This is a genomic window from Streptomyces sp. NPDC005402, from assembly GCF_040606575.1.
Taxonomy (GTDB): Bacteria; Actinomycetota; Actinomycetes; order Streptomycetales; family Streptomycetaceae; genus Streptomyces.
Window position 1 is genome coordinate 434,160 of sequence record NZ_JBEXFB010000005.1, and the last position, 56,079, is coordinate 490,238.

The window sequence follows — 56,079 nt, forward strand, 5'->3', positions numbered from 1 at the left end:
ATTGACCCACCGGACCCGACGAACGGGGCTGAGAGACCCCGCCCGTCCACGTCGCCGCCCCACCGGGCCGGGGACCCGATGGGTGAGAGGCTTCGCCGGACTAGCGGGCGAGCGAACCGTTCTGGGCGTCGGACGCGGACTGCCACGCCCGCATACCCGCTCGCGACGCCTCTTTGGCCTGCTGCCACTTCGCGGCCGCCTGCTGGGTCGGGGGCACGTCCATGTCGCGGATCATGCGCCGGCCTGCCGTGAACACAGCCAAGGCCCCGATTGCCATGCCGGCGCTCGCCACCACGGCACCGGCCGCGGTGAGCACGGCGCCGATCCTGACGAGCCGGGTATTGATGTCGATCGTCCGATGGGACTGCTGGTGGTGATGGTCCATGACTCCACCATCCAACGGGTGGAACCGCCTCGCATCCCGACCAACGGCTCAGGTCGCCGTATGCGATCGGGTAGGCATCGCCAGGTTGTCGGCGGCACGCTCGGGCCGACGCGGAACAGGCCCTGGGCGCGTACCCCTGCTGAGCATGCTCGCGTCAGCCGGCAGTCGTACGTGTTCACGGACCATCGCAGCATCGGACCACGCCGCTCGCCCAGGAGAGCGTCGCCCGGCCGCCGACGGTACGGCATCACCGGTTCCGGTCCACGGGCTCGGTCCTGCTGATCCTCTTCGCGGCCTTGCTCTCGCTGCTGTCGGTCGTCACGGTCCGGAGTACGTGAGGGCTGTCGCAGGAGCTCGGCGGCCTGCGTGACGTGGCGATGTCGGGAGGCTTCGCCCGGGGGCGGTCGGGCGGTTCGTGCACCGCTACAAGCGGTGGCCCGGGGCCGCGATCGTGGACCGCGGTGATCGTGCTGGTGGGCTTCGCGATACGTGAGTTGCTGGACGCGGGCTCCGCACCCTATCCCGACTTCCCTGCAGCCGAAGCTTCCTGACGTATGGCCAAGGAAAGCCGTCGCGTGGGAACCGGGCGATCGATGCTCCGAGCCGCTAGCAGTACCGAACCAAGATATATTGTACTTTAGCTGGTTATTTCTTACGGGCTCGGCGAGATCGGAGCACGCTCCGGGCACGGCGACCGTATGGAGCGGTCGATCCTCACTGACCGCCGTCGCCGACGCTGTGGGCCCCGCCGACCACCCCTTGGAGCGGCACCATGACCCCAAACCACCTGGACGGATACTGGATACGGGACCACACACCGCAGGAGCGGGCCTCACTCGGCAAGGCGGCGCGGGCGACCGTACCCCGTAGTAGTCACGCGGAGTTCGCCCCCGGACCGAAGCGGCCGGACCCGTTGGAGATCATCGAGAAGCAGTCGGCGACCCGGTTGCCCGAACTCGTACCGATCCGCTACGGCAGGATGACCGAGTCGCCCTTCCGCTTCTACCGGGGGGCAGCCGCCATCATGGCCTCCGACCTCGCGGACACGCCGCGGACGGGATTCACCGCGCAGTTGTGCGGCGACGCGCACATGCTGAACTTCCGGCTGCTGGCCTCGCCCGAGCGCCGCCTCATGTTCGACATCAACGATTTCGACGAGACGCTGCCGGGCCCCTGGGAGTGGGATGTCAAGCGCCTGGCCGCCAGTTTCGTGATCGCCGGCCGGCTGAACGGCTTCAGTACCAAGGAGAGGGCCAGGATCGTACGGTCGACCGTGAGGTCCTATCGAGAGGACATGCGCGCTTTCGCCGGAGTCGGCAACCTGGCCGTCTGGTATGCCCAGTTCGACGTGGACCGGATACGCGAACGGTTCGGGGCGGACCTGTCCGCGCGGGGCCGAGACCGCTGGGCGCAGGCCACGGCGAAGGCCCGTTCGCACGACACCCTCCAGGTCTTCGACAAACTGACCCACGTCGCCGACGGCAAGCGCGTCATCACCCCTGACCCGCCCCTTATCACTCCGCTTCAGGACCTCATGCCGGATGCTCAGCGCGACAATCCGGCGCAGCAGATCCGTCGGCTGGTCGAGCGTTACGGCCAGACCCTGCCGTCGGACCGGCGCTTCCTTCTGGAGCAGTACCGGGTGGCCGACATCGCGCGCAAAGTGGTCGGCGTGGGCAGTGTGGGGACCCGCTGCTGGATCGTGCTCCTGCTGGGCAGGGACGACGAGGACCCGCTGTTCCTCCAGGCCAAGGAGGCCGACGAGTCGGTGCTGGCGCCCTACGTCGGGGGCAGCGCGTTCCGGTCGCAGGGCGAGCGGGTCGTCTCCGGCCAGCGGCTCATGCAGGCCACCAGCGACATCTTCCTGGGCTGGGAACGGGCCGAAGGGATCGACGGCCGACGGCGGGACTTCTACGTACGGCAGCTGCGGGACTGGAAGGGGGTCGTGGTGGCCGAGGACATGGTGCCGCGGGGTATGCGTACCTTCGGCGCGCTCTGCGGCGCGACCCTCGCCCGCGCCCATGCGAGGTCCGGCGACCGGATCGCCATCGCCTCCTATCTGGGCGGCGGCGACTCCTTCGACCGGGCGCTGGTGACGTTCGCCGAGCGCTACGCCGACCAGAACGAGCGCGACCACCAGGTACTCGTCGACGCCGTCCACAACGGTCAGGTTGCCGCAGAGGCGGCCTGAGCTGAGGAGATCCGGCACACGGGAAGGGCGGGGCTTCGGCTCTGAGGTCACGCCCCTGCACGATCGCGCGCCGGCGCTCGTGCGGCAGTCAGTGGAGGATCTTCTCCTTGGGTCGCCGGAACTCGTCGTCGGAGATGTCGCCCTGGAGCGGATCTCGGAGAGCTTCGCGAGTTGCTCCGCCTCGGGCGCGGGCTCAGCACCACCGCGAGCGGTCTCGCGGATGTGGTCGTAAAACGCCTGCTGACGGGGCGTAGGCATGCCGCCTCTCGCGCCCGCCCATGTCGTTGCCGCGTCGGCCGAGGGCAGCCCGGACGTTTGTCCAGGACGACCGCTTCCGACCACGGTTCCTCACCAGTCCGGGGCCCGAAGGACCTGCTCACCCTCCTCGGCCGGCCTGTCCACACCCCGGGCCGTCAGGGATCCGCCTCGCCTACTTCACCCACGACGCGCACACTCGGAGATACAGCACTAGGTGTTGCATATCGCCCAGGAAGGGTGAAATCTCATCATGGTCACGACCACGACCCACCACCGCTCAGAGACGGCCGCGGCAGGTGCAGGCGGACTGGTGACGTTTGCCGGCGTCATGCTGTTCATCGCCGGTGTCCTCGACCTGTTCCGGGGCATCATGGCGATCGCCGACGACGACGTCTTCGTGCACACCCCGAACTACGTCTTCAAGTTCGACCTGACCAGCTGGGGCTGGATCCAGCTGGTCCTCGGAGTGATCGCCATGAGCGTGAGCGTCGGCCTCTTCTCGCGCGCCACCTGGGCCCGGGTCGTCGGAGTCGGCATCGCGGGACTCCTACTCATCGCCAACTTCCTGTCCATCCCGTACTACCCCGTCTGGTCGCTCACCCTGATCGCGCTGTACGCCTTCGTCATCTGGGCCCTGTGCGTCGTGCGACCGGAAGACTAGGCGGAGTGCCGAAGCGGGCCGCCCTCGGTGAGAGGGAGGGAGGACATGCTCGTCACCCTGATCGGCGTCGACCTTCTGGTCCTCGTGGCGCTCCTGGCGGCCATGCTCCGGCACCGGCTTGCCCGCCAGCCGGGTGCGTTCCGGGGTGACAACGGGTCGTAGAGGGCGAGCCGAGGGGCTGCTGAGGCGGTGGAGGGTCGGCTACGGCCGGTGGTCCGGGACGTCGTCCGACCGTCAGTTCCGCTGCTGCGGACCGAGTTGCCGCCGGTGCACGTAATGATCGCCGCGCGCCTTCTCGGATGCAGGAAGGTACGGCGCCCGCGCGCCCTCCCCGAAGTGGCCACATACGGCACGGCACGGCACCGGCTCGCTGTCCGCCCGTGACACCGAGCGCGGCTGCGGACAGGCGCACCGGGCTTCCCGGCTGCGACGGCCCACCAGTGGACGCTCAACTGACGGACTGCGCCGTTCGTTTCTCTGCGCTGCGGTCCATCCGGTGGGGCTTTGAACCATTTTCGCGGGCCTAGTAGCGATATGGAGCGATCTGCTGGGTAACCTCGCGCTGCTACTGGCCCAATCGTCTCCAGCAGACTCAGGAGAAGCGCCATCACTGAGCAGAAGTCCGGTGAGTCTGGGACCGCTCCGGGAAACCAGCCCCAAGAAGCCGACCAGTTGAGGAACATGCTGCGCCGACCGGAGTACCGGCGGGTGTTGGTGTTCTGCGCCTTGATCGGGATCCCGGTGTCGTTGGTCGCGTTCTGGTTCCTCGTCCTGCTCCATGAGCTGGAGAACCTGATCTGGGCGGACTGGCCGCACGATCTCGGGTGGACGGATCCACCGTGGTGGTGGCCCGTTCCCCTGGCTCTGGTGTCAGGCGCGGTCGTCGCCCTGGTCGTCCTGCGGTTTCCGGGCCGAGGAGGACACGTTCCGGCGGCGGGCCTGCACTCCGGAGAGGCGTCGAAAGCCACGGTTCCCGGTGTGGTCCTCGCCGCGTTGGCCAGCCTGCCGCTGGGCGCCGTTCTCGGGCCGGAGGCACCGCTGATCGCCCTCGGCGGCGGTCTGGCGCTGGCTTGCCGGGATCTCGTACGCGCTCCGGCGACCGAGGCGAGCACCGCGCTGCTCGGTGCAGCCGGTGCAGCGGCAGCCATCGCCGCGATCTTCGGCAGTCCGCTGGTGGCGGCCGTGATGCTCATGGAGGTGGCGGGGGTCGGCGGACCGCAACTGTTCGCCGTCATGCTGCCCGCCCTGCTGTCCAGCGGAATCGGCGCCATCGTGTTCACCGGCTTCGGCCACTGGACGGGGCTGAAGACCGGGAGCCTCAGCATCGGGCTGCCGGCTCCGCCTCTCCTCGACACCGGGGACGTGGTGTGGTCGGCGCTGATGGCGCTCATCATCGGGGCGGCCGTCCACTGGATCATGGTGGGCGGGCGGATCGCCGCGCGCTTCGTCATCGCGCATCCGTTGCGCAACACAGTGGTCTGCGCACTCGGCGCGGCGGGCTGCGCGGCTCTCTACGCAGTCATCACCGGCCGTTCGCCGGCCGAGGTCTCCCTTTCCGGCCAGGCCGCCCTGGCGCAACTCGCCGGACACCCCCATGCGTGGTCGGTCGGCAGTTTGTTGGCGGTCCTGGCGTTCAAGGGCGTCGCGTACGCGCTCTGTCTGGGAAGCCTTCGCGGCGGTCCGACCTTCCCCTCCTTGTTCCTGGGCGGAGCGGTGGGCGTCCTGCTGTCACCCCTGCCGGGACTCGGCGTCGTAGCGGCCATGGCGGCGGGTATGGCGGCGGGTATGGCGGCCGCGTGCGCCGCCGCGCTGCGGCTGCCCGTCAGTACGGTGGTGCTGGTCGTCCTCGTCGTGGGCAACTCGGAAACGGTGCCCGTGATCGTGCTGGCCGCCGTGGTGTCGTTCGTGACCACAGAGCTGCTGCCACAGGGACCGGGGATTCCTGCGTTCAGGCCGCGAGTCGGTCGAGCACGTCGTCCAGCGTCACCGCGGCCGTGACGAGAGAGACCGGGTGTTGCGCATGAAGCCTCTGCGTATGGGACCGGGGGAGAGAAATCATGACGCAACGACAGGTCCGGGCCTTCCCCGGAGACTGGCCATGAGGATGTGCAGGCTGACGACAAGTGCCCACATGGGGAAGACCAGCTCGGACCAGGCGACAGTGCCCGACAGGAGCAGCAGAGTCAGGGCGACGAGATAGCCGACAACGGAAAGCCAGCGCGGGAGGACTCCGAGCCGTTGCCCGATGGTGGAGGTCGAGAAGGTGAAGACCGCGGCCATCCGCATCGCGTAGGTCGTCAGAAGGGTGTAGGTCACGTGACGGCCGAATGACCACCCTTGCAGTTCGGGGCCGGCCCCGGACACATCGGCCGTGACCAGTAGGCCGCCGGCCGCCGCTGCGGCGCCGAAAAGAGTCGCCACGAACAGCAGACCGCTGCCCAGGAAGACCATGGCGAAGAACTGGTCCTCGGCCTCCCCGATGCGCGCGCGCACCGCGCCCATGAACCACAGGAAGAAGATGCCGGCGAAGGGAACGAGGTTGAGCGCCGTCTGTACGGTACGCCGACGCGAGGGATCGGTGATCCAGGCGTTGCCCACATTGCCGGGCGCGTCCGGCACCGCTACGCGGACCAGGACGATGGCCGTGCCGAGGAGCAGGGCGAAAAGGATCCCCACCAGTCCTGCGGCTCGTGGAGTGCGCAGCGCCTGAAGCTTCCTCTCCATGGGCGTCTTCGCTTCCTCTCCCGGCCTGTGTGTCCCCGTCCGGTGACGGTCTCTTCCCGGTCCGGTGGCGGTGTCGGTGGGCAAGCCCGGAGGGCGCGGGGGCCGCCCGGCGCGTCACCGATCGGACGGGCGGGGCGATGCGGTCTCGCCCGGACGCCCGGCGGGCGGCTGAGACCAGCAAGCACCGGTGGACGTCGACGTGCCACTGGGACTGTCCATGCGGGTGACGTGTGCGGGGGCGGCAGACGAACTTCCCACCAGTGAGTCGGGCCGTTTGAGCCACGGTCCCCGGTACGGCCCGCAGGCCCCGCTGGGAACGACACGCTTCGGGCGGCGGCAGCCGACGGCCTGCCTACCCCGGCGGACTCTCGGTCCCCCGTCGGCTCGGGGCCAGCAGGACGACCGTGTCCCCCGGCCGCGGCAGTGGTGTACTGCCTCCCGTGACCGGATCGAGGCGGCCGTCGCGGCGTACGAGGAACAGCAGATCGCTGCCGGGCGGTAGGGGCTCTCCGGCGGGCTGCCCGAGAACAGCCGCCCCCTCCTCGTACCGGTGAGCGAACGTCGGCCAGGTCAGATCCGGGCCGAACAGAACCTCGCCGCCGATGAACGGCGCCACCGCGCCGTGGCTGTCGGCCGGTTCGTTGAGGCGGTGGACCGTACCCTCCACGCTGCCTCGCAGAAGCACCGCCGCCAGTGCGTTGAAGTCGTCTTCGGCCGTGAGGAAGTACACCGCCGTGATGCCCTCCAGCTCGGCGGCCTCACCCGTGGCGGCGCCCAGCAGCTCACCGGGAGCAAGTTCGACTCCCGCCTGCCGGATACGTTCGCGCTGTTCCTCTTCCCCCGCCCACATCAGCACCTCCAGCCCAGCCGACTTCAGGGCCACGCCCAGGTCGACCACCCAGGGGTCACCGCCGACGAGCAGGGGCCGCGAGCGGGACAGGCGCACGACGCCCAGGCGCCGGGCGACGGGCGAGGCGGTCAGGCCGTAGAGCGTCACTGTCGCGACGATGACCACGAACGTGGCCGGAAGGATCTTCGACGCACCACCGATCCCTTGCGCCACCAGGCCGGCCGAGAACGTCGAAGCCGTGGCGGCCGCGACGATGCCGCGCGGCGCCATCCAGCCGATGAAGCGCCGCTCACCGCCTGTCAGGTCGGTGCCGACGGTGGACACCAGCGCGACCAGCGGCCTGACGACCAGTACCAGAAAGGCGGCGAGCCCAAGCGCGGGGAGCCACACATGGCGCAGCGAGTGCGGGGTGACGGTGGCCGAGATCGAGATGAAGAGCAGGCCGAGGATCAGACTGACCAGGGTCTCGAAGAAGGGCCGACGCGCGGGTACGTCCATGCTGGGGAGGTTGGCCACGGCCAGGCCCATCACCACGGCGGCGATGAGCCCCGTGTCTTCGCGCAGGACGTCGCAGAACGCCGCCACACCGATCACCGCGGCAAGCTGCGCCGTGGTGCCGAGGACCTCGCCGAGCCGCAGCACCCGGAACAGCACCCACAGCAGAGCCGCCCCGGCCGCTCCTCCGGCCACTCCGATGCCCATGCTGGCGGTGAAGCGCTCCATGCCACTGCCGAGGTGGTGGCGGGAGCTCGCCACGACCGCGTGATAGACCAGTGCGCCCAGGACACCGCCGACCGGATCGATGAGGGAACCCTCCCAGATCAGGATGCGTTGGAGCCGGTCCTTCGGTCGTACGAAGCTGAGCAGCGGTCCGACGACCGTCGGCCCCGAGACCACGAGGATCGCGCCGAGCATGAGGGCCGCCCGCCTGGAGATGTCCAGCAGCGGCGCGGCGAGGAGCGTGCCGAGCAGCCCGGTGATCAGGACGCCGAACCAGAGCAGCCGGACGACGACGCTGCGGGTGTGGCCCTTCAGCCTCGCCAGGTCCAGCCCGAGGCCGGCGTCGTAGAGGATCACGGCGACGGCCAGCGACACCAGCGGTGAGAACGCCGCTCCCAGCAGTTGCTCGGGGTCGATGTCGTCGATCAGCGCGCCGGCGGTGAAGCCGACCGGCAGCAGGACGATGAGGGCGGGGATGCTCAGGCGGTCGGCCAGAATCTGCGATCCGACGGCCAGGACCAGGATCAGGCCCACACCGATGAGCACCTGGTTCGTCGTCACAAGTGGCCCTTTCGATGCGTGGTGGTGGGAGGGCGAGGCGGCGGTGGTGATCCCGGCCTGCACGATCACGGCAGCGGCTGCGGCGAGTCCCCAGGAGGTCCGCGTTGCGTGATGGACCTCGGCCCGATGAAGTTCAGGTCGGGGACCGTGAGGGCGCTGTCATTCTTCCCACGGTGTGATCCCCCAGCGAACGGTGTGCTGCTCGCCGGGGTCGAGGGTGACCAGCCCGGTGCCGCTGCGGAATGCGTCAGGCGGGCAGGTCATGGGCTCGACGGCGACCGCACGACGGCGCTCCTCCGGCGGGAGGGTGTCGCCGGTGTAGAGCTGCACGTAGTCGGCGCCTTCGCCGAGCCACACGTCCGTACCGAACGCACCCGACGGATGGGCCAGGCGCACCACGGCACGGCCGTCCGCGTCCCGGTCGAGGTCGCCGAACGGAGTGTCCAGCCGGAGCGCGCCGACAGCTCGTGGCGTACGCAGGTCGTACTCGGTCCCGGCGACCGGCTCGACGGCCACCGGCAGGCCGCGCTGATCAGTACGCAGCCATGTGCGTGCGGGCACGGTCAGCACCGCCTGGTCGACGGCGGCGGTGCCCGCGGTGACGTAGGGATGCTGGCCGAAGCCGTAGGGCGCGGCGCTCGAGTCGAGGTTACGTGCGGTGACGGCGACTTCGAGCCCGCTCTCGCCCAGCGCGTACTCGGCGCGGACGCGGAGGTGGAACGGGTAGCCCGGCTGCGGCCACAGCGGAACCTCCAGGACGGCGCGGCTGTCGCTCGCCTCCACGACCCGCCACGCCACCCACCGGAGGAGCCCGTGGATGGCGTTACCGCCGGCCGGCTCATCGAGCGGCAGCTGCAGATCCTGCCCGTCCCAGGAGTATCGGCCGTCGCGGATCCGGTTGGGCCACGGCACCAGGATCTGGCCGCGCCCACCCGTGATCGGGTCCTGTTCGGCGAATCCGTCGACCACGGTGCGTTCACCGACCGCGTACGACCGCAGGGCCGCTCCCAGTTCGACGATGACGGCACGGTGTGTGCCGTGACGGAGGGTCAGTTGCCTTCCGGTTCGGCTCTCCTGCACGCGTGGCCTCCTCGGTCCGCCCGGCCGGCGTCCTCGGACGCCGATGTGGTGGTGGCCTGCGCCACCGTCCCTCCCGTCGGGAGCGTGCGGCCCCTCGTGGACCGGTCAAGCGCAACACGTTCTGTCCGCGCGATCCCCGGGCAGGTTCGCCCGCCGGGGCCACCGGATGTGGCGGGCGGCGGTCGACGCACGGGCTCCCGTGGCGTCTCCCGTACGGGGACGGCGGCGTCACCCGCTGCCCGGACGCCTGCTGCGAAGGCCGATGCGCCGCCAGGCAGCGCGTTGGAATTTGATCATCAGTACGCCCACCAGGATCAGCAGCACGATGTTGAGCAGAAGTTGGACCAGGGATCCGCGCGCCTCGCTCCAGCTGGAGAACGCGCAGGAGACTCCGATGTCGGCGGCGGCCGGGATGGTGGTCACCGAGATGAAGACGCCGAGCAGCGCGCTCGTTCTGGCCTGGGTCAGCGACATGATCCCGACGATGCCGGCCAGCACCGCGACGACGACGGAGAAGACGTTGGGGGCGTCGATCAGCGTGGAGACCGGCCTGAAGCCCTGCTCGAACGCCTTGGGTTGGAGGTCGAGACCCCGGATCGCCCACGAGAACAGCAAGGTCACCAGGACGGCCAGCAGGAATCCCACGGTCAGGGCGAACAAGCCCTGCCGGACCCTGGTGCCGTTGCCGCGGTCGATGCCCAGCGCGACGCTGGTGATGGCACCGTACTCCGGTCCTACGACCATCGCGGCGACGATCAGAATCTGGGAGTTGGTGATGATGCCCACCGCCCCGATGACGCCTGCGATGACCAGGTAGATGTAGAAGCTCGGCCGGTAGGTGCCCTCGGTGCGAATGCGCGCTTCGACCTCTTCCCAGACCGGCGCGTGCGCGAGCGCCCCGAGTTGCTGCTGCTCCGCCGCGGCTGCGGCGCCGGAGAAGGCCATCTCGACCTGCTCGATGACGATGGATCCGCGACGTTCGAGTTCCAGCTCGCGCAGACCGCGCAGCACGCCGTTCGCCGCCCCCGCCAGGATGTCGCACACGATCGCGTCGCCGTCGGGGTTGCGTGCCAGTTCGGGTAGGACGACCAGGTTGAAGACAAAGCGGTCGTCGGTCAGCAGCCCGACCGCCCGGGGGGTGAGATCAGGGGGGCTCACCAGCCGGACGTGGATCATCTCCATACTTCACGACCTCCATCGCTCGGCCGACGGACCCGCCGAGACGCCGCGGCGCACGAGAACCGGGCTTTCTGCCTACGATCGACCGACTCCAGCCAGTAACGCCCGACGGGCAGGGGTCGGCAAGCCGGGCGCCCCGTGCACCTCAAGCGCCACCGGGCATCCGCCGCCCGGCCAGGACCCGTTGCTCAGGCCGACCTGCGACACCGTTGCGCCGTCGGAGTGGCTGGTGCCAGTCAGTGGGTGTCGTCACCGGTTGCAGTGGGCGAGCGCCGTGGACCGTTCCGACGCGCAGGGACCACCCGAGTGGCCGATAGTGGACGTAGGGGTCTACCCGAGATTTCGGAGCTGTCATGGACCGCTACCCTCCCATCGCCGAACACGGCCTGGTGGGCGACCTGCAGACCGCCGCGCTCGTCTCGTCGCAGGGTGTCGTGGACTGGTTCGCCGCTCCCCGGTTCGACTCGCCCAGCATCTTCGCCGCCCTGCTCGACCACGACGGCGGCGGTTACCTGCGGCTGGCCCCCGAGCACCCCGACGCGGCCTGCAAACAGCTCTACTATCCCGACACGGCCATATTGGTGACCCGCTTCATGTCACCGGACGGGGTGGGTGAGGTGGTCGACTTCATGCCTCCCGACCGGACTCGCACCGCCACCGACCGTCACACCCTGATACGCCTCGTACGTGCCGTGCGGGGCACCGTCGACTTCGCGCTCGAATGCCGGCCGCGCTTCGACTACGGCCGCGCCGAGCACCAGCTGGAACTCGACGAGAACACCGGCCTGTTCCGGTCCCCGGGGATGGACGCGCACCTGCAGGCCACCTTCCCGCTGGAGCGGGACGGCGAGGACGTACGTGGCAGGGTGACGCTGAAGGCCGGCGAGTCAGGCGGCGCCGTGTTCACCGTCTGCGCGTCCGGAGGCGAGGCACCCGCGCCCCTCACCGTCGACGGGCTCACCGCACAGCTCGACGACACCAGCCTCTTCTGGCAGGCATGGTTGCGCCAGTCCCGCTACCGGGGCCGCTGGCCCGAGCTGGTGCACCGCTCCGTCATCACCCTCAAGCTCCTCACCTACGCACCCACCGGCGCCCTCATCGCGGCGGCCACCATGGGTCTGCCCGAGCAGGTCGGCGGAGAGCGCAACTGGGACTACCGGTTCACCTGGGTGCGCGACAGCGCGCTGTCCGTGCGCGCCATGCTGGACCTCGGATTCGCCGAGGAGGCCACCGCATTCCTCCACTGGCTGGTCGAGAGGCTGCAGGAGCGCGAAGGGAAGGAAGAAGAGCCGCTGCAGACGATGTACCGGGTCGACGGCAACCCCGACCTGCCCGAGGAGACACTCGAACACTTCGAGGGCTACCGCGGCTCCTCCCCTGTCCGCATCGGCAACGGAGCCGCCGACCAGCTCCAGCTGGACATCTACGGTGAGGCCCTCTACGCGTTGTCTCAGGGCCGCGCGATCGCGCAGCAGGCCACCTACCGGGGATGGAAGACTCTGACCAGGACACTGGACTGGTTCGCCGAAGCCTGGGACCGGCCGGACGAGGGCATCTGGGAGACCCGCGGCGGCCGCCAGGACTTCACCTACAGCCGGGTGATGTCCTGGGCCGCCTTCGACCACGGGCTGAGCCTGGCCGAGCACTTCCGCAGGCCCGCCGACGTGGAGAAGTGGCGCAGCGCCAGGGACGCCATCCTGGAGCAGGTCATGGAACGCGGCTGGAGCGAGCAGGAGGGCGCCTTCGTCCAGCACTACGGCGGCGACGTCCTGGACGCTTCGCTGCTGCTCATGCCAAGGGTCCAGTTCATCGCCCCCAAGGACCCGGCCTGGCTCTCCACGCTCGACGCGATGGACCGCAAGCTCGTGTCCGACAGCCTCGTCTACCGCTACGACCCGGCGGCATCGCCGGACGGGCTGCGCGGCTCGGAGGGCACCTTCAGTCTGTGCACCTTCCTCTACGTCGACGCCCTGGCCCTGGCGGGACGGCTGTCCCAGGCCCGCTACACCTTCGAGAAGATGCAGACGTACGCCAACCACGTCGGGCTCTTCGCCGAGGAGATCGGTCCGAGCGGGGAGCAACTGGGCAACTTCCCCCAGGCGTTCACCCATCTGTCACTCATCATGGCGGCCACCACCCTCGACGAGGCGCTCGACGCCGAGCAGGGACGCTGACCCATGGTCACCCGTGCCCGTCCGGCAGGACCGCCGCGGCTTAGCGAGGACGAGTTCGGCGTGCTGTACCGGCGCCTGCTCTCGCGCGCCGCCTGGGCCTCGGGAGACCGGGGAGCTCTGGACGCACTCACTCCTGCCCGAGTCGTGGCCGCCACCCAGGAGGTACGGACCGGCCGCACGGTGACGCTCGCCGCGCCGGTGGAGACGCTGCCCGGCCCGGACAATCCGGAGCCCGCGAGGCACCGGATGAGCGGGCAGCCGGGCGAAGACGCCGCCGGCGGGCTCCACTTCGCGCGGGACAGGTTCGCGATGAACGTGCACGGTGACGCCGACAGCCATATCGACGCCCTGTGCCATGTGATCTACGACGGCACGCTGCACGGTGGCGTGTCCGCGAGCAGTGTCACGGCGGACGGGGCCACGACGCTCACCATCGAGGCGGCACGCGACGGGATCGCCGGACGCGGCGTGTTGCTGGACATCCCGCGGCTGCGCGGCGTGCCCTGGCTCGAACCGGGTGACCACGTGACCGCCGACGACCTCGCCGCGGCCGAGACAGCCCAACGCCTCCGCGTGGGAGAGGGCGACCTCCTCTTCGTCAGGGTGGGCCACCGCCGACGCCGCGCCGAACTCGGCCCGTGGCACGCGGCACGTGAGCGCGCAGGGCTCCACCCGTCCGCGCTGGAGTTTCTGGCCGACCGGCGGGTCGCCGTTCTCGGGGGCGACGGGAACAACGACACCGCCCCGAGTTCCACCGAGGGCATCGAGTTCCCCGTGCATGTCCTGGCGGTGCATGCCATGGGCCTTCACCTGCTGGACTACCTGCAGTTCGAGGACCTGGCACCGGTCTGCGAGGCGGAAGGACGCTGGTCCTTCCTCTGCGTGATCGCCCCGCTCAGGCTGCCGGACGCCACCGGCTCACCGGTCAACCCGATCGCCGTCCTGTGATTCCGGTGCCCACGGTCGTGGTCGTCATGGGCGTCTCGGGTTCGGGCAAGTCCACCGTAGGACGACTGCTCGCCCAGCGGCTCGCGGTCCCTTTTCTGGAGGCGGACGACCTCCATCCGGCCGCGAACCGCGCCAAGATGGCCGCGGGCCACCCACTCGACGACGAGGACCGCCGGCCCTGGCTGTTGTCCATCGCCGAATGGATCCGGGCGGCAACCGACGCCGGCCGGGGCGGGGTGGTGGCGTGTTCGGCCCTCAAGCACGAGTACCGGCGTCTGTTTCTTGGTGCGGGCGCAGGCTTGTGGTTCCTGTATCTGGCGCTCGACCGCGGGACAGCCGGCCGACGGGTCGCAGGCCGTGCGGGCCATTTCATGCCCGCCCGGCTGGTGGACTCCCAGTACGCCACCCTCGAACCGCTGCGGTCGGACGAACCCGGCCTGACCGTCGACGCGGTGACCGACCCGCAGACCATCGTCGACCAAGTGGTGCGCGCCGTCCGGGCAACGAGGTGACCGCGCATGCTCGACTCCGTCCGGTCGCCGCCCCTCGTCCCACCCGATAGTTTGGTAATTGGCGCTGAATGTCCCGATTGCGCGAGTGTCCGTCCGGAACAGCACAGCCCGGAGGCCCCTGGACGGGCGCTACGGCCAGGACAGCCGACGACTCCTAGAACGGGACCCCCTCATGGCCGACGATCAGCACTACGACGTCATCATCATCGGTACGGGAGCGGGCGGCGGTACGCTCGCCCACCGGCTGGCCCCCACCGGCAAGCGGGTCCTGATCCTGGAACGCGGCGGCTACCTGCCACGGGAGCGGGACAACTGGGACTCCACCGCCGTCTTCGTCAAGGGCAAGTACCGTGCACCGGAGTTCTGGTACGACAAGCACGGAAACCAGTTCCCCCCGGAGGTCAACTACTACGTCGGCGGCAACACCAAGTTCTACGGCGCCGCGCTCTTCCGGCTCCGGCCCGAGGACTTCGGCGAACTGCGCCACCACGATGGGATATCTCCGGCGTGGCCGATCCGCTACGAGGATCTGGAGCCGTACTACACCCAGGCCGAGCACCTCTACCTGGTGCACGGCCGGCATGGTGAGGATCCCACCGCAGGGCCGACCAGCGCGCAGTATGCCTACCCGCCGGTCGAGCACGAGGCGCGTATCCAGCAGCTCAGCGACGATCTGGGGAAAGTCGGCCTGCACCCCTTCCACCTGCCGATCGGTGTGAACCTGGCCCAGGACGAGAACGGCCTGGCCACCCACGACAGCGTCTGCATCCGCTGCGACCGGGTCGACGGCTTCCCCTGCCTGGTGGGCGCCAAGTCCGACGCGCAGGTGATCTGCGTCGACCCGGCGCTGAAGTACGACAACGTCACGATGGTGACCGACGCGAACGTGCGGCGCCTGGAGACCGACCCGACCGGACGCACCGTCACCAACGTCGTCGCAGAGTTCAAGAACGGAGCGACCGAGCAATTCAGCGCCGACATCGTGGTGGTCGCCGCCGGAGCGGTCAACTCCGCCGTCCTGCTGCTGCGTTCGGCCAACGACAAGCACCCCGGCGGCCTGGCCAACAGCTCGGACGTGGTGGGACGCCACTACATGCGTCACAACAACCTGGCGCTGATGGCGGTGTCGAAAGAGCCGAACCCCACCAGGTTCCAGAAGACCCTGGCGCTGAACGACTGGTACCTGGGCGCGGACGACTGGGAGTATCCGCTCGGCGGCATCCAGATGCTCGGCAAGTCCGACGCCGACCAGATCCATGGCGAGGCGCCACGCTGGGCCGGCGCTGTCATGCCCGACATGCCCTTCGAAATACTGGCGCACCATGCCGTCGACTTCTGGCTGTGCGGCGAGGACCTCCCCCTGCCCGAGAGCCGGGTCACCCTCGACAAGGACGACGCCATCCACCTGTCCCTCGACGAGAAGAACAACATCGCCGGGTTGAAGCGCCTCCAGCACAAGCTGCGGGGGATGCTCGGGCACCTGGGTATGCACGAGCACCACCTGCTCGATCACAGCATCTATCTGCACAAGGGCATGCCGATCGGCGCCACCGCGCACCAGGCCGGCACCGTGCGGTTCGGCGACGACCCGCGAAGTTCGGCCCTCGACGTCAACTGCAAGGCCCACGACCTCGACAACCTCTACGTCGTGGACACCAGCTTCTTCCCCAGCATCGGCGCGGTGAACCCGTCACTGACCGCCATCGCCAACGCCCTGCGGGTGGGCGACCACATCGCCGACCGGTTGAGCTGACGAGGACTCCGTCGCTCGGTGAACCGGCTGAGCGCAGCTACAGGTTGTCGCCGGGCGCCCCGGCGGCCCGGGTATCGGCGTCGGTCAGTTCCTCCAGCTCACCCATCGTGTCGAGCCGGTAGAGCAGCACCAGCGCCGGACCGACCAGCACGATCGCGATGCCCGTGACGATCACCAGCCAGCGCAGGGTGTGGGCGGCCCCGGCCGCCTCGGTCACCGTCAGGGAGGTGGGCAACAAGTAGGGCCGCTGCGCGCAGCCCCAGGCGCCGACGACCAGCGCGACGCTCGCCACCGAGGTGTACCGGGACCCACCGTACGACCGGCGCCACAGAAGCAGCACCGTGGCCAGACCACACGCCGCGGCCAGAATGATCAGCAGCAACCCCAGGCCCCCGGTGAGGCCGTCCCAGACGTACCGGGCGTCGTCGTGGGTGACGGGCAGGGCGATGAGTGCGAGGACGACGACCGCGGCGAAGGCGGTCATCGCCCGCGCTCGAAAGTAGTTGACGAGGTCGTCGGCGCCGAACCGCAGGGCGTCGGAACAGAGGAAGACCGCCCCGAGGAACGCGGTGGCGGCGATGGCCAGCAGTCCCACGAGGACGGAGGTTCCATTGGCCCAGGCGTCCGCGGAGGCGATCGTGCCGGGCTTGACCCGACCGGAGGCGATGCCGCCGAGCACCGCCCCCAGGAAGAACGGTGTGAGCAGCGACGAGATGGCGAAGACCGCGCCGTAGATCCGTTGTTGGGCCAGGCGGCGGGTCGGCTTGCGCAGGGCGAAGCCGGCGCCGCGGAGAACCAGGCCGACAGCGGCCAGGGCGAGCGGCAGCCACATCGCGGAGAAGACGGCCTGGAACATCGTCGGGAAGCCGGTCCACATGATGACCAGGACGAAGATCAACCAGACGTTGTTGGCCTCCCAGACCGGTGCCATGGCGTGGTCGATCAGCCAGCGTGGCCGCTTGCCGCGCTCCGCGCCGCCGGCCAGGAGGTCCCAGAAGCCCGCACCGTAGTCGGTGCCTCCGGCGCAGGCGTAGGCGGCGATCGCGAGCACCAGCACCCATGCGATGAAGTCGGCCATCACGACTCACCGCCGGAGGTGTGGCCGGACCCGCCACCGGGCGCGGCCCCGGAGGTTGTGGGCTCGGGCTCGCTTCTGGGCCCGTACGGGGTGTCGGTCTCCGGCGGCAGTTCAGCGCGCGCGGCGGCTGAGCCCTCGTCAGCGATGCGCCAGCGGATGCGCATCTTCAGGACGACCGCGAGGAACGCGCCGAAAACGGCCACGTACACGACCATGACGACACCGAGCATCGCCCACAACGATCCAGCACGTGTGCTGGTCACCGCCTCCGAGACCCTCATGTGGTGGTAGACGATCCAGGGCTGACGGCCGACCTCCGTGGTGATCCACCCACACTCGACGGTGACCAGGCACGCGACTCCCGCGAGTGCGGCGCAGCGGTAGAACCAGCGGCTGCCGGGGTTGTCCCGATGCCGCCACCAGGACCAGGCGTACCAGAGCGCGAGCAGGATCAGCACACTGCCGATGGTGACCATGATGTCGAAGGCCCAGTGGGCGATGGTGGCCTGGACGGCGGTGGGGCGGTCGGCGGCCGGCACCGACGTCAGCCCGGTCACCTGGGTGCTGGGCTTGAAGCCGGCGAGGATCGAGTCCAGTTGGGGGATCTTGAGTCCGCCGGAGATCGTCCCGTCACTGTTCAGCCGTCCGAACATGTACTCCGGTACGTGCGTGTCGGTCTTCCAGACGATCTCCGTGGCGGCGAACTTGATCGGCTGCTTGTGAAAGACGGCGCGAGCGACGGAGTCGCCGAGCACGAACTGGACCGGAGTGAGGATCGCGGCCACCGTGAACGGCACGGTGAAGCCGAGCCGGTGGTAGCGGTCACGGCGCCCGCGCAGCCAACCGACCGCGTACACACCGGCGACCACGTAGCCGGCGGTGAGGAGCATCGCGACCACGAAGTGCCAGTACTCAGGGCCGAACATCGGTGTGAAGATCGCCTGTTGCACGTTGACGTGGATCGGCTTGCCCTGGGCGTCCAGGCGGAACCCCTGCGGAGTGTTCATCCAGGAGTTGGCCGCGACGATGCCGAACGCCCCCATCAGTGCGGCCAGTGGCAGCGGCACGGCGAGCCAGAAGTGTGTCCAGGGCTTGAGCCGACGCCAGCCGTAGAGGTAGATGGCGATCAGGACGGCCTCCAGGAAGAACGCCCACGCCTCGACGCCGAAGCCGAGGCCGAAGACGTCTCCCCAGCGCCCCATCATGCCGGGCCACAGCAGGCCGAACTCGAAGGACAGCACGGTGCCGGTGATGATGCCGATGGCGAACTGGACCGCCATTACCGCCGACCAGCGCCGAGCGAGTGTGAGGGCGACGGGGTCGTTGCGGCGGAGCGCCCGGTGGTGCATGAGCAACGTGATGAACGGCAGCGCCACGCCGAACGGGACCAGCAGAATGTGCGAGGCCAGGGTGAAGGCCATCAGCTCTCGGGCTGGCAGGAGTTGGGCCGGGGTGCTGTTCGCCAGAAGGGCAGCGGTGCTGAGCATGTACGCCTCGATGGTCTGCCGTGCGGGGGGTGACGGGACTGACGGGGGGACGTCGGCGGGGGCGTTCTCACGAAGGCGGAGGCACCTTCGGCCTGGCTGCCCGGGCCGCCGACACTTCGGTGTCGGGCATGGTGAAGGCGCGTTCGCGGCGCGAACCGGTGGCGAAGGCGACGGACCAGCTGAGCACCGCTCCGAGCCTGCTGCGGAAGCCGGTGAGGAAGGCCAGGTGAATGAAGAGCCAGGCAAGCCAGCCGGTGAAGCCCGACAGATGCAGCGGGCCGGCCTTGACCACGGCCTGGCCGCGGGCGATGTAGGCGGCACTGCCGAGATCCACGTACTTGAAGGGCTTCGGCTGTTTCGTCCTGCCTTCGACGGCGTGGCGCACACTCCGGCCCGCGTACGCACCCGACTGCATGGCGACCTCGGCCAGGCCCGGCAGTTTGTTCAGACTCATCACGTCGCCCGTGACGCGGATCTCCGGACGGCCGGGGACGGTGAGGTCGGGTTCGACCAGGATGCGTCCGGCCCGGTCCTGTTCGGCGCCGGTTGCCCGGGCCAGCGCGGCCGCGATCGGCGGTGCTTCGACGCCCGCCGTCCACAGCACGGTGCGTGCGCCGAACCAGGTCGTCCTGCCGTCGCGGTCTCGTACCGTCAGGCCGTGGGCGTCGATGTCGGTGACCATCGTGCCCAGGTGGAGCTCCACACCGAGCCCCTGCAGGGTTCGGGCCGCGCGGTGGGCCAGCGGAGGTCCGAACGCACCGAGCACCCCGTCGGACCCCTCGAAGAGCAGCACCCGGGCCTTGGCGGAGTCGATCCTCCGGAACTCCCGGTCGAGCGTGTGGCCGGCGATTTCCCGGATCTGTCCGGCGAGTTCGACACCGGTCGGCCCGCCGCCGACGAGCGCGAAGGTGAGCCACCGCTTTCGTTCCCGGTCGTTCGCCGCCGTTTCGGCCATCTCGAAGGCCCGGTAGATCCGTCTGCGGATGTCCAGCGCGTCGTCCAGGGTCTTCATGCCGGGGGCGTGCGCGGCGAACTCGTCGTTCCCGAAGTAGGACTGCCGCATGCCCACCGCGACGATCAGATCGTCGTACGGCAGCACGACGGCTCCGCCCTCGGGGCGCCGGGCGTGCACCAGCCGGGCGCCGACATCCACGTCGGTGGCTTCGGCGAGCACGCACCTCACGTTGTGGTGGCGCCGCAGGACCCCCCGGAGCGGCTGTGCGATCTGCCCCTCGGACAGGATCCCGGAGGCGCACTGGTACAGCAGCGGCTGGAAGAGATGGTGGGCGCGGCGGTCGACCACGGTCACCGCGACCGGTGACTTCCGCAGGGCACGGGCGGCGAACAGCCCCGCGAACCCTCCGCCGAGGATCACCACCCGGCGGGGCGTGATGTGATCCTGCATCCGAGATCAGCCTCCGGTGGCGAAGCCGGGAAAAAGCGTCATTCCGCCGTCGACGTAGAGGGTGGTGCCGACGACGTAGTCGAGCAGATCGGACGCCACGGCGACCACGGCGTTGGCGATGTCGTCCGGGTCGCCCACGCGGCGGTACGGAATCAGGCGCAGGAGGTCGGCCTCGGCCTCGGGGGTGGACCAGGCGTCGCGGTTGATCGGTGTGCGGATGGCACCGGGCGCCACGGCGTTGACCCTGATCCGCTTCGGGGCCAGCTCCTGGGCCAGGGTCTGCATCAGCATGCCCACGCCGCCCTTGGAGGAGGCGTAGTTCACGTGCCCCGACCACGGGACGATCTGGTGGACCGAGCTCATGCAGATGATCTTTCCCGCCGAACGGGAGACCTCCTCGACCACACCGCGCCGGATGAACTCCTTGGCGGCCTCCCGCGCGCACAGGAACTGGCCCGTCAGGTTGACGTCGATGACCTTCTGCCACTGGGCGAGGGTCATCTCCGTCACGGCTGCGTCCCGTTGGAGGCCCGCGTTGGCCACCATGATGTCGATCGTGCCGAACTCCTCGACCATGCGCGCGACCATGGCGGTCACCTGGCCCTCGTCGGACACGTCGGCCTCGTGGGCGTAGGCGCGGACGCCGAAGCTCTCGATCTCCTTGACGACGTTTTCAGCATCCTCGGCGCCGACGACGTAGTTCACCACGACGTCCGCTCCGGCCCGGCCCAGGGCGATGGCGGTCGCCAGGCCGATGCCCGAGTTGGCGCCGGTCACCAGCGCCTTCTGGCCCCTGAGAAGCTGCGCGGACACCATCCCGCGGTTCTCGTTGACGTTTCCTGCCACCACGCTCTCTCCTTCTGCGTTCGGAGGGTCGCCCTCAAGGACCGGGCGACACGCAGGAGGAAGGCTGGGCGTGGGCCGACCCGTCAGGACAGATACGGAGCCGTCGCATACCCGGCCACCAGACGAAAGCACCCTGCGCCCCGGATGGGACAGACCGGCGCGCAACGCAGCCCTACTTCGGCCGGGCACGTCACACGGTCGGTCTACGAGCCGCCGGGTCACCGGCCGTGCGGGACAGCTGTACGGTCGGCTCTCCGGCCCGCCCGGGCCCTCGCCCCGCAGCTCAATGTCTTCCTGACCAGCGGCTTCCGGCCTGCGTGACGCTTCCCCGACCAGGGGTACGACCACGGCAAGTACCCCGTGGCCCGGACCGACGGATCACGGCACCCCCGGGCCGCCCGAACCTCGCGCCCCCTGCGGGGGAGGTGCGCAACACGGCCACCAACGCCAGCGGACCGGATCACGGGCAGCCCGAGCCGCCCGAACCCGCGCCCCCGTGACGGCGGCCTGTCCCGCACCGCCACTCACCCGAACGGACCGGAGCACCCCCAACCAACCCGAGCCACCCCACCGACAGCCGGACCGACAGCCAGGCCGACCTCGCGGTCGGCCGTCCGAGCGGACCGGATCACCGGCGCCTCGAACCTCCGAACCCGTCCGCCCGTGACGCCTCTCCAACCCGACCCACGCCTCACCACCCCACCCGCGTCAACAACGCCCCCACGGTCACCACCGCCCCACCTCGCTCCCCGTGACCCCCTCCGACGGCCCCCCGTCCACCCCCACCGGCACGTCCCCCGCCAGCATCACCCGGTGCATGGTCCGGGGGAAGCCGAGGTGGGCGTTGTCGCCGGGGGCCAGGTGGATGGTGGCGCGGTTGTCCCAGAAGGCGACGCTGCCCGGCTCCCAGCGGAAGCGGACCGTGTATTCGGGGCGGACCGCCTGTTCGAGGAGCATGTCGAGGATCGCCCGGCTCTCGGCGCGGGAGAGGTCGGCGATCTGCTCGACGTAGTAGCCGTTGACGTAGAGGATCCGCTCCCCCGTCTCGGGATGGACCCGCACCAGCGGGTGCAGGGAGGCCACCTGGTGGTCCAGGAGGTGCCGGACGTAGGCGTCGTCGCCAGGGCGGGGCTGGTAGCCGACGCCGAGCCGGTGCTCCACGCGCAGTCCGTCGACGAACTCCCTCATCGGGGCCGACAGTCCGGCGTAGGCGGCCGCGAGGTTGGACCACTGCGTGTCGCCGCCGTACGGCGGGACGGTCTCGGCGCGCAGGATCGTCGCGGCGGGCGGGTCGATCCGCGCCCCGTGGTCGCAGTGCCAGCCGCGCAGCAGGGTGTGCCGGCGGCGTTGCAGCCACTCCTCGTGCTCCATGCCGAACTTCCCGCCCAGTTCCAGCCGGTCGGCGGTCGTCTCGACCTCGGGGAAGTCCGCGGGCGAGGCGCTGCCGCGCTTGCGCAGGACGACCGGTTCGCCGAACCTCCGGGCGAAGGCGACGTGCCCGGTGTGATCGAGCTTCTGCCCGCGGAAGAACACCACCTTCCAGCGCAGCACCGCGGCGCGGATCGCGGCGACCACCGAGTCGTCGAGGTCACTCGACAGGTCGACTCCCGTGATCTCGGCCCCGATGTGCCCGGCCACCGGGTTCACCTCGATGCCCGCGTCCCGCTCCGCCGTGCCCTTGTCCGTCGTCATGCGTGCTCCGTTGATCGCCGGCATCTGTCCGTGGTCCGTGCCCCGGTGGGCACGTCACGCATGGTTGACTGCCCAGCGTGGCCACACCCTCAACTCCCCAGGAGCCCGGTGCCTTCGTACGGCGGCTGCCGACAGGCGAACGGCTGCCCCTGCCCGCCGACTCGGTGGCCGACTGGGAGACCTTCCCCTTCGAGGGCGACCTCCGGGTGAAGCCCCTGCACCCACCTGTCCTGCCCGAGCCCGACCGCTCCGGCGAGGACGGGCCCGAGAAGTGCCGTACCTGCCTCAAACCGGTGACGGAAGCCCTCTGGGCCGACGACCACTGGCGGCTCGACGCGGTCGGCACCGAGTCCCGGCTCCCGGCGGCCGTGATGCTGCAACCGCGCGGCCACTACGACCTGTGCGATCTCCCCGCCGAACAGGCGGCCGAGCTCGGCCCCGTCCTGCAGCGGGCCGAGCGGGCGGTCCTCGGCCTCGACGGCGTCGCCCGCGTCCACGTCAACCGCTGGGGCGACGGCGCCGCCCACCTCCACTTCTGGCTCCTCGCCCGGCCCGCGGGGTTGCTGCAGCTCCGCGGGACCTTCCTCTCCGTGTGGGAGGAACTCCTGCCGCCCGTCCCCGACGAGGAGCGACGACAGGCCCACCGGCAGATCGCCGCCGCCCTGGCCGCGGACGGCGGCACCGCCCACGCCCTCAGACCCTGAACTCCCGTATCACCACGTTCTCGAACACCACCGTGCCGTCGATCGAGAACAGTGCGACGCCCTGGTCGATCAGATACGGGAACACCTCCGAGGAGTGCACATACCGGCCGTCGTCGACGAACATCTCGACCGACGTGCGGTCCACGAGAATCCGCAGCCTCACCCTGCCCCCGGAGAAGGGGCTGTGGCTCTCCTGCCACCGGCCGGTCGCATCCGGGTTCACGGTGCCACGCCGGTTGAGGAAGGCGTAGTCGCCGTAGACGCCGGCGTCGATGTGCCGGCCCCCGTCCGGGGAACGGCGCAACTGAACGCCTGCGCCCGGGAGTTGCCCCCGGTCGAACTCGCAGGTGAGCTCATAGGCGGTGCCCCGGTAGCCAAGGACGCGCGTCCCGTTGACCTCCAGGTCGCCGAGGTCCACCGTGCGGGAGACGTGGTCGTGCAGCGCGGCCACCGGCTGTGAGGCCAGGTAGTACACCCCGGAGGAGTCCCGCTTCAGCGTCATCTCGCGCACGATCGAGTCGGTGCCGTCGAAGCCGTCGCAGTCGATGGTCGGCGTGACGTTCGCGTAGTCCCAGTTGTTCAGCCACCCGATCGCACAGCGTGCCCGCTCGTCGAGCGTGCCGTCCGTGTCCCGCTTCTCGAAGGTGACGGCGCCGTACCAGTCCCAGCCGTGGTCGAGCCACTGCGGTTCGGGGGCGTCGGCCGTGAAGGCCGTGCCGTCGAAGGAACCCGTCCAGTACGCGTACGTGTTCGGCAGCCCCGCGCCCTTCCCGTTGGCGCTCGCCCCCAGCACCCACTTCACCGTGCCGTCCGAGGCCGTCAGCCGGAACAGGTCGGGGCATTCCAGCACCCCGATCCCGTCCTTGACGAAGCCGCTCACGTACCTCCAGGTTTTGAGGTCGGGCGAGTGGTAGAAGCCGATCTTGTTGTTCTCGGCGAGCGCCATCACCCACCGGCCGCGCTCCTCGTCCCGGATCACCTTGGGATCCCGGAAGTCGCGCACCCCCGGGTTCGGAAGCACGGGATCGGTGCCGTGGTTGGTGAACGTACGGCCGCCGTCGGTGGACCAGTACAGGTACTGCGCCTGATCCGCGTCCCCGTCGTGCGGGGACATGGTGGCGAGGACGACGACCGCGCCCGCCCCGAAGCCCGCGGTGTTGCCGGTGTCGACGACGGCGGAGCCGGACCAGACGTCCCCGTTGACCGTCGTGTTCTTCGGTACGGCCACTCCCCGGTCCGTGAAGGAGACCAGGTCCGTGCTGGTGGCCAGCCGCCAGGCGGTGCCCGCGACGCCTGTCGTCCAGTCGGCGTTGTAGAGGTAGTAGTAGTGGTACTCCCCGTCGATCCACACCGGCCGCTGAGGGTCGTTCTTCCACTGGTCGGGGACCGTGAAGTGGTACTCGGCCCGGTAACTCGCGCAGGTGGCAGCCGACTGGGGCCCCGCTGCGACCGGCCCCGCGGGCAGTACCGCGGCCGCGGCCCCCACGGCCGATCCAGTGAACAGCGCTCTTCTGGAGATCTCGCCCATCACACCTCGTTCCTCTCGTGGAAACGGCGGCTCACGGGATCAGGACTCTGGGACCTAACTCGTTAAAGGTCAAGTGTTCGCGGGCCTTGACAGGGCCGCGGCCCGCTTTCCATCATCTGGGGCATCAGACACTGGCTAACACGAGTTAGGCCCTGTTGGATGACCGACTCGCACCTCACCCGCCGCACCCTCATGCGGTACGGCGCCTACGGCGCGGGCGCCGCCGCGCTCGCCGGTACCGCCGCCAGTTGGGACCGGCTCACCGGAGCCGACATCCCCGGCCGCGACGACGGCTCCCTCGTCGTCGCCACCCTCGGCCCCGCCTACGGCCCGGAGGCGATCCGCACGCTCACCGAGGGCTTCAAGAAGGTCCACCCCGACATCAAGCTGCGCGTCAACGCGGTGCAGGCCACCGACTGGTCGGACTTCTTCGCGAAGATCCTCACCCAGATCGCGGCGGGCACCGCCCCCGACCTCGTCTATGTCGCCACCGAGGGCGTCCAGCTCTTCGCGCAGCGCCTCGGCGTCGCCCTCGACAAGTGGGTCAAGCGGGACGCGGCCGAACTGCGCGAGTACTTCGCCGACGTCCACCCCTCGCTGGTGGAGTCGATGATGTACGAGGGCAGCCTCTACCAACTGCCGGTCGAGTTCAACGCGGCCGACATGTACCTGAACAGCCAGGTGCTGAAGCGGGCGGGCGCGGGTTTCCCGGCGGCCGACTGGACCCGCGACGACTTCACCGAACTCCTGCGGGACATGAAGAAGTCCAGCGGCTCGCAGTTCACGCCGTACTTCTGGACCAACCGCCTGTGGGGCGGGGTCGTCCCGTGGCTGTTCGCCAACGGCACCAATCTGCTCGCCGAGTCGAAGGCGCCGGGCGGGGCGTGGCTGTGGGACAACTTCTACCCGAGCGCCGAGCGCCGGGGCCGTGGGGGCGGGTTCCGGTGGACCACCCCGCAGGCCACGGACGCGCGCGTCGAGGAGTCGTACGACTATCTCGCCTCCCTGATCCAGGAGGACCTGTGCACCCGCCCCGAGGGCGGCAACGGCCAGAACCTCATCGGGGTGTTCTCCACCGGCCGGGTCGGCGTGACCCCCGCCGGCGGCTTCTGGGCGGGCGGTCTGCACCTCGCCGGCATGCGGCCCGGCAGCTTCGACGTGCAGTACTTCCCCCGCTGGCGCACCCAGCGCATGCAGTTCGGGGCCGCCGGCTACGCGCTGCTGCGCACCTCGAAGAAGCAGGACGAGGCGTGGGAGTTCATCAAGTTCGCGGCCCGCAGGGACACCCTGATGCGGCTGTTCGAGACCAACCAGACGACCCCCGCCCGCCGTTCGATGCTGACCGCGGACCGCTACCGGGAGATGGGGCCGAAGCACTGGCAGGTCTTCTACGACACCCTCGACAAGTTCCCCGACACCGGGCCGATCCCCGCGCCGCCGCAGGTCGCCGAGGTCGAGCAGGTGCTGCTCAAGCACACCGGGACCGCCCTGGCCTCCCGGCGCTCGGTGGGCCCCGCGCTGCGCCGGATGCAGAGCGATCTGGAGAAGGCCATGGAGCGTGACGTATGACGAACACCCAGATTCCCGCCGTACGACCGTCACGGCCCACGGCCGCCCCCGCCACCGCAGCCGCGCGGCCCTCGGCCCGTGACCGGGGCACCCGGCTGCTGGCCACGCTGTTCCTGGCGCCCACCATCGTCGGCATCGTGATCTTCACGGTGGTGCCGATCGTCGGCTCGGTCGTGCTGAGCCTCTTCCACTGGAACGTGATCGATTCCCCGAGCTGGGCCGGGGCCGCCAACTACCGTGAGGTGTTCAGCGATTCGACCGTCCTGGTCTCCTTCCGCAACACGCTCGTCTTCATGGTGCTCGCGGTGGCGCTCCAGCTCCTGATCGCCCTGACCCTGGCGCTCGCGGTGAACGGGCGGATGCCGGTGTGGCTGCGCTCGGTGTTCCGCTCCGCGTTCTTCTTCCCGCTGGTGCTGTCGGCGGCGTCGATCTCGGTGGTGATGAAGTACCTGTTCAACCAGGATTTCGGGGTCGTGAACTGGGTGCTCGGGCAGGTCGGGATCGCGCCGGTGCCATGGCTGACGTCCGAGAACTCGGCGATGGCGGCGGTGATCCTGGTCTATGTCTGGCAGCAGTTCGGCTTCTCGTTCCTGCTGTTCGTGGGCGGGCTCAACAACATCCCCAAGGAGATCCACGAGGCGGCCTCCCTCGACGGGGCGACCGGGCTGCGCAAGCACCTGCACGTGACGCTGCCGCTGCTGTCGCCGACCCTGCTGGTGGCGACCGTGGTCGGGGTCATCAACGCGCTCCAGGTCTTCGAGCAGCCGTACGTCCTGACCAACGGCGGGCCGGGCGACTCCACCCGCACCGTCGTGATGGTCATCTACGAGTCGGCGTTCGAGCAGCTGCGCTTCGGCGAGGCGTCCGCGGTGGGCGTGCTGCTCTTCGTGCTGATCATGGCGGTCACCGCCCTCCAGTTCCGGCTCAGCCGGCGTTTCGTCCACTACCAGTGAGCCGGGTGAGCCCCTTGAGCCAAGCGACCCTGAAGACCAGCCCCGCGCCCCTGTCGATGAGCCGTGCGCGGTACTCGCTCGCCCCCTGGGCACGCATCGCCGGCCTCGCGGCCTGTGCCCTGCTCACCCTCGGCCCGGTCATCTGGACGGTCTCCACGTCCCTGCGCACCCCGGCCGAGTCCTTCGACCTGCCGCCGAAGATCATCCCGACGCACCCCACGGTCGAGTCGTACCGCGGGGTCTTCGACCAGATCGACGTGTGGCTGCTCGCGCTGAACTCGACGCTGGTGACCGCTCTGATCGCGGTCGGCCAGATGATCACCGCGGGGCTGGCCGGTTACGCGTTCGCCCGACTCGACTTCCGTTTCAAGAAGCCGCTGTTCGGTCTGGTGCTCGCGACCATGATGGTGCCCTTGCAGGTCACGATCGTGCCGGTGTTCCTCGTCCTCAAGTCGATGAGCCTGACCGACACTCTGCTCGGTCTGATCATCCCGGCGTTCCCGACCGCCTTCGGCACCTTCCTGATGCGCCAGTACTTCCTGGGCATGCCGAAGGACTTGGGCGAGGCGGCGATGCTGGACGGCGCGGGTCCCTGGCGGACCTTCCGTTCCGTGTACGCGCCGCTGGCCACGCCCGGCCTCGCGATCGTCGGTGTCCTGGCCTTCAACTACCACTGGAACGAGTTCTTCCGGCCGCTGATCCTGGAGACCTCCGGTCAGAACTACACCCTGCCGCTGGGCCTGGTCTCGCTCCAGGGCAACCTGGGCACCGGCTCCATCTCGGTGGTCCTCGCCGGTGTCGTGCTCTCCATGATCCCCGCCGTCGGCGTGTTCCTCGTCGGCCAGCGCCCTCTCCGCGAGGGCATCACCTCCGCAGGAGTCAACCGTTGAGCCCTGACACCGACGCCCCGCGTTTCCGGGTCCGTCCACCCGCCAACTGGATCAACGACCCGAACGGTCCGTTCCGTTGGCGCGACCGCTACCACCTCTTCTACCAGCACAACCCGGAAGCCCCGGTGCACGCGAACGTCCACTGGGGCCACGCCTCCAGCCCCGACCTCGCCCACTGGGAGCACCATCCGGTGGCGCTCACCCCGACGCCCGGCGGTCCGGACGAGTCGGGCTGCTGGTCGGGGTGCGTGGTGGACGACGACGGTGTACCCACGGCCGTGTACACCGGGGTCGACCGCACCCACGCGGGGCTGGGTTCGATCTGCCTCGCGGTGGCGGAGGACGACGATCTGGTGGCGTGGAAGCCGGTCCCGGTCCCCGTGGTGTCGGGTCCGCCGGCGGGTCTGGACGTGACGATGTTCCGCGACCCGTTCGTCTTCCGCTTCGGCGGACGGCGCTGGGCGGCGGTGGGCGCCGGGCACGCGGACGGCACGCCGTCGGTGCTGGTGTACGACTGCGAGGATCTCCACGACTGGCGGTTCGCCGGGGTGTTGCTGGACGGCCGCGACCCGGTGGCGGCCGAGGCCTTCGGCCCGGGGGCGACCGGCTGGGAGTGCCCGCAGCTGGCACGGACGCCGGGGGGCGAGTGGGTGCTGGCGGTGGCGCTGTGGGACGGCGATCCGCGGGGGACGGCCTATGTGACGGGCCGGCTGACCCACCTCCCGGGCGGCGGGCCGAGGTTCGTCCCCCGGCTCGGCGGCCCGCTCGATCTGGGACGTGACTTCTACGCGCCGTCCATCCTCCAGGACACGGAGCGGGACCGGGCGCTGCTGTGGGGCTGGTCCTGGGAGGCGCGTCCGCAGCCGGAGGTCGACCGTGCGGGCTGGGCCGGTGTCCTCACCGCACCCCGCATCGTGGACGTGCACGAGGACGGCTCCCTGCGCATCGCGCCGGCGCCGGAGCTCGAACTGCTGCGCTCCACCGAGCCGTTGGCCCCCGGTCCGCTCCCCGAGGCGTACGACCTGACGGTGACCGCGCGCTCGCCCGCCACCGTGAGCCTGCTGCGGGCGGCCTCGGGGGCCGAGCTCACCGTGCGGCTGGACCCCGCGGCAGGCACGGTGACGCTGGACCGCTCGGGGTGGCCCCGGTCGAGGCCCGACGGCTCTGATCCTCTGCTCGTGCGGGTGCCCGAAGGACCACTGACCGTGCGCATCCTCGTCGACGGCTCCCTGCTCGAACTCTTCGCCGGGGAACGCGCGACGGTCACCGAGCGGGTCTACCGACAGCCCGGGGACACCGCTGAGCTGACGGTGTCGGGGGACGGGACCGAGATCGAGTGCCGGGCTCTCGTGGCCGACCGATGAGGGCGGCGGCGGAGGGCGGCATCGGAGACGGGTGAGCTCGGGGTCGAGGTGAACGGGTCGAGGTAGACGCGGGGTCGGGGTGAGCGCGGTGAGGCCGGTCGTGGACACGGTTGCGCCGGAGCACTCCCGGCAGGGACACGTCTTCGGCCGGCAGGGCGTCACCCCGGGCTGGGGAGCAGCGGCCCCCGCCGGTCGGGCGGCCCGTATTACCTGCCTCGCGCCGGGGTGGACATCATCCCCGGCAGCAGCGCGACTCCCTCCGCCCTCACCCCGTCGGCGCCGGACCCACCGAGCCCCGGCCGACCACCGGGCAGGCGATGCGCCGTACGGTGGCGGCCGGTGTGCGGCCGGTGTCGATGGCGTCGAGGAGGAGACGGGTAGCGGTCTCTCCCATCTCCCGGTGCGGCAGCGCGACGGTGGTGAGGGGTGGGAAGAGGTGGGCGGCCATGTGCTCCTGGTCGTCGTAGCCCACCACCGACAGTTCGTCGGGCACCGTGATGCCGAGACGTGCCGCGCAGTGCAGGGTGCCCGCCGCGACGCGGTCGTTGTAGCAGAAGATCCCCGTCGGGCGCTGCGCGGCGGAAACGCCCTCCAGCAGGCGGGTAGCCCCCTGGTAGCCGCTGGAGATCTCGCCTCCGGTGCGCACCACCCAGTCCTTGGGCACGGTGACGCCCTCCGCGCGCAGGGCGTCCCTGAAGCCGCGGAGCCGTTCGACGGAGGCGATGTCCTGCTGCCCCCCGACCAGCGCGATCCTGCGGTGCCCCTGGTCGAGGAGCAACCGGGCCGCCGTACGGCCGCCGGCCCGCTCGGCGGGGACGACGGACGGCAGGGAGTCGTCGTCGGGCAGGCAGTTGGCGAGGACCGAGTGGGTGCGGTGCAGACCTTCGGGGACGCGGACGCGGCGCAGGGACATGGCCGCGTAGATGATCCCGTCCACACGTCGGTCGAGGAGTTCGGCGACGGCCGCGTCCTCCTTGGCGCGGTCGCCGCCGGAGTCGACGGTGAGGACGAGGTGGTCGCTGTCCCAGGCCGTCTCCATGGCGCCGCGCAGCAGCCGGCCGGCGAACGGCGAGGAGGCGATCTCGTCGGTGACCAGGCCGATCACAGCCGTACGGCGACTGCGCAGGCCGCGGGCGACGGGGTCGGGGCGGTAGCCGAGCCGGACGGCCGCCTGCCGGATGCGTTCCTGGGTGGCGGGCGAGAGGTTTCCCTCGGCGCGGCCGTTGAACACGAAGGAGACGGCGGTGTGCGACACGCCGGCGAGCCGGGCGACGTCCCGTGACGTGGGACGCCCGGATCCCGCCGACCGCTTGTCCTCGGTGCCGCCCATGCCGTCCGCTGCCCTCGTCCCCGCCCGTCCGGTTGATCATTGCTCACCCTATCCGTGAGGCTGGGGGGACGACACTGTCAAGGGAAGGTCCGGACGTGATCAGCATCCCGACGCACACGCTCAACGACGGTACGAAGATCCCCGCCCTCGGTCTGGGCACCTGGCCGATGGACGACGCCGAGGCGGAGCGGGCGGTCGCCACCGCACTGGAGAGCGGCTACCGGCTCCTCGACACGGCGACGAACTACCGGAACGAGACCGGTGTCGGCCGTGGTGTGGCCGCAGGCGGCGTCCCGCGCGAGGAGGTCCTCGTGACGACGAAGCTCCCCGGCCGGCATCACGGCTACGAGGAGACCCTGGCCTCCTTCGAGGAGTCCCGCGCCCGTCTCGGCCTGGAGTACGTGGACCTGTATCTGATCCACTGGCCGCTCCCCCGTGTCGACAAGTACGTCGACTCGTGGAAGGCCATGATCAAACTCCGCGAGGACGGCCTCGTCCGGTCGATCGGGGTCTCCAATTTCACCCCCGCGCACATCGAGCGGCTGGAGAAGGAGACCGGGGTCCTGCCGTCCGTCAACCAGATCGAGCTGCACCCCCTGTTCCCGCAGGACGAACTGCGCGCCTTCCACGCGAGCAAGGGCGTCGTCACCGAGAGCTGGAGCCCGCTGGGCCGCGGCTCGGACCTGCTGGACGACCCGGCGGTGGCGGCCGCCGCCCAGGCGCACGGCGTCACGCCCGGCCAGGTGATCCTGCGCTGGCACATCCAGCTCGGTGCTCTGCCGATCCCGAAGTCCGGCGACCCCGAGCGGCAGCGCGCGAACCTCGACGTGTTCGGCTTCGAGCTGAGCGAGTCCGAGGTGGCGGCGATCGGAGCCCGCGAGCACCGGCGCCTGGGCGGGGATCCGGAGGCGCACGAGGAGTTCTGAGCACCGGGAGGGGTACCCGGGATCTCCGGAAGGAGCCGCAGGTGAGTGAGCGACTGAGCAACTACCACGGCAAGCGGGACTTCGGACGGACACGTGAGCCGGAAGGGCGGCGGGCACCCACGGGTTCCGCGCCCCGGTTCGTCGTGCAGATACACGACGCGAGCACGATGCACTTCGACTTCCGGCTCCAGGTCGGGGACGTGCTGAAGTCCTGGTCGGTCCCGAAGGGCCCCTCCGGCCTCCCCGAGGACAAACGCCTGGCCGTGCCGACGGAGGACCATCCCCTGGAGTACGAGGACTTCGAGGGCGTGATCCCGCGGGGCGAGTACGGCGGCGGCACGGTGATCGTGTGGGACCGCGGCACGTACGAACCCCTGAGCCACGACCGCCGGGGACGCCCCGTCGACTTCGCGACGTCGCTGGAGCAGGGGCACGCCACGTTCCGGCTCCGCGGGACCAAGCTGCGCGGCGGGTACGCCCTCACCCGCTTCCGCGAGGACAACTGGCTGCTGGTGAAGACCGCCGAAGGACGGACACGCGGACCCTGCACACCGGATCCGCGCCGGGCACGCTCGGTACGGACCGGCCGGACACTGGCTCAGGTCGCCGACGAGGAGACCTGAGCCGGAAGATCCACCGAACACCGCCCAACCAGCCTTGCGGGCCTCTATGTTCACAGCTGCGTCCACTGCGACACGTCGTCGCTCAGGCACACGAGTCAGGAGGCCTTCCGTATGCGCATCGCGCTCCGTACCGCCATGTCCGCCGCGGTCGTCACCGCCACCGTCTTCGTCGGCGGCACCGCACAGGCGACCCCGCCCGGCCCCGGAGTGACCGGCACGCTGATCGCCCAGAAAACCGTGGGCGACACCGACTACGTCCTCAGGGAGATCACCGTCCCGCCGGGTCAGGCGACCGGCTGGCACTACCACGACGGTCTCGTCTACGGCTACGTCAAGCAGGGCACCCTCAGCCACTACCACGCCGACTGCGCCAGTGACGGCGTCTACCCGAAGGGCACCGTCGTGCGCGAGCCGGGCGGCCCCGGCGACGTCCACCTCGGCCGCAACGAAGGGGACACCCCGCTCGTCCTGGAGGTGCTGTACGTGCTCCCGCACGGCTCGCCGTACTCGGAGGACGTGCCGAACCCCGGCTGCTCCTTCCAGTGAGAAGGATCAGAAGTCGGGGGGTTCCAGGGACTGTTCGGCCCAGATCGTCTTGCCGCTGCCGGTCTGCCTGCTCCCCCAGCGCTGGGTGAGCTGGGCGACCAGCAACAGCCCGCGGCCGCCTTCGTCGAAGGCGTGGGCGCGCCGCAGGTGCGGTGAGGTGGAACTGCCGTCGGAGACCTCGCAGATGAGGGTCCGGTCCCGGATCAGCCGTAGCTGGATGGGCGGTTCGCCGTAGCGGATGGCGTTGGTGACCAGTTCGCTGACGACGAGTTCGGTGACGAAGGACGCCTCCTCCAGCCCCCAGGCGGCCAGTTGCTCGGTGGCCGCCTGGCGGGTCGCGGCCACGTGCGCGGGGTCGGGTTCGACGTCCCAGGTGGCGACCCGGTCCGCGCCGAGAGCCCTGGTACGGGCCAGCAGCAGGGCCACGTCGTCACCGGGTTCTTCGGGCAGCACGGCCTTCAGGACGGTGTCGCACAGCTCGTCGAGGGTGTCGGTCCTCGCGGTGAGCGCGCGGCACAGTTCGTCGGTGGCGTGATCGACGTCGCGGTCCCGGTCCTCGATGAGACCGTCGGTGTAGAGCGCGACGACGGCTCCCTCGGGCAGTTCGATCTCGGTGGCCTCGAAGGGCAGTCCGCCGACGCCGAGCGGGGGCCCCGCGCTCAGGGGGACGAGGCGCGCGGTGCCGTCGGGCAGCACGACGGCGGGCGGCGGGTGGCCGGCGGCGGCCGTGGTGAGTCGGCGCGAGACGGGATCGTAGACGGCGTAGAGGCAGGTGGCGCCCAGCTCGGCGACCTCGTCGTCGCGGTCGTCCGAGGCGAGGTGGGTGACCAGGTCGTCGAGGTGGGTGAGGAGTTCGTCGGGCGGCAGGTCGACGTCGGCGAGGGTGCGTACCGCCGTGCACAGGCGGCCCATGGTCGCCGAGGACGGGATGCCGTGGCCGACGACGTCGCCGACGACGAGGGCGACGCGGCTGCCGGAGAGCGGGATGACGTCGAACCAGTCGCCGCCGATGCCGGCCAGCGAGCCGGAGGGAAGATAGCGGTGGGCGACCTCTACCGCTGCCTGTCCGGGCAGGCCGCGCGGCAGGAGGCTGTTCTGCAGGGCCAGTGCGGTGGTGCGCTCGCGGGCGAAGCGGCGGGCGTTGTCGATGCAGACGGCGGCCCGGCTGGCGAGTTCCTCGCCGAGGACGGCGTCGTCGCCGCCGAAGTCGTCGGGGTGGGCGATGCGGACGGCGACCACGACACCCAGGGTGGTGCCGCGGGCCTTGAGCGGCACGGCGAGCAGGGAGTGGACGCCCTTGCGGTAGGAGCGGCCGGCCGGGGCACGGGTGTTGCGTTCGGTGACCCAGCGCATGAAGTCGGGTTCGCCGGCCTGGCTGAGGGCGGCCCGCCCGTCCCGCAGGGCCCGCGCGGGCGGCGAGGAAGCGGGGTAGACGTCCGTCTCGCCGAGGTGGACGGCGGCCTCGGGGGTGCCCTCGTGGGCGGAGCCGTGGGCGACGCGGCGCAGGGCGATGTCGCCCTCCAGGACGGTGGGCGGTTCGTCCGCGCCGAGGACCCATTCAAGGAGGTCGACGCTGGCGAAGTCGGCGTAGCGGGGCACGAGGAGGCCGACGAGTTCCTCGGCGGTGCGCACCACGTCGAGGGTGGTGCCGATGGTGGCCGCCGCCTCGTTGAGCAGGGCCAGTCGCTGCCGGGCCCAGTACTGGTCGCTGCTGTCGAAGGCGGCCAGGGCGACGCCGATCGGTTTTGTGGAGCCGTCGTCGCGGACGGGCCACATCTCGCAGGTCCAGGCGTGTTCCCGGTTGAGGGCGGGCGCGCCGGTGAAGCTCTCGTAGCGGGCCGGTCTGCCGGTCTCGGCGACCTGGCGCAGGTTGGCCAGGAACCCGCGGCTGTGTTCGGCGTCCTCGACCGTCTCCGCGAAGTAGCGGCCGAGCAGGGTTTCCTCCGTCACCCCCATGACCCGGCAGGCCACGTCGTTGAGGCGCAGATAGTGCTGGCGCGTGTCGAAGACCGACATCGACATCGAGGCCTGCTGGAAGGCCTGTCCGGCCAGGGTCGACTCGGCGGAACCGGGGCGTCGGCCGGTGATCACGTACCCGGCCGGCGTGCCGTCTTCGCCCAGCACGGGGCAGGCGTCCAGGACGAGGGTGAGGAGGGAACCGTCGCGGTGCCGCAGGACGACGGTTCCCTTCAGCGCCGCCACGGCCGGTCCCGGCGGGTCCTCGGCGAGCAGTTCCCGTGCCGCCCGGCCCACGACCTCCTCGGCCGTGCGTCCCGTCAGCCGCCGGGCACCCTCGCTCCACCCCGTCACGACGCCTGCGGCATCGGTGACCGCCGTAGCGGAGACGTGCTCCATATCGTCCAGGATGGTCCCATTGTCGGACCGCATCAACCGAAACGGGGCAACCGGGCCCCGTCCCCGTCACGTGCGGTGGGCGCGCAGGGCTTCCAGGGCGCGGTCGGCGTGGGTGTTCATGCGCAGTTCGCTGCGGACGACCTCCAGGACGGTGCGGTCCTCGGCGATGACGTAGGTGACCCGCTTGGTGGGTGCCAGGGAGAAGCCGCGCTTGACGCCGAACAGCTCGCGTATCTTGCCGTCGACGTCGGACAAGAGGGGCATGCCGAGGGTGTGGCGGCCGGCGAACTCCTGCTGGCGTTCGACGGAGTCGCCGCTGATGCCGACCGGCTGGGCGCCGACGGCGGCGAACTCGGCGGCCAGGTCACGGAAGTGACAGGCCTCCGCGGTGCAGCCGGCGGTCAGGGCGGCGGGGTAGAAGAAGAGGACCACCGGGCCGCCGGCGAGCAGCTCGGACAGCTTGCGGCTGGTGCCGGTCTCGTCAGGGAGTTCGAAGTCCTCGACCGTGTCGCCGATCTCCATCGCCTTGCTCATGCCTGGCCCTCCCCGTTCTTCGCGATGCTGCGCGCCCACAGCACGAGCGGCAGTTGCAGCGGCAGCCGTCCGAGGGCCGCCGTCTTCTGGGGTGTGGGGCGGTGGCGCCAGTCGACGGCCATCTTGGCGTTGGCGGGGAACACCCCGACGAAGAAGGCGGCCGACGCCAGTGCGGCACTCCGCCGGGTCTTCGGCAGCGCCAGACCGGCGGCGAGCGCGAGTTCCACGGCACCGCTGGCGTAGGTCCAGGTCCGGGGCCTGCCGGGCAGGGCCTCGGGGATGGTCGCGTCGAACGAGCGCGGTGCGGCGAAGTGGGCGACGCCCGCGGTGGCCAGCAGGCCGGCGAGCAGCAGGGGCGAGCGTGGGGACCGTGGCACGGTTCCTCCTTCGGGGGGCTGCCGCGCACATTACTGGACGGTACAAGCACCTCGTACGGCGGCCTCCGCCCCTACCGGGTACGGCGGTTGTGGGCGCCCGGGGTGTAGCCGAAGGAGCGGCGGAAGACATCGATGAAGGCGCTCGCGGAGGACCAGCCGCAGCGGTGGGCGACGGCCGTGACGGGGACGTCGTCGGCCAGCATGCGCAGGGCGTGGTAGAGGCGCGACTGGGTGCGCCACTGCGGGAAGGTCATACCGAACTCGCTGCGGAAGAGACGGCTGAGCGTGCGTTCCGAGGCGCCGGTCGCGGCACCGAGCGCGGCCAGGGTGCGCGGGTCGGCGGGGTCCGCGTGGACCAGTTCGCAGACCGCGGCCAGGCGGTGATCGGTCGGGGCGGGCAGCCGCAGGGGCTGCTGCGGCGAGGCACGCAGCTGATCGCGCAGCACGGCGAGGAGGCGGAGGCGTTCGGGGCTGCCGTCGGCGGGGTCGCGGGTGTAGGCGAGGATCAGCTCGCGCAGCAGCGGCCCCACGGTGAGGACGGTCGGGGCGTCCAGGCCGAGCGGGTTGTCGTCGGCGGGCAGTCCGACCAGGTGCAGGTCGAGGTGTCCGTGGGCGCGGTGGGCGTGGACGGTGCCCGCGGGGACCCAGATGGCGCGGGTGCCGGGCGCGAACCAGGTGCCGGCGTCGGTGGTGACCGCGAGGACGCCGGAGCCCGCGTAGACGATCTGGTGGTCGTCGTGCCGGTGGGCGTCGATGCGCTCACCGGCGGCGAGGCGCTGGGCGCGGGTGGGCGCCATCGACGTATGGCGGATGTTCGACACAACTGGGCAGCTTATCGAAAGCGGGACAGGAGCCGTCCGGGCGAGGCTCGGTTGCGTGTCCAAGAACCGTTCCCTCACGTTGATGTCGCTCGGTCACGCCTGCGTGGACGTGTACCAGGGGGCCGTAGCCGCCCTGGTGCCGTTCTTCGTCGCCGAGCGGGACTGGTCCTATGCCGCCGCGTCGGGCGTCGTCCTGGCCGCGTCGCTGCTGTCGTCGGTCGTGCAGCCGTTGTTCGGCGCGCTCACCGACCGCTGGGCGATGCCGTGGCTGCTGCCGCTGAGCGCGCTGACCGCGGGGGCGGGTGTCGCGCTGAGCGGCGTCTTCGGCTCCTATCCGCTCACCCTGGCGGCGGTCGCCGTGTCCGGGATCGGGGTCGCGGCCTATCACCCGGAGGCAGCGAGGGCCGCACGGGCCGTCGCCCCCGGCGGCAACAGGGGGATGGGGTGGTTCTCGCTCGGCGGCAACGTCGGCTTCGCCCTGGCCCCCCTGCTGGTCGCCGTCGTGATCGCCACCGGCGGTCTGGGCGCTTCTCCGCTGCTGGTCGTTCCGGCCGCGATGGGCGCGGCCCTGTGCGCGGCGGCGGTGCGCGCGTCCCGGACCCGCCCGATGACGGGATCTTCGGCCTTGCGTGGCGGAATCGACGACTGGCCGTCGTTCCTGCGGCTCTCGGGCGCGGTGGTGTGCCGGTCGGTCGTGTTCGTCGGCCTGAGCGCGTTCGTCTCGCTGTACGTCCGTGAGCGCGTCGGCGGCGGGGACGTGGCCGGTACGGCGGCGCTGTGCGTGCTGTACGCGGGCGGCGCCGTGGGCACGGTCCTCGGGGGCCGGCTCGCCGACCGGTACGGTCGCCTCACGGTGGTGCGGAGGGCGTACGCGCTGACGGTGCTCGCCGTGGCCGGGGTGGTGCTCGTCCCCGGCCCGGCGGTGTATCTGTTCGTGGCCCTGACCTCGGTCGGCCTGTACGTGCCATTCTCCCTGCACGTCACCCTCGGCCAGGACTATTTGCCCGGACGCATGGGCACGGCGAGCGGTGTGACGCTGGGCCTGACGGTGAGCGTCGGCGGGCTGGCCGCGCCGGCACTGGGGGCGCTGGCCGACGGCACGTCGCTGCGGACCGCGCTGGTGCCGTTGATCGTCCTGCCCGCGCTGGGCGGTCTGCTGCTGCGCGGGCTGCGTGAACCGGCTCCCGTCGAGCGGCTCGTCCCCACCCGGTGAGCCTCAGCTCGTGCCGGCCGGCGCCGCCTCCTCGGTCTCGTCGTCGATGGCGTGCGAGAGGAAGTCGTCGACCATGCGGTGGAACAGCCCGGCGAGTTGCCGCAGCTCCTCGGGCGACCACTCGGCCAGGGCCAGCTGCATACCGCGGGCGCCGACGTCACGGATGCGGTCGATGGCCTGCCGGCCGGTCTCGGTGAGCTGGATGCGCTGGGCGCGCCGGTCCACGGGGTCGGGGACGCGGGTGACGTACCCCGACTTCTGCAGCTGCTGGACGGTGCGGGTGACGTGGGAGGCCTCCACTCCCAGCCGGTTGGCCAGCTCCCCGGGGCGCATCGGCTCGGTGTCGGCGATCTGGCGCAGCAGGGCCACGGCGGCCCGGTCCAGCGGCACCCCGGCCAGGCCCATCAGACGGTCGTGCTGCCGGGCACGGGTGCTCAGGTAGGTGATGCGGGTGAGCGCCCGCTCGATCTCGATGACTTCCGGGGACGCGGGGACGTCGGGGAGCGGCTGTGAGGACATACCCGCCAGTTTACCATCTTGTTGCGTAACTCAAGTAATTTCCGTGCGCACGGTGCCGCGCCAGGCCGCTCCGGTCGCGATGGTCTGACGCCACTGCCGGATCACTTTGGGCGGCATGCCGACCGCGAGGGCACCACTGACGCGGTCGCCGGTGCGGTACGCGGCGACGAACCGGCGCTGCGTCAAGTCGCCCTCCACCACGGCGACTTCCTCGTGCCCGCGCAGGAAGCCGTAGGCCTGGACCTTCATGTCGTACTGGTCCGACCAGAAGTACGGCACCGGAGCGAACGGCTTGCGCGCCTCAGGAGCGGCCAGCAGGTTGCGGGCGGCCGCCATGCCCTGCTCGGCCGCGTTGGTGCGGTGCTCGATGCGCATCGGGGTGTTGAACAGCGGGTTGTACCAGCGGGCGACGTCACCGGCGGCGTACACGTCCTGCGCCGCCGCGCAGTACTCGTCGCAGACCACCCCGTCACCCAGCACGAGCCCGCTGCCCTCCAGCCACTCGGTGTTCGGCAGCGAGCCGATGGCCACCAGCACCTCGTCCGCCTCGATGGCCTCTCCGTCGGCGAGGCGGACGCCCTCCTCGGTCACCTCGGTCACGGTGACCCCGCAGCGCAGGTCGATGCCCTTGTCCCGATGGACCTGGGCCAGCGTCTGCCCGACCTCCACGCCGACCGCGTGGGCCAGCGGCACGGCGGCGGGTTCGAGCAGGGTCACCTCGGCACCCAGGCGCCAGGCGACCGCGGCGGCCTCGGCGCCGAGGAAACCGGCCCCCACCACGACCAGCCGTTGCCCCGGGGACAGCCGCTCCCGCAGTGTGAGCGCGTCGTCGAGGGTGCGCAACACGTGCGCGCCCTCCCCGGGCAGGCGGCGCGGCCGCACTCCGGTGGCGATGACCAGTCCGTCGTACGGCACCTCGGAGCCGTCGGCCAACCGCACCGTGCGCGCGACGAGTTCGAGGCCCGTCGCCGCGACACCGAGCCGCAGGTCGAGGTCGAGCGCGGCGAGGTCGGCCGAGGTGCGCAGGGCGAGCCGGCCGGCCTCCCACTCCGCGGCGAGGAACTGCTTGGACAACGGCGGGCGGTCGTAGGGAGGTTCGGGCTCCTCGCCGACTAGGGTGATCGTGCCGTCGTACCCCTCCCGGCGCAGCGTCTCGGCCGCCGCGAGCCCGGCGGCCGAGGCCCCGACGACGGCGATGCGCCTCACGGCCTGACCAGCCGGATGGCCGCGGCCGGACAGACCGCGACGGCTTCTTCGACGTCGCCGAGTCGGTCGTCGCCGACCTCGTCCGTGAGGAGGATCGCGATGCCGTCGTCGTCCTGGTCGAACACCTCCATGGCGGCGACCACGCACTGCCCCGAGGCGACGCACTTGTCGGCTTCCAGCTCCACCTTCATGGGATTCCCCTTGCCTGTCTCGTGGTGGTATGTCGGGTGCGAAGCGGAAGCCGTCACCAGGCCACCGGCAGTTCGTGGATGCCGTAGATGAACGCGTCGTGCTTGAACCTCACGTCGTCCAGGGCGCAGGCGAGCCTGAGGGTGGGGATGCGCCGGTAGAGGGTGCCGTAGACGACCTGAAGTTCCATGCGGGCCAGCGGCTGGCCGAGGCACTGGTGGACGCCGAAGCCGAACGCGACGTGCCGGCGGGCGTCCCGGGTGATATCGAGCCGGTCTGGGTCGTCGAAGACCTGGGGGTCACGGTTGCCGATCTCGTTGACCATGATGACGCCCTCGCCGGCCCTGATGACCTGACCGGCGACCTCGATGTCCTCGGTGACCGCGCGCCGGCGCCCCAGGTGCGTGATGTGGAGGTAGCGCAGCAGTTCCTCGACCGCCGAGGCGACTAGCTTGGGGTCGTCCGTGTCGCGCAACAGGGCGAGCTGGTCGGGGTGTTCGAGGAGGGCGGCGGTACCGAGCGCGATCATGTTTGCGGTGGTCTCGTGTCCGGCGATCAGCAGCAGCAGCGCCATCTCGGTGGCCTGTCCGTGCGTCAGCTCCCCGGCGGCGACGCGTCCGGCGATGCCGGAGAGCAGGTCGTCCTGGGGCGCGGTGAGTCGCTCGGCGAGCTGACCGGCCAGGTATCCGGCGATCTCCCGGGTGGCCGCGCCGCGCTCCTCGGGGGTCGCGGTCGTGCGGACCATCGTCCTGGTGTTCTCCTGGAACATCGCGTGGTCGTCGTAGGGCACGCCGAGCAGTTCACAGATGACCAGCGAGGGGATCGGCAGGGCGAACGCCTCGACGAGGTCGACCGGTTGGGGGCCCGCCAGCATGTCGTCGATGAGACCGTCCACGATCCGCTGCACGGTGGGCCTGAGGGCCTCCACCTTCTTGACGGCGAACGGCGCCGTCACCATCCGGCGCAGCCGGGCATGTTCGGGATCGTCCATCATGATGAAGCTGAGTTTTCCCTCACCCGCCTCGGCACTGGCCTTGGTCGGGTAGCCGGGCCGGTCGGTGTCGGCGCTGACCCGGGCGTCACCCAGGATCGCCCGCTGCTCGGCGTAGCGGGTCACCAGCCACGGCTCGCTGCCGTCCCACAGGCGCACCTTCGTCAGCGGCCCCTGCTCCTGGAGCTGCTTGAGGCCGGGCGGCGGGTCGAAGGGACAGCGGGCGGCACGCGGCATGGGGAATTCGGGGGCAGCGCCCGCGGTGTCGTCCGCGGGACCGGCCAGGGTGTCGGCCATGGTTCTCCTCGGTGGTGGGGGGTGCTCCGCGGGAGGGGCTGCGGAGCGCCGGGGCGAAGTGGTCGAGGCCTCGATGAGCACAGGCAAACAGACGGGGCTGACACCGGCCCGCCAGCAACCTGACGGGGAGCTGACGTGACCGGGATCACATCACCGAAATGGGCGCCAACTACCTTCATGCGCAAGGGAGTTGCCGCGTGGAAGCGGCACCCTGACCCGTAGGGGGCCCGGCTGTCGGCTTTGCAGCCGGGCCTTCACGCTTAGACGTCCACACACCCCAGCCAGTACCCGAATCCGCGACGGGTGTGGATCAGTTCCGGTGCGTCCCGGTCGACCTTGCGGCGCAGTCGGGAGACGAGCTGCTCGATCGCGTTGTCGCCGCGGTGATCCCCCCAGACGTACCGGCCGATCTGTTCCTTGGACAGCACCCGGTGGGCGTTGACCAGGAGGTGGCGCAGCAGCCGGTACTCGGCGGCCGTGAGGTCGAGGGTGCGCGCTCCGCGCCGGGCCTCGCACAGGGTGTCGTCCAGGACGAGGTCGCGGTAGCTCAGCGCGCGGCCCTGGGCCGGCCCCGCACCCGTGCCGCGCAGCAGAACCTGCACCCTGGCCAAGATGTCGGCCACACGGAACGGCTTGGTGACGTAGTCCCGCTCCCCCAGGCCGAGTTCGGGCACGATCCGGTCCAGGGACTCGTAGTCGATCAGCAGCAGCACCGGTGGGCGGCGGACCAACGTCGGCCGGGTGCGGCCCAGTTCGGTCACGTCCGGCCGGGTCGCGTCGACGACCACCAGGTCGAACCGCTCCCGGGTCAGCCGTGCCAGACCGTCGACGGCAGCCGCGACGGCGACGATCCGGTAGCCCGCCAACTCCAGTGTGGCGGAGAGCAGTTCGGCGACGTCCGGGTCGCCCGCGACGATCAGGAGGCGCTGACCGGCACCGCGGGCGAGCGCCGGCCTGTCGCTGGGGGTGCCATGCATGGAAGGAACCCGTTCGTGGGGGGAGGGCGCGCTCCCCACCCTAACGCTCTCCTTGACTAACTCAAGTAATGCCCTTCAAGAGCCGGTCGGAGTAACCGGAGCCGTCCACATGGCGACCACCACGTCACCGAGGCCGGTGGCGGCGTCGTGCCAGCTGGCGCGTGGGGTCGGGGTGTTCTCGGCGAGGGCCCGTTCCCGGTCGGCGGCCATGTGCACGATCAGATGGCGGGCCATCTCGGCGCGCTCGGCGCGGACGTCGGCGGGCAGTTCGGGCAGGCAACGGTTCAGGCCCTCGACGATCTGCCGAAGCGAGGTCGAGGACATGGACTCCTCGACCATGATCTGCTGGAGCACCGGGTCGGTCATGACCTGGGCGCAGAACCGGGCGAACCAGGTGGGGCTGCCCAGCTCCGCGAGATGCTCCGGCACGGGCCGGACCAGGCAGTCCACCCAGTCGCGTACGTCCGTGGAGTCGCGGGCCCCGGCCAGCAGCCGGGCGCGGATCTGCTCGATACGGACGTGGTGCTTGCGGGCGATCGCCCGGACCAGGTCGGCCTTGGTGCCGAAGTGGTAGCCGACGGCGGCGTTGTTGCCCTGCCCCGCGGCCTCGCTGACCTGCCGGTTGGACACCGCGAGGACACCGCGCTCGGCGAAGAGGCGCTCGGCCGCGGTCAGGATCAGCTCCCGGGTCGCGCCGACCTGCTCCTCGCGTACCGTCCTGCCCGCCATGCTCACCACCGCACCGGGACTTCGCTCACCCCTCCGACGGCCAGTCCCTCGAGCCGACCGAGGTCCGCCGACGGTGCGGCGAGATCCAGTGCCGGAAGCCTACGCAACACAGGCCCGGCTCCCGCGATCAGCGCACGACCACGACAGCGGGCCCAGTAAGCTAAGTCAAGCACCTGACTTAACTTTGTCCGGGACCCGGCCCGCTCCCCTGCCCTGGAGGCCCTTTCATGTCCGACGCTCCCGCCGGATCCGCCGACGCGGGTGCCGTGGCCCCGCCGCGGCCGAACGCCGTGGTGGCGGTGCTGGCCTTCGCCGGAATCGTCGTCTCGCTGATGCAGACCCTGGTCATCCCGATCGTCCCGGAGCTGCCCAGGCTGCTCGACGCCCCGGCCTCGGACGCCGCGTGGGCGGTCACCGCGACCCTGCTCGCGGCAGCGGTCGCCACCCCGGTCGTCGGGCGGCTCGGCGACATGTTCGGCAAGCGCCGGATGCTGCTCGTCAGTGGGGTGATGCTGGTGCTCGGATCGGTGGTGTGCGGACTCAGCGACGCCCTGGTCCCGATGATCGTCGGCCGTGCCTTGCAGGGCCTGTCCTCCGGTGTCATCCCGCTCGGCATCAGCATCATGCGCGACGAGCTGCCCGCCGAGCGGCTGGCCGGCGCGACCGCGCTGATGAGCGCCTCCCTCGGCGTCGGCGGCGCCCTGGGTCTGCCGACCGCCGCGCTGATCGCGGACAACTTCGACTGGCACGTCCTGTTCTGGGCGTCGGCGGTGATGGGTGCGACAGCCCTCGTCCTGGTCCTGGCGTTCGTGCCGGAGTCGCGGGTGCGCACCGGTGGCCGCTTCGACGCGGTCGGCGCGGTCGGGATGGCCGCCGGCCTGGTCTGCCTGCTGCTGGCCGTCTCCAAGGGCGCCGACTGGGGCTGGGCCGGCGGCACCACGCTGGGCCTGTTCGCCGCGGCCGTGATCATCCTGCTGGCCTGGGGCTTCTTCGAACTGCGCACCGCTCAGCCGCTGGTCGACCTGCGCACCACCGCGCGCCGCCAGGTCCTGTTCACCAACCTCGCCTCGATCGCGATCGGCTTCTCGATGTTCGCGATGTCGCTGGTCCTGCCGCAGCTGCTCCAGCTGCCCACGCAGACGGGTTACGGCCTGGGCAGGTCCCTGCTGACCGCCGGCCTGGTCATGGCCCCGTCCGGTCTGGTGATGATGGCGCTGGCGCCGGTCTCCGCGGCCGTCTCCAAGGCCAAGGGCCCCAAGGTCACCCTGATGATTGGCGCGCTGATCGTGGCCGCCGGCTACGGGCTGAACATCGTGTTGATGTCCGAGGTCTGGCACCTGGTGCTGGTCTCCTGCGTGATCGGCGCCGGTATCGGGTTCACGTACGGCTCCATGCCCGCCCTCATCATGGGCGCCGTGCCCGCCTCGGAGACGGCGGCCGCCAACAGCCTCAACACGCTGATGCGGTCCATCGGTACGTCGACGGCGAGCGCCCTCGCCGGTGTCGTACTGGCCCAGATGACGATCGACCTGGGCGGCTACGCCCTGCCGTCCGAGAACGGCTTCAAAACCGTCATGGCGATCGGCGCGGGTGCCGCGCTCCTCGCCTTCGCCCTCGCCTCCTTCATCCCGCGCCCGCGCGCCGCGGTCCCGGCTGCGGCCCCCGCACCGGCCTCGGAGGCGTCGGCCGGGACCGCGTCCGGACGCTGAAGCTCCTCCCTGGTGGCCGCGACCAGCGGCCACCGGGTCCTGCCCTGGGAGGACCCGGCGTCTGGCGCCTACTGCGTTCTCAGTAGGGATGATTGTCGGCGGTGGTACGACGACGAGCGGACCCGGTTGCGGGAAGACTGGCGATCCGGACCGCGGCCGTGGGGGACTCCTGCCCAATCGCCCGGGACGGGTCGCGGCCCCGCACCCGGCGTGGCTCGGCCACCATGGTTCCAGGACACGACCGGAGAGCCGATGAGCAACCCCTTGCGGCACTACGCCGACGATCATGTCCGTACGGTCGTCGCCGTCACGGCCGGCCTGCGGTTGCCCGGGCTCCCGTACGGCGGCCGGGTGCGCCCCGGAACCGGCCGGCCGGACCCGGTGGGGCACCCCCGGCTCCCCCTGCACCCCACTGCCCCGGAACGCCAGGAACGGACCCCATGACCATCCGCGTACTGCTCGCCGACGACCAGGCTCTGTTGCGGGCCACCTTCCGGATCCTCATCGACTCCTGCGACGACATGGAGGTGGTCGCCGAGGCCACCGACGGCGCCGCGGCGGTCGACCTGGCACGCGTCCACCGTCCCGACGTGATCCTCATGGACATCCGCATGCCGGGGACCGACGGCCTGGCCGCGACGGAGGTGATCTGCGCGGATCCGGAGCTGTCGGACACGCGGGTGCTGATCCTGACCACGTTCGAGATCGACGAGTACGTCGCGCAGGCGCTGCGGTCCGGGGCCAGCGGTTTCCTCGGCAAGGACGTCACCGCCGAAGCCCTCCTCGACGGCATCCGCGTCGTGGCGGCCGGTGACTCCCTGCTCTCCCCCGGCGCCACCCGCACCCTGATCACCCGGTTCCTCGCGGCTCCGGGGCTCGGTACCCGGCTGGCGGCCGCCGCCGACCTGAGCGGTCTCACCACCCGGGAGCGCGAGGTGATGGCGTGGGTCGCCGAGGGGCACTCCAACGAGCAGATCGCGGAGAAGCTCTTCGTCAGCCCCCTGACCGTGCGCACCCATGTCCACCGTGCGATGACCAAACTGGGTGCCCGGGACCGCGCCCAGCTCGTCGTGATGGCCTATCAGTCGGGTCTGGTGCAGCCGCTGCCGCCCGAGCAGCGCTGATCCCTCATCTCTCGGAGAGTTCCTCCAGCCACTGCTGAAGCAGGGCCGACTCAGCCTTCGTGAGCGTCGGCGGCAGGTCGGCACGCAGCCGGGCCGCGAGTGTGGCGGCCGCTACGGGCACCGAGTCGTCCTCCCGCGCCGCGTCGATGTCGACGGGCCGGGTCACAGAGTCGAGCACCGCGTCACGCAGCCGCTGCGCGAACTTCGCGTCCGTGTACTGCTCGGGCCTGGTCAGCATCGACAGGGCCGCGCCGACGTTGGCGGACATGATCATCTGCGTGGCCAGGGCGGGCGGCACGGTCAGCCGCCCCTCGGCCGCGCAGCGTTCGAGGATGCCGTGCAGCAGGTCGTGCGCCTCCTGGGCCGCGGCCGGGGGCGCGGTCAGCTCGGGCGAGTACATGAGGCGGTAGTGGCTGGGGTGCTCCAGCGCGAAGCGCATGTGGTTGTCCCAGCCGCTCTTCAGGTCCTCGACCGGATCCTCGCTCGGCCGCGCCGCCCGCTTGGACGCGAGGTACCGCTCGAATCCCCGGTCGACCACGGCCGCCAGCAGACCGGCCTTGTCGCCGAAGAGCCGGTAGAGCATCGGCGCGCCCACCCCGGCCTTCTCACACACCGCGCGTGTGGAGACATCGGCGGCCGACGCGCCGGCCAGCAGCTCGGTGGCCGCCTCCAGGATCTTTTCCCTCGCATTCATGCGCCCACCGTACGCCATTCGTAGCACCGATACGAAGTGGAGGTTACCATCGCTACGAATCCGTGTTATCGTCGATACGAGCCAACCGTAGCAGCGCTAACACAGAGGGACGCAGCCATGACCACTCAGCCCCGGACGGAACAGCGTGTCGCCATCGTGACCGGCGGATCGCGCGGCATCGGACGGCAGATCGCCCAGCAGCTCGCCGCCGACGGGTTCGCGGTCGTCGTCGGGTACGCGGGCAACAAGGACGCCGCCGACGACGCCGTGCGCACCATCGAGGAGGCGGGCGGCACCGCCCGTACCGCCCGCGCGGACGTCGCCGACGAGACCGAGGTCGCCGCCCTGTTCGACCTGGCGGAGGCCACGTACGGCGGTGTCGACGTGGTGGTCCACTCCGCGGGCCGGATGCCCCTGTCCCCGATCGCGGAGCTCGACCTCACCGAACTCGACGCCCTGTACCGCACCAACATCCGCGGCACCTTCGTCGTCGACCAGCAGGCCGCACGCCGACTGCGGCCGGGCGGCGCGCTCGTCAACCTCTCCAGCTCGGTCGTCGGGCTCGCCTTCCCCGGGTACGGCGCCTACGCGGCCAGCAAGGGCGCGGTCGAGGCCGTGACCCTGATCCTCGCCCGTGAGCTCCGCGGCCGTGACGTCACCGTCAACGCCGTGGCCCCGGGCCCGACGGCGACCGACCTCTTCCTCGACGGCAAGGACGAGGAGACCGTCGCCCGCCTGGCGGCACAGTCGCCGCTGGAGCGGCTGGGAACGCCCCAGGACATCGCCAACGTCGTGTCGTTCCTGGTGAGCCCGGCGGGTCACTGGGTCAACGGCCAGGTGCTGCGGGCCAACGGCGGCATCATCTGACCCCGCCGGCGCCGAGTCCGGTCCTCGCCGCCTCGTGTCCGCCACTCCCCTACGATGCCCGGATGCAGCCCCACTTCACCGGCACCTCCCTGATCACCGACGACGTCCCGGCGCTCGCCGCCTTCTACGCGCGGGTCCTCGACGCGGAGGTGGAGGGCGAGGCACCCTTCGTCCGGGTGAGAATCCCCGGCGCCGTCCTGTCCTTCTTCTCCACCCGGGGCATGGAGTCGATGGTGCCCGGGTCGACGGCCGCCGCCGCGAGCGGGAACTTCACCCTGGAGTTCCGGGTCACCGACGTGGACTCACGTCATGAACGACTGGCGGCCCAGGGTGTCGAGATCCTCAAGCAGCCGACCACCCAGCCGTGGGGCCGCCGGTCGGTGTGGCTGCGGGACCCGGACGGGAACATCGTCAACCTGTACCAGGAGGGCTGAGAAGACCCCCGGCGGCGCCCGTTCAGGGGAAACCGGTGCGCGGGGCGCGTGGCACCCGGTGCTCGCGTCGACAACTCACCCGTGACCCTCCCGCTGATCCCGCCCATGCTCGCCACCCCCGGCACCCTGCCGCCCGCCGCACAGGACGCGCGCTGGGCCTACGAGACCAAGCAGGACGGCCAGCGGGTGGTGGTCTACCTCGCCGGGAACGGCGACGTGACGCTGCGCGCCCGGTCCGGGGAGGAGATCACCCGCGCCTATCCCGAACTGCGGTCGCTGGGCAGTGCGCTCGGCGCCACACCGGCCGTGCTCGACGGGGAGATCCTGGCGCTGGACGAACAGGGGCGCGCCGACTTCCAGTTGTTGCAGCCGCGCATGCAGTTGTCCCACGCCCCCGGCAGAGCCGCACGCCGGGCGGCCGAAGCTCCCGTCCATCTCGTGCTGTTCGACCTGATGCACCTGGGGAGGCGCTCGCTCCTCGCCCTCCCCTACGCGCAGCGGCGGGCGCGACTGGACGAGCTGGCGCTCACCGGGCCGCACTGGTCGACACCCGCCGCCCTCGTCGGCCACGGCGAGCAGGCCCTGCGCGCCACCCGTGAGCACGGTCTGGAGGGCCTGGTCTGCAAGCGGCTCGACTCGGTGTACGAACCCGGAGTGCGTTCCCGCGCCTGGATCAAGATCCGCAACATGCTCAGTGAGGACGTCGTGGTGGGCGGCTGGCTGCCCGGCAAGGGCCGACTCACGGGCCTGCCGGGCGCGGTGCTGGTCGGACAGCGGGGCGGCGGGCGGCTGCGGTACGTCGGCAGTGTGGGCACCGGCTGGAGCGAGGCGGAACGGACGGAGCTCGCCTCACTGTTGGCCGCCGCGGCGACGGACGTGTGCCCCTTCGACCCAGCGCCACGGGTCCCGGGCGCGCGCTGGGTGCTGCCCCGCCTGGTCGGCGAGGTCCGCTACAGCACCCGTACCCGGGCGGGGTTGCTGCGTCAGCCGTCCTGGCTGCGGTTGCGGCCGGACCTCGCGCCGGAGGACTCCTCGGCCGACCTCCCCGACGAACCGTCATGATCCGGAAATTGGGCGGGCCTTAACCGGAACGACGCCTTCGACCTCTTGGCGCGGACATGAAAAGCCGGGAAGCTGAACTCCCCAGTAACCCCACAGCCGTTGGGCTGCGCCCGGACCACGAGGAGGACGCAGTGGCGTCACCGTCGTTCAAGAAGCACCGCACGAGATGGTTCACCGGCCTGGCCGGCGCCGCCGCCCTCGTCGTCGCCTTCCCCTCCGCCGCATTCGCCGCCCCGCCCAAGGCGCTGCCCGCCAACGCCGAGAGCGCCGAGTACACCTACCAACCGGCCTTCGACTACGACACGGACGGCTGCTACTCGACGCCCGCGATCGGCCCCGACGGCACGGTCAACGGCGGTCTGAATCCCACGGGTTCGCTCAGCGGCGACTGCCATGACGCCTCCGACCTGGACAACACCAACACGTACTCGCGCTACAAGTGCAACAACGGCTGGTGCGCCTATATGTACGGCCTGTACTTCGAGAAGGACCAGGCGGTGGCGAACAGCAGCATCGGCGGGCACCGTCACGACTGGGAGCACGTCGTGATCTGGGTGCAGAACGGCACGGTCCAGTACGTGTCGACGTCCAACCACGGCTCGTTCACAGTCAGCGCGGCCTCCGGCGTCCGCTTCGACGGCACGCACGCGAAGATCGTCTACCACAAGGACGGCGTCCGCACGCACTGCTTCCGGCTGGCCAACTCGGGCGACGAGCCGCCGGAGAACGCCAAGGGCACCTGGCAGTACCCGCCGCTGGTCGGCTGGAACGGCTACCCGTCGGGGCTGCGCGACAAGCTGAGCGCGTACGACTTCGGCAGCGCCAACTTCGGCCTCAAGGACGCCAACTTCGCCGCGCACCTGACGTCGGCCAAGCCGTCGGGGATCTCCTTCGACCCCAACGCCTGATCCGGTGAGACGATCGGGCGCGGGACCTAGGTCCCCCGCGCCCGCGGGTTCCGTCCCGCGCCCGATCCCGGCCGGGCCGCACCCGGCATAACGTCCCGTTCATGGACACGACCAAAGCGAGTGACAAGAGCGGGTACCTCGAAGAAGCCCTGGACCGCGTCCACGCCGCCGGACCGGAGCGAGAGGGCTGGCTGAGCAACCACGCCCCCATGGTGGTCGAGGCGCTCGCCGCACACGGACAGGCCGGCTCGGTGCACCGGTGGCTGGACCTGTACCGGGACAAGCTGGAGGACTTCCCCGACCGCACCGCCCCCGTGACGGACGCCAACTGGCCCGCGGCACTGGGCGATCCGCGCCGGATAGCGGACTGGACGGACCACTTCTCCCGGACGCTCGCCGAGCGCCCCTGGAAGGACGTCCTCGCCGAATGGTGGCCGCGCCTGCTGCCGGGCATGTACGGCGGCGCCACGCACACGGTCATCCGGGTGGGCCACGCAGTCCGCGCCGTGCAGGCCCACGAGAACGCCCCCCGACTCACCGAACTCGCACACGCCCTGGGCTACTGGGCGGCACGGCACGAGCCCGTGAACGGGCTCGTGGAGCTGCCGGGTGCGACGGCCGCCGCGGACGCCCTGGTAGCGGTACCGGCCATCGAGCCGGGGCACCTGGGCTTCCGGAACCGCTTGGCCGCCGTACGGCGACTGCCCGTGTGGGCGCACGACGTCACCGACCCGGACACCGCGAAGGAGCGGCTCACCGAGCTCGTCCGCGCCGCGACCCACCGCTACGCCACCCACGGCCACGGCGAGCCGACCATGCTCGTGCACGCGGCCACGGCCCCCAACGCCGTACTGCGGGCCCTGGATTCCCTCCCCCGCGACCAGTGGGTGCCCAGCCTGCACGCGGCCTGGACGGCGTCGGCGGCGGTCACGGCCATGTACGCGCCGGCGGCACCGGTCGCCTACGTCCCGACCGCGCGCCTCAGTCCCGAAGAGGTCGTGGAACGAGCCCTCGCCCACGGCGACGAACACGTCATCAAGCTCACCGACACGGCCCTGGACATCGGCGACGACCAGGCCCTCGCGGCCGCCCTGCGCTCGGTCGAACTCAGCGAGCCGCTCACCTGAGGACTGTTCGGGGGATCATCCACCCCGCCCCGGCCCCGCCGGAGGGTCAGGCACCGGCCACCACCGCGTCACCGAGCGGCGTCCGCCCGTACAGCACCCGATGGCCCTGCCGCCGCGAGCCGAGCAGGCCCGCCTCGCGCAGGACCGACAGATGGGCGGAGACGGTCGAGGGGGCGAGGCCGTGCCGGCGGGCCAGATCGGTCGTCGAGGCCGGGTCCTCGAGCCCGGCGAGAACCGCGGCCCGCTGCCGCCCCAGCAACCGCGCGAGCGCCTCGGGCGGACCCGGCACCTCGTCCCCGTGCAGTGCGCCCATGCCGCGCGCGGGATAGATGACCGTCGGCTGCCAGGGTCGCGCGAAGCCGCTCACCACGTCCGGCCACACGAACACACTGGGCATCAGCAACACGCCCCGTCCGTCCGCCCGTTGGGCGTCCGTCAGGTCGCCCCGCACAGGGAGGGTGAGGCTTCCGTCGGCCCAGTCGACGTCCGGGTGCAGACCGGTGAACAGCGCGTCCAGCCCGGCGTCCGCCACCTGCCGGGACCGGTGCGCGATGTCGGCCTCCAGCACCGCCCGATGGCGCGACCAGTCCGGGGCGACCAACGCCTGCCAGGCCTGTTCGGTGAGGTCGGCGAGGCGCCGCACGGCAGCGGCCGGGTCGTCCAGCGCGGCCCGGCCCCGCGGTGACTCGGCGAGCCCCGGTGAGCAGGCGAGCGAGCGGGCCATCTCGGTGCGGGCGAGGGCGGGGTCGGTGGCGCGTACGCGGGCCAGTTCTTCCTCGAAGCGGGGGTACGGCTCCTCGGGAGGCGGACCCAGGAAGTCGGGGGTGTAACCGCCGGCCGGCGGGATGAACAGCCACAGCGGGGACAGGTCGAGCCCGGCCACGGCGGGCGCGGCACGGCGCAGCCACGCCCGGTGGTAACCGTGCCGGGCGGACCGGCGCAGCATGCGCAGCGCCTCGTGGGTCTGGCACAGCGGGGAGACCGCGAACCGGCACCGTCTGAGGTCGTCGTTCCCGAGACGCAGGGTCAGCGGCAAGACGGTCCCCCCGGTGCTGGTCGATGATTCGTCCTGGACCGAAAGAGTAGAGCCGTGCGCGTCGGCACAGCACGCTTGCCGTCCCTCTCCCCCACCCCGAAAGGCAGTTGGATGGGCAGCGTACGTCCGGCCCCCTGGCGCAGGGCCGCCGTCGTCGCGGCGCTGATGCTGGCGGCGTTCACCTTCAACACCACCGAGAACCTCCCGGTGGGTCTGCTGTCCCTGATGGCGGACGATCTGCGGGTCTCGCTCACCGCGGTGGGCGCGCTGGTCACCGGCTACGGCCTGACGGTGGCCGTCGGTTCGCTGCCGCTGGCCCACGTCACCCGCTCCGTGCCACGCCGGCATCTGATGACGGGTCTGCTCACGGTGCTCGCGGCTGCCAGCTGGATCTCCGCGCTCGCCGCCGCGTCGTACGGCCTGCTGCTGGCCGCCCGGGTGGCGACCGCGCTGGCGCAGGCGCTGTTCTGGGCGGTGATGGGGCCGACCGCGGTCGGGCTGTTCCCACCCGAGCGGCGGGGCCGGATCATCGGGCTGCTGTCGGTCGGCGGTTCGCTGGCCACGGTCGCCGGGGTACCGGCGGGCACCTGGCTGGGCGGCCACAGCGGCTGGCGGGTGCCGTTCGCGGTGCTCGGCGCGCTCGCCGTCGTATCTCTGGTCGCGGTGGCCGTGCTGCTGCCGACCTCTTGTCCGCGGGAGAGTCCTGCGGCGTACGGGGCCGCCCCCGACCGGCGCCGGTTCGTGGTCGTCCTCGCCACCACCGCGCTCTCGGTGACGGGGGCGTTCACCGGGTTCACGTACATCGTGGCCTTCCTGGACGAGGTGAGCGGGTTCGGCCGCGACACGGTGAGCGCCGTGCTCATGGCGTTCGGGGCGGCGGGGCTGGCCGGGGTCACCGTGGCCGGACCTCTGCTGGACCGGTATCCGCGGGCCACACTGACCGTGCCGGTGACGGGGCAGACCGTCGCCCTGGTCGGCCTGTACGTGGGCGGCAACAGCCAGGTCGCGACCGTCGCCCTGCTCATGGTGCTGGGCGCCTCGGTGGGGCCGGCGTTCATGGCGACGCAGAGCCAGGTGCTGCAGGTCGCCCCCGGGCGCACCGAGACGGCTCTCGCGGCCAACTCGGCGGCGTTCAACGTGGGCGTGGCCGTCGGCGCCCTGCTCGGCGGGGCGCTGCTGCCGCTGACCGGGATCCGGGGCACGTTCCTGGTGGGCGGGCTGTTGACGGCGGTGGCGCTGGTGGTGCTGAACTGGCCGGAACGGGCCGTCTCGCGGGCGGCGGTGGGCGCGCCGGAGCCCGGCGTCCGATGATGGCCCGATGGATCTTCACGAGGAACTGCCCGCCGCCGTCGACACCGAGGCCCTGCTCGCCCTCGCCGACTCCCACCACGCCCGTCCGGTGCGGCCGTTGGGAACCAAGGAGGCCGCCGGCCACCTGGTGAAGGTGTACGCGCTGGAGGCGCCCGGCCGTTCCGTGTCCGACCAGGACGTGGAGGCCGGGCTGCGGATCGCCGCGGGCCATCTCGAACTCGGCCCACTACGGGGCTCCCTGGGGCTCGCCGTCCTGATCGTGCACACGGGCGGGGACGGCGACTACGTCCTGGTCCACAGCTGGATCGAGGGCGACATGGCGGACCTGGCGATCTTCGCCGGTCCGGTGGGCAAGCCCGACGCGCTGCGGCCCGGCCGGGCGGGACTGGCGCCCTGCGTGTGGGAGGCAGCCGTACTCGCCCACGAGCGGAGCGCGTACTCCCGGCACGTCCTGGGCGGCACCGGACCACTCGCCGACCGTCTCACGGCCTGGGGCGCGGACACGATCACCGGCGACGTCCGATGAGCGACGCTCCCCTCGTCCGGCACGCCGAGCGCGCCGACCTGCCCGCGGTGGCCGAACTCGCCGCCCGGCACGCGGAGTACGAGCAGGCGGCCGCGCCCCCGAAGGATCTGCCGGACAGGCTGGCCGCGCTCCTCTTCGACATCCCGGCGCCCCGCCTGCGCTGTCTGCTGGCCGAACTCCCGGACGGCGAACCCGTCGGCTACGCCACCTGCTCGCCCGAACTCTCCACCTGGGAGGGCCGCGAGTACCTGCACATGGACTGCCTGTTCCTGCTTCCCGGGCATCGCGGTCTCGGACTCGGGATGCTGCTCATGGACGCCGTGACCGCCGAGGCCCGCGCGCTGGGCCTCGATGAGGTGCAGTGGCAGACACCGGCCTGGAACGACGGGGCGATCCGCTTCTACGACCGGATGGGTGCCCGCGCCAGGCAAAAGGTGCGCTACTCCCTACCCGTGGAGCCCTGAGCGTCAAACACCGAACGTCCGCAGGGTCTATCGTGTCCCGCATGTCCCTCCCGGAACTGATCCGCATCGTCTCCCGTGACTCGCCGATGGCGCTGGCCCAAGTGGAGCGTGTCAGAGGCGAGTTGGCCGCCCTGTATCCCGGTGTGCGCACCGAGGTCGTGCCGGTGAGGACGACCGGTGACAAGTGGATGGGCGACCTGTCGGCCGTCGAGGGCAAGGGCGCGTTCACCAAGGAGGTCGACGCCGCGCTGCTGGCCGGTGCGGCGGACCTCGCGGTGCACTGCGTGAAGGACGTGCCCGCCGACCGGCCGCTCCCGGCGGGCACCACGTTCGCGGCGTTCCTGAAGCGGGACGACATCCGTGACGCCCTGATCCACCCGGGCGGCCTCACCCTGGACGAGTTGCCGGACGGCACCCGCATCGGCACCTCCTCGGTGCGCCGCGTGGCCCAGCTCGCCGCCACCCACCCGCACCTCGAGTGCGTGCCGTTCCGCGGCAACGCCAACCGGCGCCTCGCGAAGCTGGCGGCCGGCGAGGCGGACGCTCTGCTGCTCGCGGTCTCCGGACTGGAACGCATCGGGCGCCAGGACGTGATCAGCGAGATCCTCTCCCCCGAGACGATGATGCCGCCGATCGGCGCGGGCATCCTCGCGCTCCAGTGCCGGGAGGGCGACACCGAGCTGATCGACACGGTCAGCGCGCTGGGCGACCCGGACACCTTCCGGGAGGCGACCGCCGAGCGCATGTTCCTGCACGTCCTGCAGGGCCACTGCAACAGCCCGATCGCCGGGTACGCGCGCATGGACCTCGGTGGCGAACTCTCCCTGCGGGCCTGCGTGTTCACCCCGGACGGCAAGACCAGGCTGAACGCCCACGAGTGGGCGGGCCGGCTCGATCCGGCCACGCTGGGCACCTCGGTCGCCGTGGCGCTGCTGCGTCAGGGCGCCCGCGAGATCATCGACGGCATCCCGCACTGAGGCCCAGACGGGATCAGGCAGTGCCCTCTTCGGCCTGGTCCCGCAGGAAGTTGCTGATCTGGCAGGCCAGGCCCTCGCGGCCGGCGACCACGTGCGGGGCTCCCTCGTCGAGGCCGATGCCGCCCGCCCACAGCCGTCGGTCGGCCCACTCGTCGTCGACCCGCAGCTGGATCTGCACATCGATCTGGCCGAGGCTCGCCTCCGGTCCCGCCGCGAACAGCACGGCGGTGACGCGGCGCAGCGGGTAGACGTCGAACCCCTCGATGAACTGCGAGTTGCGCCAGTCGATGAAGGCGCTCTCGCCGTCGGGGCCGAGCCGCACGTCGATCTGACCGTCCTCGAGGTGGACGGTCGGATGACGGTCGCCACGGTTCTCGACGGTCACACGGACGCTGAAATACGTGAGCCCTTCGGCGGCGTCGTCGCGTCCCCGCGGCGGCTCGGCCGCCTCCAGACGGTGGACGCGGACACGCAGACCGGCATGCTCGTCGTACTCCTGCCAGTCCCCGACCACGTTGGGCTCGTACACAGTGCACCTCTTCGACCTCAGAGAGCTGCTTCCTATCTGTGTGCTCGATGCACTGTCAAATGAGCAGAATGCGCTGTGGCCAGGGAATTCACCCCCTTTGATCGCTGATCAAGCCGTGCGCAGGAAGAATCCGCCGAACGGCCGGAAAAACCCTTCCGCGGGCGTG

General features: G+C 71.0%; 54 protein-coding genes (1 of these 54 cut by a window edge). 29 read left to right on the forward strand and 25 right to left on the reverse strand.

Going from position 1 to position 56,079, the window contains the following annotated elements:
• Window positions 1–5, forward strand: the final stretch of a protein-coding gene (locus tag ABZT02_RS12665; protein ID WP_356016989.1) for a metallophosphoesterase. 1,504 nt of this gene lie to the left of the window's left edge; only the last 5 of its 1,509 coding nucleotides appear in the window; its start codon lies beyond the left edge, outside the window; its stop codon occupies window positions 3–5.
• A gap of 95 nt (window positions 6–100) precedes the next feature.
• Here the strand turns inward: ABZT02_RS12665 and ABZT02_RS12670 are convergent, their stop codons facing one another.
• Window positions 101–385, reverse strand: a complete 285-nt coding sequence (locus ABZT02_RS12670) for a hypothetical protein (protein ID WP_356016991.1) — start codon at window positions 383–385, stop codon at window positions 101–103.
• A 772-nt stretch (window positions 386–1,157) separates the two neighbouring features.
• Here ABZT02_RS12670 and ABZT02_RS12675 point away from each other — a divergent pair.
• The 3 genes from ABZT02_RS12675 (at window position 1,158) to ABZT02_RS12685 (ending at window position 5,493) form a co-directional block, all read left to right on the forward strand.
• The gene (locus ABZT02_RS12675; RefSeq protein WP_356016993.1) at window positions 1,158–2,576 is read left to right on the forward strand and encodes a DUF2252 domain-containing protein; all 1,419 of its coding nucleotides are present in this window, start codon (window positions 1,158–1,160) and stop codon (window positions 2,574–2,576) included.
• A gap of 508 nt (window positions 2,577–3,084) precedes the next feature.
• Complete coding sequence (locus ABZT02_RS12680) at window positions 3,085–3,495, forward strand: hypothetical protein (RefSeq protein WP_356016995.1); 411 nt, start codon at window positions 3,085–3,087, stop codon at window positions 3,493–3,495.
• 681 nt (window positions 3,496–4,176) lie between these two features.
• Window positions 4,177–5,493, forward strand: a complete 1,317-nt coding sequence (locus ABZT02_RS12685; protein WP_356017143.1) for a chloride channel protein — start codon at window positions 4,177–4,179, stop codon at window positions 5,491–5,493.
• A gap of 57 nt (window positions 5,494–5,550) precedes the next feature.
• Here the strand turns inward: ABZT02_RS12685 and ABZT02_RS12690 are convergent, their stop codons facing one another.
• The 4 genes from ABZT02_RS12690 to ABZT02_RS12705 form a co-directional block, all read right to left on the reverse strand.
• The gene (locus ABZT02_RS12690) at window positions 5,551–6,219 is read right to left on the reverse strand and encodes a hypothetical protein (protein WP_356016997.1); all 669 of its coding nucleotides are present in this window, start codon (window positions 6,217–6,219) and stop codon (window positions 5,551–5,553) included.
• 352 nt (window positions 6,220–6,571) lie between these two features.
• The gene (locus tag ABZT02_RS12695) at window positions 6,572–8,350 is read right to left on the reverse strand and encodes a cation:proton antiporter (protein WP_356016999.1); all 1,779 of its coding nucleotides are present in this window, start codon (window positions 8,348–8,350) and stop codon (window positions 6,572–6,574) included.
• A 159-nt stretch (window positions 8,351–8,509) separates the two neighbouring features.
• The gene (locus ABZT02_RS12700) at window positions 8,510–9,430 is read right to left on the reverse strand and encodes an aldose 1-epimerase family protein (RefSeq protein WP_356017001.1); all 921 of its coding nucleotides are present in this window, start codon (window positions 9,428–9,430) and stop codon (window positions 8,510–8,512) included.
• Between the two features lie 228 nt (window positions 9,431–9,658).
• Complete coding sequence (locus ABZT02_RS12705; RefSeq protein WP_356017003.1) at window positions 9,659–10,612, reverse strand: DUF389 domain-containing protein; 954 nt, start codon at window positions 10,610–10,612, stop codon at window positions 9,659–9,661.
• A 350-nt stretch (window positions 10,613–10,962) separates the two neighbouring features.
• Here ABZT02_RS12705 and ABZT02_RS12710 point away from each other — a divergent pair, with 350 nt between their 5' ends.
• The 4 genes from ABZT02_RS12710 to ABZT02_RS12725 all read left to right on the forward strand — a co-directional run bounded on the left by ABZT02_RS12710 (window position 10,963) and on the right by ABZT02_RS12725 (window position 15,996).
• Window positions 10,963–12,783 carry a glycoside hydrolase family 15 protein gene (locus ABZT02_RS12710; protein WP_356017005.1) on the forward strand — a complete coding sequence of 607 codons (1,821 nt, stop codon included), beginning with the start codon at window positions 10,963–10,965 and terminating at the stop codon, window positions 12,781–12,783.
• A 3-nt stretch (window positions 12,784–12,786) separates the two neighbouring features.
• Window positions 12,787–13,731: a cyclase family protein gene (locus tag ABZT02_RS12715; protein ID WP_356017007.1), complete on the forward strand. Its 945-nt coding sequence runs from the start codon at window positions 12,787–12,789 to the stop codon at window positions 13,729–13,731.
• A complete protein-coding gene (locus tag ABZT02_RS12720) occupies window positions 13,728–14,243 on the forward strand; it encodes a gluconokinase (RefSeq protein ID WP_356017009.1) in 516 nt (171 codons plus the stop codon). Before ABZT02_RS12715 ends, ABZT02_RS12720 begins: the two co-directional genes overlap by 4 nt.
• 172 nt (window positions 14,244–14,415) lie before the next feature.
• A complete protein-coding gene (locus tag ABZT02_RS12725) occupies window positions 14,416–15,996 on the forward strand; it encodes a GMC family oxidoreductase (protein WP_356017011.1) in 1,581 nt (526 codons plus the stop codon).
• 37 nt (window positions 15,997–16,033) lie between these two features.
• On the opposite strand, the gene ABZT02_RS12730 is transcribed toward ABZT02_RS12725, so the two are convergent.
• From ABZT02_RS12730 to ABZT02_RS12750, 5 genes are all read right to left on the reverse strand, one after another.
• A complete protein-coding gene (locus ABZT02_RS12730) occupies window positions 16,034–17,074 on the reverse strand; it encodes a cytochrome d ubiquinol oxidase subunit II (protein ID WP_356017013.1) in 1,041 nt (346 codons plus the stop codon).
• Window positions 17,074–18,561: a cytochrome ubiquinol oxidase subunit I gene (locus tag ABZT02_RS12735; RefSeq protein ID WP_356017015.1), complete on the reverse strand. Its 1,488-nt coding sequence runs from the start codon at window positions 18,559–18,561 to the stop codon at window positions 17,074–17,076. Before ABZT02_RS12735 ends, ABZT02_RS12730 begins: the two co-directional genes overlap by 1 nt.
• A gap of 67 nt (window positions 18,562–18,628) precedes the next feature.
• The gene (locus ABZT02_RS12740; RefSeq protein ID WP_356017017.1) at window positions 18,629–19,966 is read right to left on the reverse strand and encodes an NAD(P)/FAD-dependent oxidoreductase; all 1,338 of its coding nucleotides are present in this window, start codon (window positions 19,964–19,966) and stop codon (window positions 18,629–18,631) included.
• A gap of 6 nt (window positions 19,967–19,972) precedes the next feature.
• Window positions 19,973–20,782: an SDR family oxidoreductase gene (locus ABZT02_RS12745; protein WP_356017145.1), complete on the reverse strand. Its 810-nt coding sequence runs from the start codon at window positions 20,780–20,782 to the stop codon at window positions 19,973–19,975.
• Window positions 20,783–21,538: 756 nt separating this feature from the next.
• Entirely contained in the window at window positions 21,539–22,504 is a 966-nt protein-coding gene (locus ABZT02_RS12750) for a TauD/TfdA family dioxygenase (protein WP_356017019.1), read from the reverse strand.
• Between the two features lie 77 nt (window positions 22,505–22,581).
• Here ABZT02_RS12750 and ABZT02_RS12755 point away from each other — a divergent pair, with 77 nt between their 5' ends.
• On the forward strand, window positions 22,582–23,208 hold the full coding sequence (locus ABZT02_RS12755; RefSeq protein WP_356017021.1) for a hypothetical protein: 627 nt from the start codon (window positions 22,582–22,584) through the stop codon (window positions 23,206–23,208).
• On the opposite strand, the gene ABZT02_RS12760 is transcribed toward ABZT02_RS12755, so the two are convergent.
• Window positions 23,198–24,736, reverse strand: a complete 1,539-nt coding sequence (locus ABZT02_RS12760; RefSeq protein ID WP_356017023.1) for a glycoside hydrolase family 32 protein — start codon at window positions 24,734–24,736, stop codon at window positions 23,198–23,200. The two genes, ABZT02_RS12755 and ABZT02_RS12760, sit on opposite strands and share 11 nt — an antisense overlap.
• Before the next feature lie 159 nt (window positions 24,737–24,895).
• On the opposite strand from ABZT02_RS12760, the gene ABZT02_RS12765 reads away from it, so the two are divergent.
• The 4 genes from ABZT02_RS12765 to ABZT02_RS12780 are packed head-to-tail and all read left to right on the forward strand — an operon-like array spanning window position 24,896 to window position 29,512.
• The gene (locus ABZT02_RS12765; RefSeq protein WP_356017025.1) at window positions 24,896–26,305 is read left to right on the forward strand and encodes an extracellular solute-binding protein; all 1,410 of its coding nucleotides are present in this window, start codon (window positions 24,896–24,898) and stop codon (window positions 26,303–26,305) included.
• Window positions 26,302–27,258, forward strand: coding sequence for a sugar ABC transporter permease (locus ABZT02_RS12770; protein ID WP_356017027.1), 957 nt, complete (start codon window positions 26,302–26,304; stop codon window positions 27,256–27,258). The genes ABZT02_RS12765 and ABZT02_RS12770 overlap by 4 nt, the downstream gene beginning before the upstream one ends.
• 56 nt (window positions 27,259–27,314) lie before the next feature.
• The gene (locus ABZT02_RS12775) at window positions 27,315–28,148 is read left to right on the forward strand and encodes a carbohydrate ABC transporter permease (protein WP_356017147.1); all 834 of its coding nucleotides are present in this window, start codon (window positions 27,315–27,317) and stop codon (window positions 28,146–28,148) included.
• Window positions 28,145–29,512 carry a glycoside hydrolase family 32 protein gene (locus tag ABZT02_RS12780; RefSeq protein ID WP_356017028.1) on the forward strand — a complete coding sequence of 456 codons (1,368 nt, stop codon included), beginning with the start codon at window positions 28,145–28,147 and terminating at the stop codon, window positions 29,510–29,512. Before ABZT02_RS12775 ends, ABZT02_RS12780 begins: the two co-directional genes overlap by 4 nt.
• A 265-nt stretch (window positions 29,513–29,777) precedes the next feature.
• Here the strand turns inward: ABZT02_RS12780 and ABZT02_RS12785 are convergent, their stop codons facing one another.
• Entirely contained in the window at window positions 29,778–30,842 is a 1,065-nt protein-coding gene (locus tag ABZT02_RS12785; RefSeq protein WP_356017030.1) for a LacI family DNA-binding transcriptional regulator, read from the reverse strand.
• Window positions 30,843–30,937: 95 nt separating this feature from the next.
• Between ABZT02_RS12785 and ABZT02_RS12790 the strand changes: the two genes are divergently transcribed.
• From ABZT02_RS12790 to ABZT02_RS12800, 3 genes are all read left to right on the forward strand, one after another.
• Window positions 30,938–31,768, forward strand: a complete 831-nt coding sequence (locus tag ABZT02_RS12790) for an aldo/keto reductase (protein WP_356017032.1) — start codon at window positions 30,938–30,940, stop codon at window positions 31,766–31,768.
• 41 nt (window positions 31,769–31,809) lie between these two features.
• On the forward strand, window positions 31,810–32,391 hold the full coding sequence (locus ABZT02_RS12795) for a DNA polymerase ligase N-terminal domain-containing protein (protein WP_356017034.1): 582 nt from the start codon (window positions 31,810–31,812) through the stop codon (window positions 32,389–32,391).
• 111 nt (window positions 32,392–32,502) lie between these two features.
• Complete coding sequence (locus ABZT02_RS12800) at window positions 32,503–32,937, forward strand: cupin domain-containing protein (protein ID WP_356017036.1); 435 nt, start codon at window positions 32,503–32,505, stop codon at window positions 32,935–32,937.
• A gap of 6 nt (window positions 32,938–32,943) precedes the next feature.
• Here the strand turns inward: ABZT02_RS12800 and ABZT02_RS12805 are convergent, their stop codons facing one another.
• The 4 genes from ABZT02_RS12805 to ABZT02_RS12820 form a co-directional block, all read right to left on the reverse strand.
• Window positions 32,944–35,292: a SpoIIE family protein phosphatase gene (locus ABZT02_RS12805; RefSeq protein WP_356017038.1), complete on the reverse strand. Its 2,349-nt coding sequence runs from the start codon at window positions 35,290–35,292 to the stop codon at window positions 32,944–32,946.
• A gap of 66 nt (window positions 35,293–35,358) precedes the next feature.
• Window positions 35,359–35,826, reverse strand: a complete 468-nt coding sequence (locus tag ABZT02_RS12810; RefSeq protein WP_356017040.1) for a peroxiredoxin — start codon at window positions 35,824–35,826, stop codon at window positions 35,359–35,361.
• On the reverse strand, window positions 35,823–36,203 hold the full coding sequence (locus tag ABZT02_RS12815) for a MauE/DoxX family redox-associated membrane protein (RefSeq protein ID WP_356017042.1): 381 nt from the start codon (window positions 36,201–36,203) through the stop codon (window positions 35,823–35,825). Before ABZT02_RS12815 ends, ABZT02_RS12810 begins: the two co-directional genes overlap by 4 nt.
• Window positions 36,204–36,274: 71 nt before the next feature.
• Window positions 36,275–37,024 (reverse strand): helix-turn-helix transcriptional regulator, encoded by a 750-nt coding sequence (locus tag ABZT02_RS12820; RefSeq protein ID WP_356017044.1) that lies wholly within the window; start codon window positions 37,022–37,024, stop codon window positions 36,275–36,277.
• 82 nt (window positions 37,025–37,106) lie between these two features.
• On the opposite strand from ABZT02_RS12820, the gene ABZT02_RS12825 reads away from it, so the two are divergent.
• Complete coding sequence (locus ABZT02_RS12825) at window positions 37,107–38,237, forward strand: MFS transporter (RefSeq protein WP_356017149.1); 1,131 nt, start codon at window positions 37,107–37,109, stop codon at window positions 38,235–38,237.
• A 3-nt stretch (window positions 38,238–38,240) separates the two neighbouring features.
• On the opposite strand, the gene ABZT02_RS12830 is transcribed toward ABZT02_RS12825, so the two are convergent.
• From ABZT02_RS12830 to ABZT02_RS12855, 6 genes are all read right to left on the reverse strand, one after another.
• The gene (locus ABZT02_RS12830) at window positions 38,241–38,756 is read right to left on the reverse strand and encodes a MarR family transcriptional regulator (protein ID WP_356017046.1); all 516 of its coding nucleotides are present in this window, start codon (window positions 38,754–38,756) and stop codon (window positions 38,241–38,243) included.
• 30 nt (window positions 38,757–38,786) lie between these two features.
• A complete protein-coding gene (locus ABZT02_RS12835) occupies window positions 38,787–39,962 on the reverse strand; it encodes an FAD-dependent oxidoreductase (protein ID WP_356017048.1) in 1,176 nt (391 codons plus the stop codon).
• A complete protein-coding gene (locus ABZT02_RS12840; RefSeq protein WP_356017049.1) occupies window positions 39,959–40,153 on the reverse strand; it encodes a ferredoxin in 195 nt (64 codons plus the stop codon). The genes ABZT02_RS12835 and ABZT02_RS12840 overlap by 4 nt, the downstream gene beginning before the upstream one ends.
• Window positions 40,154–40,206: 53 nt before the next feature.
• Window positions 40,207–41,439 (reverse strand): cytochrome P450, encoded by a 1,233-nt coding sequence (locus ABZT02_RS12845; RefSeq protein WP_356017050.1) that lies wholly within the window; start codon window positions 41,437–41,439, stop codon window positions 40,207–40,209.
• Window positions 41,440–41,699: 260 nt separating this feature from the next.
• A complete protein-coding gene (locus ABZT02_RS12850) occupies window positions 41,700–42,416 on the reverse strand; it encodes a response regulator transcription factor (protein WP_356017052.1) in 717 nt (238 codons plus the stop codon).
• Between the two features lie 75 nt (window positions 42,417–42,491).
• Window positions 42,492–43,145: a helix-turn-helix domain-containing protein gene (locus tag ABZT02_RS12855; RefSeq protein WP_356017053.1), complete on the reverse strand. Its 654-nt coding sequence runs from the start codon at window positions 43,143–43,145 to the stop codon at window positions 42,492–42,494.
• 227 nt (window positions 43,146–43,372) lie between these two features.
• Between ABZT02_RS12855 and ABZT02_RS12860 the strand changes: the two genes are divergently transcribed.
• The 3 genes from ABZT02_RS12860 (at window position 43,373) to ABZT02_RS12870 (ending at window position 45,978) form a co-directional block, all read left to right on the forward strand.
• Window positions 43,373–44,854, forward strand: a complete 1,482-nt coding sequence (locus ABZT02_RS12860) for an MFS transporter (RefSeq protein WP_356017054.1) — start codon at window positions 43,373–43,375, stop codon at window positions 44,852–44,854.
• Window positions 44,855–45,106: 252 nt separating this feature from the next.
• A complete protein-coding gene (locus ABZT02_RS12865; protein ID WP_356017055.1) occupies window positions 45,107–45,298 on the forward strand; it encodes a hypothetical protein in 192 nt (63 codons plus the stop codon).
• Window positions 45,295–45,978, forward strand: a complete 684-nt coding sequence (locus tag ABZT02_RS12870; RefSeq protein WP_356017057.1) for a response regulator transcription factor — start codon at window positions 45,295–45,297, stop codon at window positions 45,976–45,978. The genes ABZT02_RS12865 and ABZT02_RS12870 overlap by 4 nt, the downstream gene beginning before the upstream one ends.
• A 4-nt stretch (window positions 45,979–45,982) precedes the next feature.
• Here the strand turns inward: ABZT02_RS12870 and ABZT02_RS12875 are convergent, their stop codons facing one another.
• Window positions 45,983–46,672 (reverse strand): TetR/AcrR family transcriptional regulator, encoded by a 690-nt coding sequence (locus tag ABZT02_RS12875; protein ID WP_356017058.1) that lies wholly within the window; start codon window positions 46,670–46,672, stop codon window positions 45,983–45,985.
• 117 nt (window positions 46,673–46,789) lie between these two features.
• Here ABZT02_RS12875 and ABZT02_RS12880 point away from each other — a divergent pair, with 117 nt between their 5' ends.
• From ABZT02_RS12880 to ABZT02_RS12900, 5 genes are all read left to right on the forward strand, one after another.
• Window positions 46,790–47,539: an SDR family oxidoreductase gene (locus ABZT02_RS12880; RefSeq protein WP_356017059.1), complete on the forward strand. Its 750-nt coding sequence runs from the start codon at window positions 46,790–46,792 to the stop codon at window positions 47,537–47,539.
• Window positions 47,540–47,601: 62 nt separating this feature from the next.
• Window positions 47,602–47,973 (forward strand): VOC family protein, encoded by a 372-nt coding sequence (locus ABZT02_RS12885; RefSeq protein WP_356017061.1) that lies wholly within the window; start codon window positions 47,602–47,604, stop codon window positions 47,971–47,973.
• A gap of 81 nt (window positions 47,974–48,054) precedes the next feature.
• Window positions 48,055–49,035 carry a non-homologous end-joining DNA ligase gene (gene ligD / locus ABZT02_RS12890; RefSeq protein ID WP_356017062.1) on the forward strand — a complete coding sequence of 327 codons (981 nt, stop codon included), beginning with the start codon at window positions 48,055–48,057 and terminating at the stop codon, window positions 49,033–49,035.
• A 131-nt stretch (window positions 49,036–49,166) separates the two neighbouring features.
• Window positions 49,167–49,943, forward strand: coding sequence for an NPP1 family protein (locus ABZT02_RS12895; protein ID WP_356017064.1), 777 nt, complete (start codon window positions 49,167–49,169; stop codon window positions 49,941–49,943).
• A 101-nt stretch (window positions 49,944–50,044) separates the two neighbouring features.
• Window positions 50,045–51,070 carry a questin oxidase family protein gene (locus ABZT02_RS12900; protein WP_356017066.1) on the forward strand — a complete coding sequence of 342 codons (1,026 nt, stop codon included), beginning with the start codon at window positions 50,045–50,047 and terminating at the stop codon, window positions 51,068–51,070.
• Window positions 51,071–51,116: 46 nt separating this feature from the next.
• Here ABZT02_RS12900 and ABZT02_RS12905 read toward each other — a convergent pair whose 3' ends face one another.
• Window positions 51,117–52,106, reverse strand: a complete 990-nt coding sequence (locus ABZT02_RS12905; protein WP_356017068.1) for a DUF5937 family protein — start codon at window positions 52,104–52,106, stop codon at window positions 51,117–51,119.
• Between the two features lie 111 nt (window positions 52,107–52,217).
• Between ABZT02_RS12905 and ABZT02_RS12910 the strand changes: the two genes are divergently transcribed.
• Genes ABZT02_RS12910 through hemC form a run of 4 tightly spaced genes read left to right on the forward strand, consistent with a single transcriptional unit; the run spans window position 52,218 to window position 55,384 of the window.
• A complete protein-coding gene (locus tag ABZT02_RS12910) occupies window positions 52,218–53,417 on the forward strand; it encodes an MFS transporter (protein ID WP_356017070.1) in 1,200 nt (399 codons plus the stop codon).
• Between the two features lie 7 nt (window positions 53,418–53,424).
• Window positions 53,425–53,943, forward strand: coding sequence for a hypothetical protein (locus ABZT02_RS12915; protein WP_356017072.1), 519 nt, complete (start codon window positions 53,425–53,427; stop codon window positions 53,941–53,943).
• Entirely contained in the window at window positions 53,940–54,407 is a 468-nt protein-coding gene (locus ABZT02_RS12920; protein ID WP_356017074.1) for a GNAT family N-acetyltransferase, read from the forward strand. Before ABZT02_RS12915 ends, ABZT02_RS12920 begins: the two co-directional genes overlap by 4 nt.
• Before the next feature lie 41 nt (window positions 54,408–54,448).
• A complete protein-coding gene (hemC, locus tag ABZT02_RS12925) occupies window positions 54,449–55,384 on the forward strand; it encodes a hydroxymethylbilane synthase (protein ID WP_356017077.1) in 936 nt (311 codons plus the stop codon).
• 13 nt (window positions 55,385–55,397) lie between these two features.
• Here the strand turns inward: hemC and ABZT02_RS12930 are convergent, their stop codons facing one another.
• A complete protein-coding gene (locus tag ABZT02_RS12930; protein WP_356017079.1) occupies window positions 55,398–55,913 on the reverse strand; it encodes a hypothetical protein in 516 nt (171 codons plus the stop codon).
• Between the last annotated feature and the right edge of the window lie 166 nt (window positions 55,914–56,079).

Bases quoted from the DNA above. Each gene is read 5' to 3' on its own strand.
- ABZT02_RS12805 (WP_356017038.1), bottom strand. From the start codon at position 35,292: ATGGAGCACGTCTCCGCTACGGCGGTCACCGATGCCGCAGGCGTCGTG.
- ABZT02_RS12675 (WP_356016993.1), top strand. From the start codon at position 1,158: ATGACCCCAAACCACCTGGACGGATACTGGATACGGGACCACACACCG.
- ABZT02_RS12875 (WP_356017058.1), bottom strand. From the start codon at position 46,672: ATGAATGCGAGGGAAAAGATCCTGGAGGCGGCCACCGAGCTGCTGGCC.
- ABZT02_RS12880 (WP_356017059.1), top strand. From the start codon at position 46,790: ATGACCACTCAGCCCCGGACGGAACAGCGTGTCGCCATCGTGACCGGC.
- ABZT02_RS12825 (WP_356017149.1), top strand. From the start codon at position 37,107: ATGTCGCTCGGTCACGCCTGCGTGGACGTGTACCAGGGGGCCGTAGCC.
- ABZT02_RS12740 (WP_356017017.1), bottom strand. From the start codon at position 19,966: ATGCAGGATCACATCACGCCCCGCCGGGTGGTGATCCTCGGCGGAGGG.
- ABZT02_RS12860 (WP_356017054.1), top strand. From the start codon at position 43,373: ATGTCCGACGCTCCCGCCGGATCCGCCGACGCGGGTGCCGTGGCCCCG.
- ABZT02_RS12885 (WP_356017061.1), top strand. From the start codon at position 47,602: ATGCAGCCCCACTTCACCGGCACCTCCCTGATCACCGACGACGTCCCG.
- ABZT02_RS12710 (WP_356017005.1), top strand. From the start codon at position 10,963: ATGGACCGCTACCCTCCCATCGCCGAACACGGCCTGGTGGGCGACCTG.
- ABZT02_RS12690 (WP_356016997.1), bottom strand. From the start codon at position 6,219: ATGGAGAGGAAGCTTCAGGCGCTGCGCACTCCACGAGCCGCAGGACTG.
- ABZT02_RS12765 (WP_356017025.1), top strand. From the start codon at position 24,896: ATGACCGACTCGCACCTCACCCGCCGCACCCTCATGCGGTACGGCGCC.
- ABZT02_RS12760 (WP_356017023.1), bottom strand. From the start codon at position 24,736: ATGGGCGAGATCTCCAGAAGAGCGCTGTTCACTGGATCGGCCGTGGGG.
- hemC (WP_356017077.1), top strand. From the start codon at position 54,449: ATGTCCCTCCCGGAACTGATCCGCATCGTCTCCCGTGACTCGCCGATG.
- ABZT02_RS12770 (WP_356017027.1), top strand. From the start codon at position 26,302: ATGACGAACACCCAGATTCCCGCCGTACGACCGTCACGGCCCACGGCC.
- ABZT02_RS12745 (WP_356017145.1), bottom strand. From the start codon at position 20,782: ATGGTGTCCGCGCAGCTTCTCAGGGGCCAGAAGGCGCTGGTGACCGGC.
- ABZT02_RS12910 (WP_356017070.1), top strand. From the start codon at position 52,218: ATGGGCAGCGTACGTCCGGCCCCCTGGCGCAGGGCCGCCGTCGTCGCG.
- ABZT02_RS12850 (WP_356017052.1), bottom strand. From the start codon at position 42,416: ATGCATGGCACCCCCAGCGACAGGCCGGCGCTCGCCCGCGGTGCCGGT.
- ABZT02_RS12810 (WP_356017040.1), bottom strand. From the start codon at position 35,826: ATGAGCAAGGCGATGGAGATCGGCGACACGGTCGAGGACTTCGAACTC.
- ABZT02_RS12915 (WP_356017072.1), top strand. From the start codon at position 53,425: ATGGATCTTCACGAGGAACTGCCCGCCGCCGTCGACACCGAGGCCCTG.
- ABZT02_RS12785 (WP_356017030.1), bottom strand. From the start codon at position 30,842: ATGGGCGGCACCGAGGACAAGCGGTCGGCGGGATCCGGGCGTCCCACG.
- ABZT02_RS12800 (WP_356017036.1), top strand. From the start codon at position 32,503: ATGCGCATCGCGCTCCGTACCGCCATGTCCGCCGCGGTCGTCACCGCC.
- ABZT02_RS12845 (WP_356017050.1), bottom strand. From the start codon at position 41,439: ATGGCCGACACCCTGGCCGGTCCCGCGGACGACACCGCGGGCGCTGCC.
- ABZT02_RS12840 (WP_356017049.1), bottom strand. From the start codon at position 40,153: ATGAAGGTGGAGCTGGAAGCCGACAAGTGCGTCGCCTCGGGGCAGTGC.
- ABZT02_RS12670 (WP_356016991.1), bottom strand. From the start codon at position 385: ATGGACCATCACCACCAGCAGTCCCATCGGACGATCGACATCAATACC.
- ABZT02_RS12865 (WP_356017055.1), top strand. From the start codon at position 45,107: ATGAGCAACCCCTTGCGGCACTACGCCGACGATCATGTCCGTACGGTC.
- ABZT02_RS12870 (WP_356017057.1), top strand. From the start codon at position 45,295: ATGACCATCCGCGTACTGCTCGCCGACGACCAGGCTCTGTTGCGGGCC.
- ABZT02_RS12705 (WP_356017003.1), bottom strand. From the start codon at position 10,612: ATGGAGATGATCCACGTCCGGCTGGTGAGCCCCCCTGATCTCACCCCC.
- ABZT02_RS12730 (WP_356017013.1), bottom strand. From the start codon at position 17,074: ATGGCCGACTTCATCGCATGGGTGCTGGTGCTCGCGATCGCCGCCTAC.
- ABZT02_RS12685 (WP_356017143.1), top strand. From the start codon at position 4,177: ATGCTGCGCCGACCGGAGTACCGGCGGGTGTTGGTGTTCTGCGCCTTG.
- ABZT02_RS12680 (WP_356016995.1), top strand. From the start codon at position 3,085: ATGGTCACGACCACGACCCACCACCGCTCAGAGACGGCCGCGGCAGGT.
- ABZT02_RS12900 (WP_356017066.1), top strand. From the start codon at position 50,045: ATGGACACGACCAAAGCGAGTGACAAGAGCGGGTACCTCGAAGAAGCC.
- ABZT02_RS12830 (WP_356017046.1), bottom strand. From the start codon at position 38,756: ATGTCCTCACAGCCGCTCCCCGACGTCCCCGCGTCCCCGGAAGTCATC.
- ABZT02_RS12775 (WP_356017147.1), top strand. From the start codon at position 27,315: ATGAGCCGTGCGCGGTACTCGCTCGCCCCCTGGGCACGCATCGCCGGC.
- ABZT02_RS12855 (WP_356017053.1), bottom strand. From the start codon at position 43,145: ATGGCGGGCAGGACGGTACGCGAGGAGCAGGTCGGCGCGACCCGGGAG.
- ABZT02_RS12735 (WP_356017015.1), bottom strand. From the start codon at position 18,561: ATGCTCAGCACCGCTGCCCTTCTGGCGAACAGCACCCCGGCCCAACTC.
- ABZT02_RS12750 (WP_356017019.1), bottom strand. From the start codon at position 22,504: ATGACGACGGACAAGGGCACGGCGGAGCGGGACGCGGGCATCGAGGTG.
- ABZT02_RS12920 (WP_356017074.1), top strand. From the start codon at position 53,940: ATGAGCGACGCTCCCCTCGTCCGGCACGCCGAGCGCGCCGACCTGCCC.
- ABZT02_RS12715 (WP_356017007.1), top strand. From the start codon at position 12,787: ATGGTCACCCGTGCCCGTCCGGCAGGACCGCCGCGGCTTAGCGAGGAC.
- ABZT02_RS12725 (WP_356017011.1), top strand. From the start codon at position 14,416: ATGGCCGACGATCAGCACTACGACGTCATCATCATCGGTACGGGAGCG.